The organism is Streptomyces sp. NPDC054883 (assembly GCF_053610645.1).
On record NZ_JBSGYT010000003.1, the window covers coordinates 1 to 57,671 of the forward strand.

The 57,671-nt window shown below is 73.6% G+C and carries 46 protein-coding genes and 1 riboswitch (1 of these 47 running past the window's edge); of the genes, 21 read left to right on the top strand and 25 right to left on the bottom strand.

The genetic code is table 11. The features are described 5' to 3' along the window. Positions 1-47 precede the first annotated feature (47 nt). The 5 genes from pqqB to pqqA all read right to left on the bottom strand — a co-directional run bounded on the left by pqqB (position 48) and on the right by pqqA (position 3,245). Positions 48-947, bottom strand: a complete 900-nt coding sequence (gene pqqB / locus ACWGH1_RS03680) for a pyrroloquinoline quinone biosynthesis protein PqqB (RefSeq protein WP_453356082.1) — start codon at positions 945-947, stop codon at positions 48-50. After that, positions 944-2,068 (bottom strand): pyrroloquinoline quinone biosynthesis protein PqqE, encoded by a 1,125-nt coding sequence (gene pqqE, locus ACWGH1_RS03685; RefSeq protein ID WP_453356083.1) that lies wholly within the window; start codon positions 2,066-2,068, stop codon positions 944-946. Before pqqE ends, pqqB begins: the two co-directional genes overlap by 4 nt. Beyond that, entirely contained in the window at positions 2,059-2,313 is a 255-nt protein-coding gene (pqqD, locus tag ACWGH1_RS03690; protein ID WP_453356084.1) for a pyrroloquinoline quinone biosynthesis peptide chaperone PqqD, read from the bottom strand. Before pqqD ends, pqqE begins: the two co-directional genes overlap by 10 nt. A gap of 31 nt (positions 2,314-2,344) precedes the next feature. After that, complete coding sequence (gene pqqC, locus ACWGH1_RS03695; RefSeq protein ID WP_453356085.1) at positions 2,345-3,043, bottom strand: pyrroloquinoline-quinone synthase PqqC; 699 nt, start codon at positions 3,041-3,043, stop codon at positions 2,345-2,347. A gap of 82 nt (positions 3,044-3,125) precedes the next feature. After that, positions 3,126-3,245, bottom strand: coding sequence for a pyrroloquinoline quinone precursor peptide PqqA (pqqA, locus tag ACWGH1_RS03700; protein WP_453356086.1), 120 nt, complete (start codon positions 3,243-3,245; stop codon positions 3,126-3,128). 173 nt (positions 3,246-3,418) lie between these two features. On the opposite strand from pqqA, the gene ACWGH1_RS03705 reads away from it, so the two are divergent. The 4 genes from ACWGH1_RS03705 (at position 3,419) to ACWGH1_RS03720 (ending at position 7,063) form a co-directional block, all read left to right on the top strand. Further along, on the top strand, positions 3,419-4,051 hold the full coding sequence (locus ACWGH1_RS03705) for a hypothetical protein (protein WP_453356087.1): 633 nt from the start codon (positions 3,419-3,421) through the stop codon (positions 4,049-4,051). A 115-nt stretch (positions 4,052-4,166) separates the two neighbouring features. Next, positions 4,167-4,415, top strand: a complete 249-nt coding sequence (locus ACWGH1_RS03710; protein WP_453356089.1) for a ferredoxin — start codon at positions 4,167-4,169, stop codon at positions 4,413-4,415. Further along, positions 4,408-5,799: an NAD(P)/FAD-dependent oxidoreductase gene (locus ACWGH1_RS03715; protein WP_453408392.1), complete on the top strand. Its 1,392-nt coding sequence runs from the start codon at positions 4,408-4,410 to the stop codon at positions 5,797-5,799. The genes ACWGH1_RS03710 and ACWGH1_RS03715 overlap by 8 nt, the downstream gene beginning before the upstream one ends. Before the next feature lie 25 nt (positions 5,800-5,824). Further along, the gene (locus ACWGH1_RS03720) at positions 5,825-7,063 is read left to right on the top strand and encodes a cytochrome P450 (protein ID WP_453357453.1); all 1,239 of its coding nucleotides are present in this window, start codon (positions 5,825-5,827) and stop codon (positions 7,061-7,063) included. 61 nt (positions 7,064-7,124) lie between these two features. Here ACWGH1_RS03720 and ACWGH1_RS03725 read toward each other — a convergent pair whose 3' ends face one another. Continuing rightward, complete coding sequence (locus tag ACWGH1_RS03725) at positions 7,125-7,859, bottom strand: tyrosine-protein phosphatase (RefSeq protein WP_453408393.1); 735 nt, start codon at positions 7,857-7,859, stop codon at positions 7,125-7,127. Positions 7,860-7,926: 67 nt separating this feature from the next. Then, positions 7,927-8,595 (bottom strand): O-methyltransferase, encoded by a 669-nt coding sequence (locus ACWGH1_RS03730; RefSeq protein ID WP_453356604.1) that lies wholly within the window; start codon positions 8,593-8,595, stop codon positions 7,927-7,929. Positions 8,596-8,793: 198 nt separating this feature from the next. Here ACWGH1_RS03730 and ACWGH1_RS03735 point away from each other — a divergent pair, with 198 nt between their 5' ends. Further along, the gene (locus ACWGH1_RS03735) at positions 8,794-11,124 is read left to right on the top strand and encodes an immune inhibitor A domain-containing protein (RefSeq protein ID WP_453356603.1); all 2,331 of its coding nucleotides are present in this window, start codon (positions 8,794-8,796) and stop codon (positions 11,122-11,124) included. 24 nt (positions 11,125-11,148) lie between these two features. Here the strand turns inward: ACWGH1_RS03735 and tsaD are convergent, their stop codons facing one another. Next, a complete protein-coding gene (gene tsaD, locus ACWGH1_RS03740; protein WP_453408394.1) occupies positions 11,149-12,216 on the bottom strand; it encodes a tRNA (adenosine(37)-N6)-threonylcarbamoyltransferase complex transferase subunit TsaD in 1,068 nt (355 codons plus the stop codon). 88 nt (positions 12,217-12,304) lie between these two features. Continuing rightward, complete coding sequence (locus tag ACWGH1_RS03745; RefSeq protein ID WP_453355298.1) at positions 12,305-13,357, bottom strand: phosphatidylinositol-specific phospholipase C domain-containing protein; 1,053 nt, start codon at positions 13,355-13,357, stop codon at positions 12,305-12,307. 238 nt (positions 13,358-13,595) lie between these two features. Between ACWGH1_RS03745 and ACWGH1_RS03750 the strand changes: the two genes are divergently transcribed. The 4 genes from ACWGH1_RS03750 (at position 13,596) to ACWGH1_RS03765 (ending at position 18,092) form a co-directional block, all read left to right on the top strand. After that, positions 13,596-14,531: a trypsin-like serine peptidase gene (locus tag ACWGH1_RS03750; RefSeq protein WP_453355297.1), complete on the top strand. Its 936-nt coding sequence runs from the start codon at positions 13,596-13,598 to the stop codon at positions 14,529-14,531. A gap of 735 nt (positions 14,532-15,266) precedes the next feature. Further along, positions 15,267-16,583 carry a precorrin-6y C5,15-methyltransferase (decarboxylating) subunit CbiE gene (cbiE, locus tag ACWGH1_RS03755; protein ID WP_453355296.1) on the top strand — a complete coding sequence of 439 codons (1,317 nt, stop codon included), beginning with the start codon at positions 15,267-15,269 and terminating at the stop codon, positions 16,581-16,583. Continuing rightward, entirely contained in the window at positions 16,580-17,329 is a 750-nt protein-coding gene (gene cobM, locus ACWGH1_RS03760; protein ID WP_453355295.1) for a precorrin-4 C(11)-methyltransferase, read from the top strand. The genes cbiE and cobM overlap by 4 nt, the downstream gene beginning before the upstream one ends. Further along, positions 17,319-18,092, top strand: coding sequence for a cobalt-precorrin-6A reductase (locus tag ACWGH1_RS03765; protein WP_453355294.1), 774 nt, complete (start codon positions 17,319-17,321; stop codon positions 18,090-18,092). The genes cobM and ACWGH1_RS03765 overlap by 11 nt, the downstream gene beginning before the upstream one ends. Positions 18,093-18,156: 64 nt before the next feature. Here the strand turns inward: ACWGH1_RS03765 and ACWGH1_RS03770 are convergent, their stop codons facing one another. From ACWGH1_RS03770 to cobG, 3 genes are read right to left on the bottom strand one after another with little or no spacing between them, the layout of a single operon-like run. After that, positions 18,157-19,674 (bottom strand): precorrin-2 C(20)-methyltransferase, encoded by a 1,518-nt coding sequence (locus tag ACWGH1_RS03770; RefSeq protein ID WP_453353458.1) that lies wholly within the window; start codon positions 19,672-19,674, stop codon positions 18,157-18,159. Next, positions 19,671-20,318 (bottom strand): precorrin-8X methylmutase, encoded by a 648-nt coding sequence (locus ACWGH1_RS03775; protein WP_453353459.1) that lies wholly within the window; start codon positions 20,316-20,318, stop codon positions 19,671-19,673. The genes ACWGH1_RS03770 and ACWGH1_RS03775 overlap by 4 nt, the downstream gene beginning before the upstream one ends. After that, a complete protein-coding gene (cobG, locus tag ACWGH1_RS03780; protein WP_453353460.1) occupies positions 20,315-21,616 on the bottom strand; it encodes a precorrin-3B synthase in 1,302 nt (433 codons plus the stop codon). Before cobG ends, ACWGH1_RS03775 begins: the two co-directional genes overlap by 4 nt. Positions 21,617-22,030: 414 nt before the next feature. Further along, a riboswitch (cobalamin riboswitch) is annotated at positions 22,031-22,155 on the top strand. 33 nt (positions 22,156-22,188) lie between these two features. Here cobG and cobN point away from each other — a divergent pair. Together cobN and ACWGH1_RS03790 are read left to right on the top strand one after the other, a co-directional pair. Next, a complete protein-coding gene (gene cobN / locus ACWGH1_RS03785) occupies positions 22,189-25,797 on the top strand; it encodes a cobaltochelatase subunit CobN (RefSeq protein WP_453353461.1) in 3,609 nt (1,202 codons plus the stop codon). A gap of 235 nt (positions 25,798-26,032) precedes the next feature. Beyond that, complete coding sequence (locus tag ACWGH1_RS03790) at positions 26,033-28,249, top strand: terpene synthase family protein (RefSeq protein WP_453353462.1); 2,217 nt, start codon at positions 26,033-26,035, stop codon at positions 28,247-28,249. Positions 28,250-28,297: 48 nt separating this feature from the next. Here ACWGH1_RS03790 and ACWGH1_RS03795 read toward each other — a convergent pair whose 3' ends face one another. From ACWGH1_RS03795 to ACWGH1_RS03825, 7 genes are all read right to left on the bottom strand, one after another. After that, the gene (locus ACWGH1_RS03795) at positions 28,298-29,530 is read right to left on the bottom strand and encodes a GNAT family N-acetyltransferase (RefSeq protein WP_453353463.1); all 1,233 of its coding nucleotides are present in this window, start codon (positions 29,528-29,530) and stop codon (positions 28,298-28,300) included. Between the two features lie 1,324 nt (positions 29,531-30,854). Continuing rightward, positions 30,855-32,093, bottom strand: coding sequence for a YncE family protein (locus ACWGH1_RS03800; protein ID WP_453357327.1), 1,239 nt, complete (start codon positions 32,091-32,093; stop codon positions 30,855-30,857). 127 nt (positions 32,094-32,220) lie between these two features. Continuing rightward, on the bottom strand, positions 32,221-33,372 hold the full coding sequence (locus tag ACWGH1_RS03805) for an XdhC family protein (RefSeq protein ID WP_453408395.1): 1,152 nt from the start codon (positions 33,370-33,372) through the stop codon (positions 32,221-32,223). A 72-nt stretch (positions 33,373-33,444) separates the two neighbouring features. After that, positions 33,445-34,908: an NCS2 family permease gene (locus tag ACWGH1_RS03810; protein WP_453354238.1), complete on the bottom strand. Its 1,464-nt coding sequence runs from the start codon at positions 34,906-34,908 to the stop codon at positions 33,445-33,447. A 310-nt stretch (positions 34,909-35,218) separates the two neighbouring features. Further along, complete coding sequence (gene pucD, locus ACWGH1_RS03815; protein WP_453354237.1) at positions 35,219-37,624, bottom strand: xanthine dehydrogenase subunit D; 2,406 nt, start codon at positions 37,622-37,624, stop codon at positions 35,219-35,221. A gap of 2 nt (positions 37,625-37,626) precedes the next feature. Continuing rightward, a complete protein-coding gene (locus tag ACWGH1_RS03820; RefSeq protein ID WP_453354236.1) occupies positions 37,627-38,223 on the bottom strand; it encodes a (2Fe-2S)-binding protein in 597 nt (198 codons plus the stop codon). Positions 38,224-38,225: 2 nt separating this feature from the next. Beyond that, positions 38,226-39,122, bottom strand: a complete 897-nt coding sequence (locus tag ACWGH1_RS03825) for an FAD binding domain-containing protein (protein ID WP_453354235.1) — start codon at positions 39,120-39,122, stop codon at positions 38,226-38,228. Between the two features lie 249 nt (positions 39,123-39,371). Here ACWGH1_RS03825 and ACWGH1_RS03830 point away from each other — a divergent pair, with 249 nt between their 5' ends. Together ACWGH1_RS03830 and ACWGH1_RS03835 are read left to right on the top strand one after the other, a co-directional pair. Further along, entirely contained in the window at positions 39,372-41,048 is a 1,677-nt protein-coding gene (locus ACWGH1_RS03830; protein ID WP_453354234.1) for a PucR family transcriptional regulator, read from the top strand. 180 nt (positions 41,049-41,228) lie between these two features. Further along, positions 41,229-41,987, top strand: coding sequence for a hypothetical protein (locus tag ACWGH1_RS03835; protein ID WP_453354233.1), 759 nt, complete (start codon positions 41,229-41,231; stop codon positions 41,985-41,987). Positions 41,988-42,284: 297 nt separating this feature from the next. Here ACWGH1_RS03835 and ACWGH1_RS03840 read toward each other — a convergent pair whose 3' ends face one another. Beyond that, the gene (locus ACWGH1_RS03840; RefSeq protein ID WP_453408419.1) at positions 42,285-42,962 is read right to left on the bottom strand and encodes a GntR family transcriptional regulator; all 678 of its coding nucleotides are present in this window, start codon (positions 42,960-42,962) and stop codon (positions 42,285-42,287) included. A gap of 153 nt (positions 42,963-43,115) precedes the next feature. On the opposite strand from ACWGH1_RS03840, the gene ACWGH1_RS03845 reads away from it, so the two are divergent. Together ACWGH1_RS03845 and ACWGH1_RS03850 are read left to right on the top strand one after the other, a co-directional pair. Then, the gene (locus ACWGH1_RS03845) at positions 43,116-43,937 is read left to right on the top strand and encodes a (2Fe-2S)-binding protein (RefSeq protein WP_453357244.1); all 822 of its coding nucleotides are present in this window, start codon (positions 43,116-43,118) and stop codon (positions 43,935-43,937) included. A 230-nt stretch (positions 43,938-44,167) separates the two neighbouring features. Next, positions 44,168-45,226, top strand: a complete 1,059-nt coding sequence (locus ACWGH1_RS03850) for a DUF2637 domain-containing protein (RefSeq protein WP_453408396.1) — start codon at positions 44,168-44,170, stop codon at positions 45,224-45,226. A 56-nt stretch (positions 45,227-45,282) separates the two neighbouring features. Here the strand turns inward: ACWGH1_RS03850 and ACWGH1_RS03855 are convergent, their stop codons facing one another. The 3 genes from ACWGH1_RS03855 to ACWGH1_RS03865 all read right to left on the bottom strand — a co-directional run bounded on the left by ACWGH1_RS03855 (position 45,283) and on the right by ACWGH1_RS03865 (position 48,978). After that, positions 45,283-45,642, bottom strand: a complete 360-nt coding sequence (locus ACWGH1_RS03855) for an ATP-binding protein (protein ID WP_453356886.1) — start codon at positions 45,640-45,642, stop codon at positions 45,283-45,285. Positions 45,643-45,855: 213 nt separating this feature from the next. Then, a complete protein-coding gene (locus ACWGH1_RS03860; protein WP_453356884.1) occupies positions 45,856-47,598 on the bottom strand; it encodes a pyruvate dehydrogenase in 1,743 nt (580 codons plus the stop codon). Positions 47,599-47,664: 66 nt separating this feature from the next. Then, the gene (locus ACWGH1_RS03865) at positions 47,665-48,978 is read right to left on the bottom strand and encodes a protein phosphatase 2C domain-containing protein (protein ID WP_453408397.1); all 1,314 of its coding nucleotides are present in this window, start codon (positions 48,976-48,978) and stop codon (positions 47,665-47,667) included. 338 nt (positions 48,979-49,316) lie between these two features. Here ACWGH1_RS03865 and ACWGH1_RS03870 point away from each other — a divergent pair, with 338 nt between their 5' ends. The 3 genes from ACWGH1_RS03870 to ACWGH1_RS03880 are packed head-to-tail and all read left to right on the top strand — an operon-like array spanning position 49,317 to position 51,271. Beyond that, on the top strand, positions 49,317-50,294 hold the full coding sequence (locus ACWGH1_RS03870) for a helix-turn-helix domain-containing protein (protein ID WP_453357295.1): 978 nt from the start codon (positions 49,317-49,319) through the stop codon (positions 50,292-50,294). 24 nt (positions 50,295-50,318) lie between these two features. Next, on the top strand, positions 50,319-50,801 hold the full coding sequence (locus tag ACWGH1_RS03875) for a DUF456 domain-containing protein (protein WP_453357293.1): 483 nt from the start codon (positions 50,319-50,321) through the stop codon (positions 50,799-50,801). 44 nt (positions 50,802-50,845) lie between these two features. Further along, positions 50,846-51,271 (top strand): PPOX class F420-dependent oxidoreductase, encoded by a 426-nt coding sequence (locus ACWGH1_RS03880; RefSeq protein ID WP_453408398.1) that lies wholly within the window; start codon positions 50,846-50,848, stop codon positions 51,269-51,271. A 146-nt stretch (positions 51,272-51,417) separates the two neighbouring features. On the opposite strand, the gene rsgA is transcribed toward ACWGH1_RS03880, so the two are convergent. Both rsgA and ACWGH1_RS03890 read right to left on the bottom strand, forming a co-directional pair. Then, positions 51,418-52,536 (bottom strand): ribosome small subunit-dependent GTPase A, encoded by a 1,119-nt coding sequence (rsgA, locus tag ACWGH1_RS03885; protein ID WP_453356327.1) that lies wholly within the window; start codon positions 52,534-52,536, stop codon positions 51,418-51,420. A gap of 284 nt (positions 52,537-52,820) precedes the next feature. Beyond that, complete coding sequence (locus ACWGH1_RS03890; RefSeq protein ID WP_453356326.1) at positions 52,821-53,945, bottom strand: YihY/virulence factor BrkB family protein; 1,125 nt, start codon at positions 53,943-53,945, stop codon at positions 52,821-52,823. 17 nt (positions 53,946-53,962) lie between these two features. On the opposite strand from ACWGH1_RS03890, the gene ACWGH1_RS03895 reads away from it, so the two are divergent. The 3 genes from ACWGH1_RS03895 to ACWGH1_RS03905 all read left to right on the top strand — a co-directional run. Further along, entirely contained in the window at positions 53,963-55,606 is a 1,644-nt protein-coding gene (locus tag ACWGH1_RS03895) for an acyl-CoA dehydrogenase family protein (RefSeq protein WP_453356325.1), read from the top strand. Between the two features lie 307 nt (positions 55,607-55,913). Next, positions 55,914-57,188 carry a GAF domain-containing protein gene (locus ACWGH1_RS03900; protein WP_453408420.1) on the top strand — a complete coding sequence of 425 codons (1,275 nt, stop codon included), beginning with the start codon at positions 55,914-55,916 and terminating at the stop codon, positions 57,186-57,188. 13 nt (positions 57,189-57,201) lie between these two features. After that, positions 57,202-57,671, top strand: the 5' portion of a protein-coding gene (locus ACWGH1_RS03905; protein WP_453353474.1) for a GNAT family N-acetyltransferase. The gene runs 94 nt beyond the window's last position; the window shows 470 of its 564 coding nt (coding positions 1-470); the start codon lies at positions 57,202-57,204; its stop codon lies off the right edge, out of view.

Genomic DNA, 57,671 nt, shown 5'->3' on the forward strand with positions numbered 1-57,671 from the left:
CGGCTGCCCCGACGGGCAGCCGGACCCTCTTCGTACCGGCGGGGTGCTCAGAGTTCGATGCGCGTTCCGTCCGCCGGGATCTCCGCCCCCGCCGCGCGGACCTCCAGGTGGGCGGCGGAGTCCGGGTCGGCCATCGGGTTGGTGTTGTTGAGGTGGGTGTACGCCCACCGGGTGCCCGGCCGCGCGGCTCGCACCCGCCGCACGCGCTCCAGGCTGCCGCCCTCCCCGAGCACCGGGAGGTGTCCCATCGCCGCCTGCGGGGCCGTCGTCCCGGCGGAGCCCGTCGCACCGCCGAACTCCCGCGCCGTCAGGAACGTACCGTCGAGCAGGACGTAGCCGGCCCCGGCGGTGAAGGCGTCGAAGCCGTCCGGCCAGTCGGCGAGGCAGGGCGCGTACACGAACGCCCCGCCCGTCGCCGGGTCGTCGAAGCGGTAGGCGTACACCCAGGGGCCCGGCTGGCCGGAGGCCCGCGCGTACTTGGGGCGTTTGTCCCCGACCGCGAAGGCCGTGACCCGCAGCCCCCCGATGTCGTGCGCGGCGCCCGCGGGCAGCTCGGACCACTCCCAGCCGCTGTAGCCGCCCAGGACCGCGCGGACCGGGAAGCCCTCGCCCAGCGCCCCGAGCACGGCCCGGCCGGCCCACACCCGCAGTCCGGCCCCCTCGCGGAGCATCATCAGGCCGAGCGTGTGGTCGAGTTCGGCGTCCGTGAGCAGCACTCCGCGCACCGGGGTCTGGCGCGGACCCGGGCCCGCCGCCAGCTCCGGGGTCGCCAGGATCTGGGTACGGATGTCGGGCGAGGCGTTGACGAGGTACCAGTCGGCGCCGTTCGCGCTGACGGCGACGCCGTCCTGGGAGCGGGCGGGTGCGCCCGACGTGCAGACCGGGCAGGCACAGTTCCACTGCGGGCAGCCGCCGCCCGCCGCGGTGCCGAGCACGACGGCCTTCACCGGCGCACCGCCACGGGTCCGCGCATGACCAGCTCGGGCGGCGCCGCGCCGGGCGTCGCCAGCAGCAGGTCGACGACGCCGCGCTGGTCCGACTTGGAGCAGACCGGGTCGGTGGCCGCCGCGTCACCGGTGAGCAGGAACGCCTGGCAGCGGCAGCCGCCGTGGTCGACGGAGCGCCGGTCGCAGCTGCGGCAGAGGTCGGGCATCCACTCCTCGCCCCGGTAGGCGTTGAAGGAGCCCGACCTGTACCAGATCTCGCCGAGCGGGGTGTCCTTCACGTTGTCGAGGTCGAGGGTGGTGATCGCGCCCGCGGCGGGGCAGGGCAGCACGGTCCCGTCGGGGGCGACGGTGAGCTGGAGCGCGCCCCAGCCGTGCATGCACGGCTTGGGGTAGGGCTCGTAGTAGTCCGCGAGGACGTACACGATCTCCATCGTGCCCTTCAGCCGCTCGATGGCGGCCCGGACGACGGGTTCGGCGGCCGCCAGTTGTCCGGGCGTGGGCATCAGGGCCGCGCGGTTGCGCAGCGCCCAGCCGTAGTACTGGGTGTTGGCGAGCTCCAGGCGGTCGGCGCCCATGGTCTCGGCGAGCTCGATGAGCCCGGCGAGCTGGTCGTGGTTGCCCCGGTGCAGCACGGCGTTGACGGTCAGCGGCAGGCCGCGGGCGCGGACCAGCGCCGCGGCGGTGATCTTGTGGTGGTGGGCCTTGGCGCCGGCGAGCAGGTCGGCCCGCTCGGCGGTCGCCCCCTGCACCGACAGCTGTACGTGGTCCAGTCCGCGTTCGGCCAGGTCCGCGAGGCGCGCCTCGGTCAGCCCGAGGCCGCTCGTGACGAGGTTGACGTACGCGCCCAGGCCGCTGACGTGCGAGACGAGCTCGGGCAGGTCGGGGCGGGCCAGCGGCTCGCCGCCGGACAGGTGCACCTGGAGGACGCCGATGTCGCGGGCCTGGGTGAACACCTCGGTCCACTGCCCGGTGCTCAGCTCCTTCTCCCGCTCGATGAGTTCGAGCGGGTTGGAGCAGTAGCCGCAGTGCAGGGGACAGCGGTGGGTGAGTTCGGCGAGCAGGCCGAGCGGCGGGGCGGCCGCCGGTGCCGGGGCGGGGGTCGGACCGGGGGTCAGATCCATCGGACGACCCCGTTCTCGGTGAGCCGTGCCAGCACCGCGCCGACCTCGTCCTCGCGCACCCCGGCGTAGGTGTCGCCCAGCGCCTCGGCGATCCGCGGGACGGTCGTCGCCCCGTCGCACAGTTCGAGGACCGAGACGGCGGTGCGGTTGGGCACGAGCACCCCCTCGGGGTGGAGGACGACGTGGGCCCGCCGGGTCTTGTCGTAGATGAGCCGCACACCGCGGCCGAGTACGGGCCGCTCCACGGCCACTCCTTCTCGAAGGTCCGGTTCGCCGTCAGCCGTGTTCGGCGACGGCGGCGCGTTCGATGGCGTCCAGCATCAGCCAGAGCACTTCGCACTTGAAGCGGAGCGCGGCCACGGCCGCGTCCTGCTGCTCGCGCGTGGTGGCGTACCGGACGACGATGTCGAGGGTGCCCTTGCCCTCACCGGAGACCGCTTCGATCCGGTCGGTGAAGTAGGCGAGGTCCTCGGCGCCGATCCAGTCGTAGTGGGCGAGCATGTCGGTGACCCTGCGGGTCATCAGGTGTCCGGCGAACATCTCCGTCAGGCCGGAGGCGACCGCCTCGGTCCACGGCCTGGTGCGGGCGAAGGTGACGTACGCGTCGACCGCGAACCGCACCCCGGGCAGCAGGTGGCGTTCGTCCAGCACTTCCTCGCGGGTCAGGCCCACGGCCTGGCACAGCCGCAGCCACCGCTCGATGCCGCCCTCGTCGCCGGGGGTGCCGTCGTGGTAGGCGAGGCGGTCCACCCAGGCGCGCCGGACCTCGGGCAGCGGGCAGTTGCTGATGATCGCGGCGTCCTTCTGCGGCAGCATGCGCTGGTAGTACCAGCGGTTCGCGGCCCACAGCCGCAGCTCGCGCCGGTCCAGGGCGCCGCCGTGCAGCCGCTGGTGGAAGGGGTGAGCGCCCCAGTACGAGGAGGACAGCCCGCGCAGGGCGCCGATGAACTCGGACTCGCCCAGAAGTGTCGTCATCTCTTGTTTCCCGCCCGTGTCTCGTGGCTGCGCCGGTGGCGGGAGCCGGTGTCCGCCGGGCTCCCGCCGATCGGGGGCCGGTTCACTTCTCCAGACGCGCGGCGTAGGCCGTGACCTCGAAAGCGGTCTCGAACGCGACGAAGTCGGGGGTCGTCCACGCTTCGGTGGTCCACGCCTCGGGGGTCTCGGTGACTTCAGCCATGGTGCTGCTCCTTCGCTCGGTGCCCTGCCGATATCGGCAGAAACCTACGGCCGCGCGCGTGCGCCGCCGATCCCCTAAGCACCCCTGAACCCTGCCCGGCACCCCTGTCACGGACGTCACCCGGCTGGGTGACCCCGTTGGCAGCCCGGCCGGGAGCCCGGCTTGCTGGACGGATGAGAGAGCGATCCCCGGGTCCGGCCCGGACGAAGAACCTGGAGACCCCGCGGGCGGCGGGAATGGCGGGCATCGTCTTCGCGGTCCTGCTGGCGGCAACGATCGTGCTCGCCCGGATCGGGCTGCCGGAAGGGGCCGGCGGCGCCACCGTGCAGATCGACGCGGGCCAGCGGAACGCGGTGAACACGGCGGTGGAGCTCGTCCCCTTCGCCGGCATCGCCTTCCTCTGGTTCATGGGCGCCGTGCGCGCGCACACCGGGGAGGCCGAGGACCGGTTCGTCGCCACCGTCTTCCTGGGCAGCGGGCTGGTCTTCGTCGCCTGTCTCTTCGGCGCCGCCGCGGCCGCGGGGACGGTGCTCTCCGGCGACCAGCCCCAGGACTTCGGCCGGCACTTCGCGTACGAGCTGCTCACGACGTACGGGATGCGGATGGCCGCCGTCTTCGTCTTCGCGACGTCCACCATCGGACGCAAGCTGGGCTCGTTCCCGCGCGCCCTGAGTCTGGCCGGGGTGGCGGCCGGCCTGGTCCTCCTGGTGGCGGGATCCTCCTTGCCGTGGTCGGAGCTGGTGTTCCCCGCCTGGGCGCTGCTGATCAGCGGCTACATCCTGCGGGCCGCCGGCCGGACCGCGTGAGGTACTCCGAACCCGCGGCCGTCACCCCGATGGTCCGCGTGGACGGGCCGGGACGGCGCCCGCCCGGCACGCTGGTCCGGGGAGCCGAGGGGGTCACCGAAAGGACCGCACGTTGCTGAGGCTTGTCGTCGATCTCAACCGGTGCCAGGGATACGCGCAGTGCGCCTTCCTCGCGCCCGACGTCTTCGCGATGCACGGGGACGAGGGGCTCCTCTACGATCCGCAGGCCGAGGAGGCCCAGCGCGAGCGGCTGGCGCAGGCCGCCGCCGCCTGCCCCGTCCAGGCCATCCTCGTGGACGACCTCGACCGCGACCAGGGCCCGGGCCGCGGCCTGACGGCCGCCGCGGAGGCCCGCGATGCATGAAGCGACCCTGGACCACCTCAAGCGCGAGGGCCGGATCGTCGTGGTCGGCGCCTCGCTCGCCGGCCTGCGCGCCGCCGAGACCATCCGCGACAAGGGCTTCACCGGCTCGCTGACCATGATCGGCGACGAGCCGTACGAGCCCTACGACCGCCCGCCCCTCTCCAAGGGGGTGCTGCTCGGCAAGTCGACGGCCGAACGCACCGCACTGCCCCGCCGCCGCGCCATCGACGCCGAGTGGCGGCTCGGCGTGGCGGCCGCCGGTCTCGACATGGCGGCCCGGACGGTGAAGCTGGCCGACGGCGACGAGGTCCCGTACGACCGGCTGCTGATCGCCACCGGGGTACGGGCCCGGCCCTGGCCCAACGCGGCCGAAGGCGAGCTCGACGGGGTGTTCGTGCTGCGCACCCGCGACGACGGCGCGGCGCTGGCGCGGCGGCTGGACGCCGGGCCCCGCCGGGTCCTGGTGATCGGTGCCGGATTCACCGGCTCGGAGATCGCCTCGGCGTGCCGGGAGCGCGGACTGCCGGTCACCGTCGCCGAACGCGGCGACGCGCCCCTCGTCGGGGCGCTGGGCGGGGTGATCGGGGCCGTGGCCGCCGAGCTCCAGCGCGAACACGGCGTCGACCTGCGCACCGGCGTCATGGTCACCGGCCTGGAGGGCGACTCCACCGGCCGGGTGCGGGCCGCGCACCTCTCCGACGGCAGCACGCTGGACTGCGACGTGGTGGTCGTCTCGCTGGGCGCCCAGCGCAACACCGAGTGGCTGGCCGGCTCGGGGCTCGGCGCGGGCCCGCGCGGCATCGCCTGCGACGCGGGCTGCCGGGCCTTCGACATCCGGGGCATCGTCACCGACGACATCTACGTGGCGGGCGACGTGGCCCGCTCCCCGCATCCCCTGTTCGGGTACCAGTTCCTGTCGCTCGAGCACTGGGGCAACGCCGTCTCCCAGGCGGAGACGGCGGCGCACAACATGCTCAGCGTGAGCACCGACCGGCGCCCGCACATCTGGGTGCCGGCCTTCTGGTCCTCGCAGTTCGGGGTCAACATCAAGTCCGTCGGCGTGCCGTCGATGGGCACCGAGATCATGATCACCCAGGGCTCGCGCACGGAACGCCGCTTCACCGGTGTCTACGGGTACCAGGGCCGCGTCATCGGGGCCGTCACCTTCGACAACTCCCGGTGGCTGCAGTTCTACCAGCAGCAGATCGAGACGACCGCGCCGTTCCCGGTGCCGTTCACGACGGTCGACCGGCGCCCGGACGGGCACCGGCCCGTCCCGGCCGACTTCCCCGACCCGTCCGTGCCCACGCACGGTCCGACCATCACCCTCAGCGGATATTCGCCGGCCGACCGGCGGATGACGTTCACCCCCGCCGGGCACTGACCCGCAGGCCCCCGGAGGACCCGCAATGACCCACGGCATCCTGAGCGACATCCTGGACTACGCCAACCGCGCGAACCCGTACCCCCTGTACGAGGAACTGCGCAGGACTCCCGTCTTCCACGACGGGAGCGGGCCGTACGTCATCAGCACCTACTACGAGATCCAGAGCCTGCTGCACGACCCGCGGCTCAGCTCCGACGCCCGCAACCTGGCCGCGACGGCCGGGGACCCGCTGGCGGGCGAGGCCGAGGAGGAGGGCGGGACCCTGCCGCCCAGCTTCCTCAAGCTGGATCCGCCCGAACACGACCGGCTGCGCCGGATGGCCAACCGGCCCTTCGGCCCGCCGCACTCCCCGCGCCGCGTCGACGGGATGCGGGACGACCTGCGCTCCATCGTCACCGGCCTGATCGACGGCCTGGGGGACCCCGACCGGATCGACCTGGTCGACCAGTTCGCGTACCCGTTCCCCGTCACCATGATCTGCCGCCTGCTGGGGGTCCCGCACGAGGACGAGCCCCGCTTCCACGTCTGGGCGGACGCGCTCGCCGCGAGCCTGGACCCCGATCCGGACGCGGATCCCGCCGACCGCCAGCGCAAGACCCACGACATGCGGATGGAGCTCGGCATGTACCTGGCCGGGCTGATCGAGGAGCGGCGCAAGCAGCCCGGTGACGACATGCTCTCGCAGCTGGCCGCCGGCCACGGGCAGGACGAGTCCATGTCGACCATGGAGCTGCTCAGCACGGCCGCCCTGCTGCTGATCGCCGGCCACGAGACCACGGTCAACCTGATCACGAACGGGATGCTCACGCTGCTGCGCAACCCCGGCGTACTGGAACGGCTGCGCCACGACCCGGCGCTCGCGGCGCCGCTGGTGGAGGAGCTGCTGCGGTTCGAGCCGCCGGTGCAGTTGCTGCCGCAGCGCACCCCGCTCGTGGACATCGAGGTGCGCGGGGTCACCATCCCCAAGGGCTCCTCGATGTGGCTGATCCTCGCCTCGGGCAACCGGGACCCGCAGCGCTTCGAGAACCCCGACCGCTTCGACCCCGACCGCCGGGACATCCAGCACCTGGGCCTCGGCAGCGGCATCCACAGCTGCTTCGGCGCTCCCCTGGCCCGGCTGGAGGCCCAGCTGGCCCTCACCGAACTGGCCCGCCGCCTCCACAACCCCCGCCTCCTGGAGGACCCGCCCCCCTACCGGCAGAACGCCGTCCTGCGCGGTCCCCGCCACCTGCGCATCGCCTGCGACGAGGTGCGCGCGTAGGCCCTGTCCGGGCGGTCTTACCGGGCCCCGGGCGGTACGGCCGCCCGGGGCCCCCGCGGGTTCAGCCGGTCAGCAGCCGGTCCCGGAGCCGGGAGACCGTGGCCGGGGTGATCCCGGCCCGGTCGAGGAGGTAGCCGGAGGGGGAGCCGTAGCGGGCGGTCAGGTCGTCCAGGACGAGCGCCAGGACCGTCTCCGGGGCGCGGCCGTACGAGGGCCAGCGCATCGTGCGCCCCGGATTGACGGTGTGCCAGTCGGCGAGGAGGCGGGCCGTCGCGCGTTCGGTGAGGGCGAAGTCGGCCAGGACGTCCTCCCGCGCGACGCCGAGCAGCGTCAGTACGAAGGCGGCGATCAGCCCGGTGCGGTCCTTGCCGGACGTGCAGTGGAACACCGTGGCCCCCGGCTCGGCCCCGGCGATCAGCTCGACGGCCTGCCGGATCTCCCCGGCCCCGTCCTCGGCCACCTCGGCGGCCCGGTCCGCGAGGTAGCGCCAGGGGTCGACGGCGGGATCGATCGCGGCCTGGTCGTAGGGCCGGTGCTCGATGCTGAGGTTGGCGTACACGAACCGGTGCGGCTCGGGCACCCGCCCCTTGGCGTCGGCCTCCCACGGGTAGCGCAGGTCGATCACGGTCCGTATGCCGAGCTCCAGGAACCGCTCCCAGTCGTCCCCCCGGAGTTTGCCGAGGGAGTCGGAGCGGTAGAGCGCGCCCCAGGCGACCCGGCGGCCGTCGAGGCCGCGGTAGCCGCCCAGGTCGCGGAAGTTGTGCAGACGCTCGAACTCGATGTGGCGGCTCGTCATGTGCGGGGCTCCTGTCCGGCGCGGTGGTCTTCCGGTCAGGATCATGCCGCAGCCGGCCCGGGCGCGGTCAGCGCTTGCGCGCCACCGTGAGGCCGTCCGCGACGGGCAGGGTCACCGACTCCACCCTCTGGTCGGCGCGCACGTGCGCGTTGAACTCCCGGATGGCCAGGGCGTTGCCGGTGGCGTCGGGGTGTACCGCCTTGCCGCCGTACAGGACGTTGTCCGCGAGCAGCAGGCCGCCCGGGCGTACGCGGGGGACGAGTTCGTCCCAGTAGGCCCGGTAGCCGGTCTTGTCGGCGTCGAGGAACACCAGGTCGATCACCGGCTCGGGCGGCAGCTCGCGCAGGGTCTCCAGGGCGGGGGCGATCCTCAGCTCGATGCGGTCGGCCACCTCGGCCGCCTTCCAGGCCTCCTGGGCGATGCTCGTCCACTCCTCGGAGACGTCGCAGGTGAGCACCTTGCCACCGGGCAGCAGGCCTTGGGCGAGGGCGAGCGTGGAGTAGCCGGTGAAGGTGCCGACTTCGACGATCCGCAGGGCGCCGGCCAGCTTGGCCAGCAGGGTGAGGAAGACGCCCTGCTCGTGCGGGACCTGCATCTCGGACGGGCCGCCGAGCGCGTGCGTGCGCTCGATCAGCTGCCGCTGGACCGGGGTGACCGGTTCGGCCTGTTCGAGCAGGTAGGCGTACACCTCGGGGGTGAGGGGCACGGTCTTCACTTCGCCGGGGTTGCGGGTCATGGAGTCGCGTTGTCCTTCCGTCGGGGATGCGCGCGTGCGGCGCGGTGCCATCGTGTCCGGCCGCACCGCTCCCCCGCATCCGCGTTTCCAGCAGGGCAACGACGGCGCTGCCCCTTCGGAAACGGCGCCGCCACCCATCTACCGATGCCCTGTCACATGTGAAATATTACCTGCGCTCCCTGTCAACTCCCCGGAAGGATGCCCGCGTTGCGCAGATTCGCCGTGGCGGGTGTGGCGATATCCCTCGCCCTCCTCGCCGCCACCCCCGCCCATGCCGCCTCACCGCCACCGCCCCCGGCGGCCGGACAGCAGGCCCAGCAGGCCCCGGCCCCACCGCCCGCACCGCTCGAACTGCAACGCCAGGCGCTGCGCCGCCAGGCCCTCGAAGGGATCGCGGCCGGCGCCGGCCGCGGCCCCGGCGCGCTGCGCGCCGAGTCCGACGGCACCCTCCCCCGCCGGGCCAAGGTCGGCGACCGGTACGTCGAACTGGCCCAGGAGCGCAAGGACAAGGTCTTCGTGATCCTCGCCGAGTTCGGTGACCAGGTGGACACGACCACCGAGTTCGAGGGCAAGCCGCGCTTCGGCGGCACGCCGGGGCCCCGCCACGACACCATCGGCAAGCCGGCGGCCGACGACAACCACACCTTGTGGCGCAGGGACTTCGACCGGTCCTTCTACCAGCGGCAGTTCTTCTCCGACGCGCCGGAGTCGGCGAGCATGCGCGCCTACTACCGGCTCCAGTCCTCGGGCCGCTACGACATGGACGGCACCGTCACCGACTGGGTCAGGCTGCCCTGGAACGAGGCCCGTTACGGCACGGACAACTGCTCCGAGCCCGGCCAGTGCCGCACCAACTGGGACCTGGTCCGCGACGCCACCACCGCCTGGTACGACTCCGAGCGCGCGAAGGGCCGTACGGCCGCCGACATCAAGGCGCAGCTGGCCGAGTACGACCAGTGGGACCGCTACGACGCCGACCACGACGGCAACTTCAACGAGCCCGACGGCTACCTCGACCACCTCGTGGTCGTACACGCGGGCAAGGACCAGACCTGGGGCGGCGGCGCCCAGGGCAAGGACGCCGTCTGGGCGCACCGCTGGTTCGCGTACTGGGACCAGGCCGGCAGCGCCGGCCCGGCGGGCAACAAAGCGGGCGGCACCCCCGTCGGCGACACCGGCATCTGGGCGGGCGACTACCTCACGGGCGGCGAGAACAGCGGGGCCGGCCTGTTCTCGCACGAGTTCGGCCACGATCTGGGACTGCCGGACCTCTACAGCTCCGACGGGGACAACAGCGTCAACTTCTGGTCGCTGATGTCCTCGGCCTCCTACCTCGGCAAGCGCCCGGGCGGCACCGGCGAGTTCCCGGGTGACCTCGATCCGTGGAGCAAGCTCCAGCTGGGCTGGCTGGAGTACACCGAGGCCGACGCGGGCCGCAGGACCCGCGCGACCCTCGGCGTGTCCGGGTACAACACCGAGGATCCCCAGGCGCTGCTGGTGCACCTGCCGCCCGCACGGACCACCACCGAGCTGACCGACCCGTACGAGGGCGCGAGCCAGTGGTGGAGCGGCACCGGCGACTTCATGGACAACACGCTCGGCCGGACCGTCGACCTCACCGGTGCGAGCGGGCCCGTCCGGCTGGACGCCCGCGTCTGGTACGACATCGAGAAGGACTTCGACTTCCTGACGGTGGAGGCCTCCACGGACGGCGGCTCCGTCTGGACCCCCCTCCCGGGCACCGTGGACGGGACGCCGGTCCCGGCCAAGGGCGTCTCCGGCACCTCGGCCGGCTGGACACGGCTGTCGGTGCCGCTCGACGCCTTCGCGGGCCGCGAGTTCCGGCTGCGGCTGCGCGTCACCTCGGACGGCAACACCCACGGCAGGGGCGTCACCTTCGACGACGTCCGCATCACCGCCGACGGCGGCCGCGAGGTGCTGCGCGACGGCGCGGAGCAGGGGGCGAACGGCTGGACGGCGCTCAAGTGGTCCCGTACCGAGGGCCGCAACGGCACCGAGGAGCACCCGCGCGCCTACTTCGTCGAGAACCGCCGCTACACGGGCTACGGCAGCCTGCTCAAGACGGGCCCGTACAACTTCGGTTTCACCGGCGACCGGGTGGAGTTCTTCCCGTACCAGGAAGGTGTGCTCGTCTGGCTCTGGGACACCGCGTTCAGCGACAACACCACCAAGGCGCACCCGGGCGGCGGGCTGCTGCTGCCGGTGGACGCCCGGCCGGAGCCGCTGAAGTCCGCCGACGGCAGCCTGCTCAACGCCCGGGCGCAGACCTTCGACGCCCCCTTCTCGCTCCGGGCGAGCCGACGGATCGTGCTGCACAAGGCGGGCACCCCGTTGGTGGTCCCGTCGCGGCCCGGCGTCGCGGTCTTCGACGACCGTCACGGGTCCTACTGGAACGCGGAACTGCCGCAGCTCGGGGTGAAGGTCCCCGACACCGGCACCCGGATCGCGGTGGTGAAGGAGGCTTCGGGCGGCGCGCTGACCACGGTCCAGGTGAGCCCGTCCCCCTGACCCGGAGGGGGCGGGCCGCCGGGTTCAGCCGGCGGCCCGCGGGTTCAGCGCGGCGTACTCCAGCGGCGCGGACGGATCGACGGTGAGGGCGTACGGGGCCGGTTCCGCGCCGGCCCGCACCAACAGGTCGCCAACGGCGGCGATCATGGCGCCGTTGTCGGTGCACAGCGTCATCGGCGGGACCCGCAGGGCCATCCCGGCGGAGGCGCAGCGCCGCTCGGCGAGGGCGCGGACGCGGGAGTTGGCGGCCACCCCGCCGACCAGCACCAGCGTGCCGACCCCGTAGGCCGTGCAGGCCGCGACGGCCTTGCGGGTCAGGACGTCGGCCACCGCCTCCTGGAGCGAGGCGGCGCCGTCGGCGACGGGGAGCTCCTGCCCCCGCAGCCGGTGGCCCTCCGCCCAGCGGGCGGCGGCCGTCTTGAGCCCCGAGAAGGAGAACGAGTAGGCGTACGGGTCCTGCGCGCGCGGCCCGCCGGTCAGCGGGCGGGGGAAGGCGACGGCCGCGGGGTCGCCGCCGCGGGCGGCCCGGTCGATGGCCGGGCCGCCCGGGTAGGGCAGGCCGAGCACCCGGGCGACCTTGTCGAAGCATTCGCCGGCGGCGTCGTCCAGGGTGTCGCCCAGGTGCAGGATCGGCTCGCGCACCAGGTCCCGTACCAGCAGCAGCGAGGTGTGCCCGCCGGAGACGATCAGCACCACGCAGGGGTCGGGCAGCGGCCCGTGCTCCAGCGTGTCGGCGGCGACGTGTCCGGCCAGGTGGTGGACGCCGTACAGCGGCAGCCCGAGCGCGTAGGCGAGGGTCTTCGCCCCGGCGAGGCCGACCTGGAGCGCGCCGGAGAGGCCGGGGCCGGTGGTGACGGCGACCGCGTCGAGCTGCGAGGGGCGCAGGCCTGCCTGGTCGAGGGCACGGCGCACCACGGGGTTGAAGGCGTGCAGGTGGGCGCGGGCCGCGATCTCGGGGACGACCCCGCCGAAGCGGGCGTGCTCGTCCATGCTCGACGCGACGACGTGCGCGAGGAGCTTGCCATCGCGCACGATGCCCGCGCCCGTCTCGTCGCAGGACGACTCGATGCCCAGCACCACCGCAGATCCCACCGGCTACCCACCCTCAACCCTTATTGCGAAGTATTCGCAATAAGGGTACCGGGGTGGCGGGGCCGGGCCGGCCGCGCGCCCGCCCGCGCTATCCGCGCGGCACCACCGTGGCCAGGACCTTCGGCAGCGGGTACCAGTCCGCGGAGGCGATGGAGGCGTGGTGACCGGCCATCAGCGCGAGCCGGTCCAGCGCCTGCGCCTCGGTCGGGTGGACGCCGTCGATGGCCGGCGCCACGTTCTGGGCATCGGTGGCGATCAGCAGGTAGTGGTTGCGGTCGTACCAGCCGGCGTCGATGGAACCGCCCGCGTACGCACTCGCATCGCCGTCGAAGACCACGAACCACGGGCGCAGCGAGGCGTCGGCGTAACGGGCCCGCGGATCGCCCGCCGCGGCGCGGTGCACTGCCGGGAAGGCGGCGGCGCTGCCGAGCCTGCCCGAGGAGGCGAGGGTGCGCAGGTACGTGGCGTACTCCCGGTCGGTCCAGAGGGTGTCCGCGCCGTTGCCCTCCTCCACCGTGCCGGGGATCAGCTCCACGAGGAACTTCCCGGCCATGGCGGCGCGGCTCGGCCAGGCCCCGGCGCGGGCCGCGGTGTCCAGGTCGGGGTAGCCGGCGGCCAGCTGCCCGGGCCGGTAGACGGCGTCGCCGAGCTTGGCGGTGAGCAGCGCGTCGAGATCGGCCGGGCCGCGCCCGAGGTTGGCCGCGAAGCCGTCCTTGAGCTCCAGCTTGAGCACGACCGGACGGTGGCCGGGGTGCGCGTCGTGCCAGCTGCGGATGTCGGACAGGCAGCCCGCGAGGTTCTGGTCGCGGGACTTGGTGCGCAGCTGGGCGGGGCTGGTGGCGTTCTCGCAGTTGCTGTTGTTGCCGAAGGGATTGTCGTGCGCGACCCGCCAGGAACTGCCGAAGAAGTTGGTCCACACGTCGAGTTCGAGCATCGCGGCGCCGGAGTCCAGGGCGTCCGCGAAGTAGGGGTACTTGGCCTTCTCGTAGGCGTTGTGTACGCCGACCCCGGTGGATCCGGCGTAGGAGAGCCCCGGCTCGGCCCCGGCGGGGGCCGCCGCCCCCAGGGCGAGGCCCAGGCCGAGCGCCGCCGCCACCAGGCCGGCCAAAGCCGTGCCCCGCCACCTGTTCCGCAGTCTCATCTCTTCGGCTCCCCTCGGTCCACGACAGTCAAGTCGCCTGGAGAGTAGGGGAGTTCGATGTCGTCCGGAAGGACGGCGGGTGTCGGGAGGGGGCGCCCGCCCGTCCGGCTGTGAGGACCGACACACCGGATTCCGGAACTCCAGCCGGCCGCGGGCCGTCGGACGGGAGGAGCATCGTCAGGGGCGGGGACACATGGCCGGCACAGGCAGAGCGGGGAACGGCGCGGTACGGGTTTGCGTGCTGCTCGCGATCCTCGTCGCCCTGGTGGCGGGGGGCGCCCTGGTGTGGGGGCAGCTGGCCGCGGTCGCCTCCCACCGCGCGGACGGCGACCCCGGACAGGGCAGCTACCTCCAGGACCCGGAGCGCGCCGACCGCACGGCAGCGGACGTCCTGGACGGGATCGCGTCGGAGGGCGAGGACCTGCCGGCCGGCGCCGGGGCCTTCGCCGGGCCGGGATCCGGCTCCGATGCGTCCGGATCGCCGGTGCCGGTGCGGTGGGCGGACGGCGGCTGGCGGCCCTCCTCGCCGCTGCGGGCCCGCACGGCCGCCTCCGAGCCGGCGATCGGGGCGCTGTTCTCACCCGGCAACGACTGGGACGCCGACCACCACTGCTCGGCGAGCGTGGTGCACTCGCCCGACGGCGACCTCATCGCCACCGCCGCGCACTGTGTGTACCAGGACGGCTTCCGCACCAACCTGGCCTTCGTCCCCGGCTACCGCGACGGCAAGGCGCCGTACGGCGTGTGGGTACCCACCCGCATCGACGTGGACCCCCGCTGGACGGGTAGCGCGGACCCGGACCACGACGTGGCCTTCCTGCGGCTGCGCCGCCCCGGGCACCCCGGGGAGCGGCTGGAGGACGTCACCGGCGCGCTGACGATCCGCTTCCGCCCCCAACTGCCGGTCCCCGCACGGCTGGTCGGCTACCCGAACGACACCGAGCAGCCCCTGGACTGCTACAACACCGCCCGCGCCGAAGGCCTCACGCAGCTGCGGCTGGACTGCGCGGACGTACCCAACGGCACCAGCGGCGGCCCGGTCCTCACGGACGGGCACACCCTGATCGGGGTGATCGGCGGCCGGGACGGGGGCGGCGACGAGACCACCTCGTACAGCAGCTGGTTCGACGACTCGGTCCGGGCCCTCTACACCCGTGCGACCGGCGGCCGCTGACCGGCGCCGGCGGCGGGCCGGGGAGTACGGCGGCTGGGTGGTTGTCCGTAGCGTCGTCGTCCATGCCGCAGAGTCTGCGACCGGCCCCCGCCGCCCGAGCAGGGTCCACCCGGGGCGCCCGGAGGCGCACCGGGGGCGCCCGGGGCGCCCGGGCGGCGGACCCCGCCCCGGAAGCCCGGCCGCGATCGGCACAACGGGGCGCCGGCACCGGGGCGGTGGCCAACACCGGTGCCCGCACCCGGGGCGGAGCCACCCGCGCCCGCCGCCGAGCAGTGGAACACCACGCCCGCCCGGCCGGGAGGACCCTGCGGGCACCCGGACGGGAAACACCGGCCCCCGGCCGAGGGTGGGACGACCCGGGCGGTGGAACACCGCGCCCCTGCCGAGGGCCAGAAACCAGCGCCTGAACCCCCGGAGGGAACGACCGCGCCCACACCGGGCGGTGAAATGCCCGCCCCCGGCCGAGGGTGGGGCACCCGCACCCGGGGCGGCGCCCGACACCGGCGCTGCGCGGCGAAACACCCAACCGTGGCCAGGGGGCGAGACACCCGCACCCCGACCCGGGCGGCCAACCACCGCCCCCGGTCGGAGCCCGGGCCGGGGGCGGGATATCAAGGGGCCCGCGCTGCGGCGGTGGCGCAAGGGCGGCACCCGGTGCCACCCTGGTCCGGGGGCGGGGCGTCCCGACCAGTAGGCTGCGGGTCCACCCGCTTCCCGTCCCCGAGGTTCCGTGCAGTGAGCTCCGCAGCACCCCCCGCCCCCGTGACGGTCATCGGCCTCGGCGCCGACGGCTGGGCCGGGCTCACCGCCGCCGCGCGCTCCGCGCTGGCCACCGCCGAGGTGCTGATCGGCGGCCCCCGGCAGCTCGACCTGCTGCCGGCCGGGGACTGCCCCGGCGAGCGCGTCGCGTGGCCCAGCCCGCTGCGCCCGGCCGTGCCGAAGCTGATGGCCGAGCACGCCGGCCGCCGCATCGCCGTGCTGGCCAGCGGCGACCCCATGTTCTACGGGATCGGCCGCGCCCTCGCGCAGGAGCTCGGCCCGCACGCCCTGCTCGTCCACCCGCACCCCTCCTCCGTGTCGTACGCGTGCGCCCGGCTCGGCTGGCCGGTGGAGGACACCGAGGTGGTCACCGTCGTCGGCCGCCCGGTCGCCCGGCTAGCCGCCGCGCTGTACGAAGGGCGGCGGCTGCTCGTACTGAGCGCCGGAGCGGCGTCCCCGGGCGAGATTGCCGCCCTGCTCCGGGAACGCGGCTTCGGCCCCAGCCGGATGCGGGTGCTGGAACAACTCGGCTCCGAGGACGAGAACGCGTACGAGGGCCGGGCCGACGGCTGGGACCACGCCCCCGGCGATCCGCTGAACGTGGTGGCCGTCGACTGCCGCCGCGACCCCGGCGCCCCCGCGCCGCGGCTCGGCGCCACCCCGGGCCTGCCCGACACCGCGTACGAACACGACGGCCAGCTCACCAAACGGCACGTCCGCGCCGCGACCCTGTGCGCGCTCGCCCCGGCCCCCGGTGAACTGCTGTGGGACATCGGCGGCGGCTCGGGCTCGATCGGCATCGAGTGGATGCGCACCCACCCCTCCTGCCGCGCCGTGACCGTGGAACGGGTCCCGGAGCGCGCCGAGCGGATCGCCCGGAACGCGGCGGCGCTCGGCGTCCCGGGCCTGCGGGTGGTCACCGGCGCCGCCCCGGCGGCGCTCATCGACCTGCCCGCCCCCGACGCGGTGTTCATCGGCGGCGGCCTGACCGCGCCGGGGCTGCTGGACGCGGCCTGGGCGGCGCTCGCGCCCGGCGGCCGGCTGGTGGTCAACACGGTCACCCTGGAGTCGGAGGCCGTACTGACCGACCGCTACCGCCGGCACGGCGGTGAGCTGGTGAAGCTGGCCGTCGCGCACGCCGTGCCGGTCGGCGGCTTCACGGGCTGGCGGCAGGCGATGCCCGTCACCCAGTGGACCGTGACCAAGCCGTGGCCGGCGCCCGGGTCACCCGCGCCCCGGCCACCGGCGCCCCAACCACCGGCGACAGAGACGAAGGACCAGGACCGGACATGACCGTGTACTTCATCGGAGCGGGCCCCGGCGCCGCCGACCTGATCACCGTGCGCGGTGCCCGTACCCTGGCGGCCGCCCCGGTCTGCCTGTACGCGGGCAGCCTGGTCCCGCGCGAGCTGCTGGCCGAGTGCCCGCCGGGCGCCCGCCTGGTGGACACCTCGCAGCTGAACCTGGACGAGATCGTGGCCGAGTTCGTCCGGGCCCACGGCGCCGGCCAGGACGTGGCGCGGCTCCACTCCGGCGACCCCTCCGTCTTCTCCGCCGTGGCCGAGCAGATGCGGCGCCTGGACGCGGCCGGCATCCCCTACGAAGTCGTGCCGGGCGTACCGGCCTTCGCGGCGGCCGCGGCCGCGCTCAAGCGGGAACTCACCGTACCGACCGTCGGCCAGACCGTGATCCTGACCCGGATCGCCCAGCAGGCCACCCCGATGCCGCCCGGCGAGGACCTGGCCACGCTCGGCCGCAGTGGCGCGCTGCTCGTCCTGCACCTGGCCACCCGCTACGCGGACCGGGTCGTCGGCGAACTGCTGCCGTACTACGGGGCCGACTGCCCGGCGGCGGTCGTCGCGATGGCCAGCCGCCCCGACGAGCTGATCCTGCGCGGCACCCTGGCCGACATCGCGGACCAGGTGAAGGCGGCGGGCCTGGTGCGCACCGCGGTGATCCTGGTCGGCCGCACCCTCGGCGCCGAGCAGTTCCGCGACAGCCACCTGTACTCCGCCGAGCGCGACCGGCATGCCTGCTGAGACCTCCCCCGTGCGGCACGTCCTGATTCTGGGCGGCACGACGGAGGCCCGCCGCCTGGCGGAGGCGCTGGAGCCGGCGCCGTACCGGGTGACGACCTCGCTGGCGGGCCGGGTCGGCGCGCCGGTACTGCCGCCGGGCGAGACCCGGATCGGCGGCTTCGGCGGGCCGGCCGGGCTGGCCGCCTGGATCACCGCCCACGGGGTCACGCACCTGGTCGACGCCACCCACCCCTTCGCGGAGCGCATGAGCTTCAACGCGGCCGGGGCGGCCGCCCTTTCGGGGGTGCCGCTGCTGGCACTGCGCCGTCCCGGCTGGACGGCGGGGCCCGGCGACGACTGGCGCTTCACGGACTCCCTCGCCGGGGCGGCGGCGCTGGCGCCGGGGCTCGGCGCACGGATCTTCCTCAGCACCGGCCGGCAGGGCCTGCACCACTTCGCGCACCTCACCGAACCCTGGTTCCTGGTGCGTTCGGTGGACGCCCCGGACCCGCCGGCTCCCCCGCGCCTCGAAGTGCTGCTGTCCCGGGGCCCGTTCACGCTGGACGACGAGCGGGAGCTGCTGGCCGGGCACCGGATCGACGTCCTGGTGACCAAGGACAGCGGCGGCGGCGCCACGGCCCCGAAGCTCACCGCGGCCCGCGAGGCGGGTATCCCCGTGGTGGTGGTCCGCAGGCCCCCGGTCCCGACGGGGGTGCGGGAGACCGGTTCCACGGGGGCGGTCCTACGGTGGCTGGGCGGCGAGCCGCTGCCCGCAAAGGCCTGAGGGCCGGGACACCGGTCCCGGCCCTCACCGCCTCACCCGATCAGGATCAGGATCACCATGACGGTCACGGGTAGCGGCGCGGCGTCCACGTCACCCGGCTGCCGTCGGCCCGCTCCGTGACCTGGGTCTGCGAGGAGCCGATCAGCAGGATGGTCCGCATGTCCACTTCCTCCGGGACCAGTTCGCCCAAGGTGACGATCCGGACGGACTGCCCGGGGCCGCCCACGTCCCGCGCGACGACCACCGGGGTCTGCGGCGAACGCAGTTCGAGCAGCAGCTCGCGGGCCTGCGCCACCTGCCGGGTCCGGCTGCGCGAGCCCGGGTTGTACAGGGCGAGCACCAGGTCGGCCCGCGCGGCGGACCGCAGCCGCTCGGCGATGACCTCCCAGGGCTTGAGCCGGTCGGAGAGGGAGATGGTGGCGTAGTCGTGGCCCAGCGGGGCCCCCGCCGCCGCGGCGGCCGCGTTGGCCGCGGTCACCCCCGGCAGGACCCGTACGGGCACGTCCTTGTACTGCGCCTGCCCCGCGACCTCCAGGACAGCCGTCGCCATGGCGAAGACGCCGGGGTCGCCACCGGAGACCACGGCCACCCGCTTCCCGCGCCGGGCGAGGTCGAGGGCGAACTCGGCGCGCTCGGACTCCACCTTGTTGTCCGAGCCGTGCCGGACCTGGCCCGGCTTCACCGGCACCCGGTCCAGGTACGTCGTGTACCCGACGAGCACTTCGGCGTCCGCGAGCGCCCGCCGGGTCTGCGGGGTCAGCCACAGCGGCCCGGCCGGGCCGGTCCCGACGACCACGACCTCGCCGGGTCCGGACGGCACACTGCCCGGGTTGCCGACCCGGCTGGGCACGACGGCGACCGCGAAGTACGGCACGCTGTCCGGGTCGGTGTCGGCGAGCACACCGGTCCGCTCCCCCGCCATCGTGGCGCGTTCGACGTAGCGCGCCTCGGCGAGCCTGCCGCTGCTCTCCATGGCCCGCCGTACGGCGGGGAAGGTGCGCCCGAGCTTCATGACGACGGCCGAGTCGGTGGCGGCGAGCCGGGCGGTCAGCTCCTCCTCCGGCAGGGTGCCGGGCAGGATGGTCAGCACCTCCTCGCCCTCCACCAGCGGGGTGCCGAGCCGCGCGGCGGCGGCGCTCACCGAGGTCACCCCGGGGATCACCTCCGCCTCGTAGCGGTCGGCGAGCCGCTTGTGCATGTGCATGTAGGAGCCGTAGAAGAGCGGGTCGCCCTCCGCCAGCACGGCGACGGTCCGGCCGGCGTCCAGGTGCGCGGCGAGCCGGGCCGCGGCGGCCTCGTAGAACTCCTCCATGGCGCCCTGGTAGCCGCCCGGGTGGTCGGTGGTCTCGGTGGTGACCGGGTAGACCAGCGGCTCCTCGATGTGGTCGGCGCGCAGGTGCTCGGCGGCGATCGAGCGGGCGATGGACCGGCCGTGGCGCGCGGAGTGGTACGCGACGACGTCGGATGCGGCGATCACCTGGACGGCCCGCAGGGTCATCAGCGACGGGTCGCCGGGCCCGAGCCCGACTCCGTAGAGCCGGCCCTTGCCGGCGGTGGCGCCGGTCGCTCCGGTGGTGCTCATTCTTCCTCGCTCGCGATCGCGTTGACGGCGGCGGCCGCGATGGCGCTGCCGCCGCGCCGGCCGCGCACGATCAAGTGGTCCAGCCCTGAGGGGTGTTCGGCGAGCGCGTCCTTCGACTCGGCGGCGCCGATGAAGCCGACCGGGACGCCGATCACGGCGGCGGGTCGCGGCGCGCCCTCCTCGATCATCTCCAGCAGCCGGAACAGCGCGGTCGGCGCGTTGCCGACGGCGATCACGGAGCCCTCCAACAGGCCCCGGTCGCGCCACACTTCGAGCGCGGCGGCGCTGCGGGTGGTGCCCAGCTTGGCGGCCAGCGCCGGCACGGCCGGGTCGGACAGGGTGCAGATGACCTCGTTGGCCGCGGGCAGCCGCTTGCGGGTGACGCCGCTCGCCACCATCTGTACGTCGCACAGGATCGGCGCGCCGGCGTTCAGGGCCGCCCGCGCGCGCAGCACGACGTCGGGCGTGTAGCCCAAGTCCTGGGGCAGGTCGGTCATCCCGCAGGCGTGGATCATGCGCACCGCGACCTGGGCGACCGACGCGGGCAGCCCGGCGAGGTCCGCCTCGGCGCGGATCGTGGCAAAGGACTGGCGGTAGATCGCCGCGCCGTCCTTCTCGTACTCGAACACTGTGTACTCGCTCATTTCTTCGCTGCGTCGTGGGAGGTGGTGCGGCGTGCGTCCCTGAGGGCCGCGGCAAGGTCGGAGGGGGGTACGCCGAGGCGGGGGGCGCCGCCGGGAGCGCGGACGTCGTACCCGTCGGGGGTCGCGAGCACGTCCACCCAGGCGGTCCCGCGCGGATGTCCGCAGCGTCGGTCGCATCCCGACCAGTGCACGGGCAGCGGGCCGGCCGCCAGGGCGGTGACGGCCCGCGCGTCGGCGCGTACGTCGCGGTGGGACCGGGCGCACCCGGGCCGCCCGGTACAGGCGGTCACCGACCGGCGGGGGTCGGCGGGGGTGGTGATCAGCCCGGCGTCGGCGAGGGCGGCGAGGGCGTCCGGCGCGGCGGACGCGGTCAGTCCGGGGACGACGACGCCGCGCCAGGGAGTCAGGCGCAGCCGCCCGGTGAGCCCGGCCAGGAGGTTCCACTGGGAGGTGGTGAGGCGTCCGAGGGGCGCGAGTACGCAGAGCGCGACGCGCTGGCCGGGCCCGTCGACCGGGCCGGGTTCGGGTGCGCGGCCCCGGGGCGCGGCGGGGTCGGCGACAACGGTCGCGTGCACCCCGGCGCCGGCCAGCAGCGCCGCCAACTCATGCGTCTTGAGCGGGTGTTCGGGGGGCAGTTCGGCAACCCGCCAGGCCCGCGTACCGGCTTGCCGGGCGACGTCGAGGAAGTACCGGGCGGCCACGAGGGCGGCCCGGGTCGCGTCGGCGGCGGCCACGAGGAACCCCTCGCCGGCGCCGGCCGTGGTGAGCAGGGCGTGCTCGGGGCTTCGCGCGACCAGGTTCACGTCCGCGTCGAGGGAGCGCACGTCGCCGCGTCCGTCGTCGAGGGCGAACAGGAACCTCCCGGACAGGGTGGCGGCCTCGGCGCTCGCGCAGAGCAGCCGGTCCAGTTCCGCGACCCAGGGCTCGACATCGGGCAGCCCGCTGCGGTCCAGGCCGGTCAGCGGCGAGACGACGACGTTGCGGACCCGCTCGTGCGAGGGGGCGGGGAGGAGCCCGGCGTCGGCCAGCACGCGGGCGAGTTCACCGCCGCAGGCCGCCCCGAGTCCGCGCAGCTGGGCGTTGCCGCGCGAGGTGAGGTCGATGTGCCCGTCGCCGAGCCGGTCCGCCGCGTCGGCGAGCAGCCCGGCCGCGTGCGCCCCGAGCATGCCGCCGGGTATCCGCACCCGGGCGAGGTACCCGTCGTCCGCCTGGTGCAACCGCAGCGCGCCGGGGCAGGCGTCACCTCGGTCCCGTATGACGGGTTCGTCCCGCGATGCGGCGGAAGGGGGCTGGGGCATGGCCGCGAGCATACCCACGATTCTGCGCCCACCCGCTGTGTCGATCACCACCACTACCGGCCACATCCGGCCGCGCCGACTCCACCCACCCCCAGCGGCCGCATCCAGCCCCGCCGGCCGTTTGAGGCGCCGGGGCCCGGGGGCAGAGCCCCGCACCCAGCCCCGCCGGCGTTTGAGGCGCGGGAGCCCGGGGCAGACCCCAAACCCAGCCCCGCCGGCGTTTGAGGCGCGGGAGCCCGGGGGCAGACCCCAAATCCAGCCCCGCCGGCGTTTGAGGCGCGGGGGCCCGGGGGCAGAGCCCCCGCAACGGACCCGCACCCGCCCAACGCACCGCAGGCACCCCGCACCAGGCACCCCGCGCCACCACACCCCCCACCCCGCCGCCTAAGATGACCCCCGGCGGACCACACGGCCCGTCACCGCCGAGGACGGCGACATGGGAGGAAGCCCGGTGCGATTCCGGCGCGGTCCCGCCACTGTGAACCCCGCGGAGCAATCGGCCGGGTGAGTCAGGAACTCCCGCCGTCCTCACTGCCCGGGGCGCGGAAACCCCGAGGAAGGCCTGCCGCCGCATGATCCTGCTGCTGTCGACGTCCGACACCGATCTGCTCAGCGCCCGCGCCGCCGACGGGCCCGTCCCGTACCGGTTCGCGAACCCCTCCCGCCTTCCCCTCGACGACCTGCCCGCCCTCCTCGACGGGGTCGAGCTGGTCGTCGTACGCCTCCTCGGCGGCCTGCGCGCCTGGCAGGACGGCCTCGACCTGCTCCTGGCCCCCGGCCAGCACCGCCCGGTCGTCGTCCTGACCGGCGAACAGGCCCCGGACGCGCAGCTGATGGAGGCCTCGACGGTCCCCATCGGCATCGCCGCCGAAGCCCACGGCTACCTCGCCCACGGCGGCCCGGCCAACCTGGACCAGCTGGCCCGCTTCCTCTCCGACACCGTGCTGCTGACCGGCCACGGGTTCGAGGCCCCGGCCGCCGCGCCCACCTGGGGCCCGCTGGAGCGCACGCCGGCCCGTACCACCGGTCCGCGGATCGCCGTGCTGTACTACCGCGCCCACCAGATGAGCGGCAACACCGCCTTCGTGCACACCCTGTGCGAAGCGATCGAAGCCCACGGCGCCCAGCCGCTCCCCCTCTACGTCTCCTCCCTCCGCACCCCGGAGCCGGAGCTGCTCACCGCCCTGGAGTCGGCGGACGCCATCGTCACCACCGTCCTCGCGGCGGGCGGCACCAAGCCCGCCACCGCCTCGGCCGGCGGCGACGACGAGTCGTGGGACGCCGGCGCCCTGGCCGCGCTCGGCGTGCCGATCCTCCAGGCCCTGTGCCTCACCGGCTCCCGCAGCGCGTGGGCCGAGAACGACGAGGGCCTCTCCCCGCTGGACGCCGCCACCCAGGTCGCCGTCCCGGAGTTCGACGGCCGCCTTATCACCGTCCCGTTCTCCTTCAAGGAACTCGACGAGGACGGCCTGCCCGCCTACGTCGCCGACCCCGAGCGGGCCGCCCGGGTCGCGGGCATCGCCGTGCGCCACGCCCGGCTGCGCCACATCGAGCGCCGCGACAAGAAGATCGCGCTGGTCCTCTCCGCGTACCCGACCAAGCACTCCCGCATCGGCAACGCGGTCGGCCTGGACACCCCGGCCAGCGCCGTGGAGCTGCTGCGCACCCTCATCGCGGGAGGCTACGACTTCGGCCCGGTAGAGGACGTCCCCGGCCTGGTCTCCGGGGACGGCGACGAACTGATCCGCGCCCTGATCGAGGCCGGCGGCCACGACCAGGACTGGCTCACCGAGGAGCAGCTGGCCCGCAACCCCGTCCGCATCCCGGCCGCCGACTACAAGCGCTGGTTCGCCGAGCTCCCGGCCGAGCTCCGGGGCAGCGTCGAGGAGCACTGGGGCGAGGCGCCCGGCGACATGTTCGTGGACCGCTCCGCGAACCCGGAGGGCGACATCGTCCTCGCGGCGCTGCGCCGCGGGAACCTCCTCGTCCTCATCCAGCCGCCGCGCGGCTTCGGCGAGAACCCGATCGCGATCTACCACGACCCGGACCTGCCGCCCTCGCACCACTACCTGGCCGCGTACCGCTGGATCCAGGCCCGCGCGGAGGACGGCGGGTTCGGCGCGGACGCGATGATCCACCTGGGCAAGCACGGCAACCTGGAGTGGCTGCCGGGCAAGAACGCCGGCCTGTCCGCGGCCTGCGCCCCCGACGCCGCGCTCGGCGACCTGCCCCTCGTCTACCCGTTCCTCGTCAACGACCCGGGCGAGGGCACGCAGGCCAAGCGCCGCGTGCACGCCACCCTGGTGGACCACCTGGTGCCGCCGATGGCGCGCGCGGAGTCGTACGGCGACATCGCCCGCCTCGAACAGCACCTGGACGAGTACGCGCAGATCAGCGCCATGGACCCGGCGAAGCTCCCCGCCATCCGGGCGCAGATCTGGACCCTGATCCAGGCGGCGAGGCTCGACCACGACCTGGGCCTCGAAGAGCGCCCTGACGACGAGGGCTTCGACGACTTCCTGCTCCACGTCGACGGCTGGCTGTGCGAGGTCAAGGACGCCCAGATCCGCGACGGTCTGCACGTCCTGGGCGGCGCCCCGACCGGTGCGGCCCGGGTCAACCTGGTGCTGGCGATCCTGCGCGCCCGCCAGATCTGGGGCGGTACGACGGCCCTGCCCGGCCTGCGCGAGGCACTCGGCCTGGACGAGTCCGCGACGACCCGCACCTCGGCGGACGCGGTGGAGGAGACGGCCCGTGCCCTGGTCCAGGCGATGGAGGACGCGAACTGGGACCCGTCGGCGGTGGCTTCGGTCGCCTCGCCGTACTCCGCGGACGTCGCGGCGGTCCTCGACTTCGCGGCGCGCGAGGTGGTCCCCCGTCTGGCCGGCACGACGGACGAGATCGCCCACGTCGTCGCCGCCCTCGACGGCCGCTTCGTCCCGGCGGGCCCCTCCGGCTCCCCGCTCCGCGGCCTGGTCAACGTCCTCCCCACCGGCCGCAACTTCTACTCGGTCGACCCGAAGGCCGTCCCCTCCCGTCTGGCATGGGAGACGGGCCAGGCGCTGGCCGACTCGCTCCTGAACCGCTACCGCACGGACAACGGCGAGTGGCCCGCCTCGGTGGGCCTGTCCCTCTGGGGTACGAGCGCGATGCGCACCTCGGGCGACGACGTGGCGGAGGCCCTCTCCCTCCTCGGCATCCGCCCGGTCTGGGACGAGGCCTCGCGCCGCGTCACGGGCATCGAGCCCATCCCGCTCGCGGAGCTGGGCCGTCCCCGCATCGATGTGACGCTCCGCATCTCGGGCTTCTTCCGCGACGCGTTCCCGCACGTGATCGGCCTGCTGGACGACGCGGTCCGGCTGGCCGCTTCCCTGGACGAGCCCGCGTCGCAGAACCACATCCGCGCCCACGCCCAGGCGGACCTGGCCTCCCACGGCGACGAACGCCGCGCGACGACCCGTATCTTCGGCTCGCGCCCGGGCACGTACGGCGCCGGCATCCTCCAGCTGATCGACTCCCGCGACTGGCGCACGGACGCCGACCTCGCGGAGGTCTACACGGTCTGGGGCGGCTACGCCTACGGCCGCGGCCTGGAGGGCCGCCCGGCCCGCACCGAAATGGAGACGGCCTACAAGCGGATCACCGTCGCCGCCAAGAACACGGACACCCGTGAGCACGACATCGCCGACTCCGACGACTACTTCCAGTACCACGGCGGCATGGTCGCCACGGTCCGCGCCCTGCGCGGCACGGCCCCCGAGGCGTACATCGGCGACTCCACCCGCCCGGAAACGGTCAAGACCCGCACCCTGGTGGAGGAAACCTCGCGCGTCTTCCGCGCCCGCGTGGTGAACCCCAAGTGGATCGAGGCGATGCGCCGCCACGGCTACAAGGGCGCCTTCGAACTGGCGGCGACGGTGGACTACCTCTTCGGCTACGACGCCACCACCGGCGTGATCGCCGACTGGATGTACGACAAGCTGACGGAAACCTACGTCCTGGACCCGGAGAACCGCGCCTTCCTCGAACAGGCCAACCCCTGGGCCCTCCACGGCATCGCCGAGCGCCTCCTGGAGGCCGAATCCCGCGGCATGTGGGAAAAGCCGGACCCCCAGATCCTCGAATCCCTCCGCGAGGTCTACCTCACCACGGAGGGCAACCTGGAAGCCGACTCCGAATAACCTCCGCGCACGCCCGCGAGCCCCGGACGACCACATCCGTCCGGGGCCCGCGTCGTGCGCAGCTCCCCCGTAGCGCCCGTCGGGCCGCCGCGCCGGGGAATCGAGGGTTCGTCACCTGATGCGGTGAACCGGGCATTGGGGCCCGGGTGAGTGGGGTAGGGCAGTGCTGATCTTGTGCGGGGGGCCGGATCCACAGGGCCCCTCCGCACCCTCGGACGGAAAGGCTCTACCCGCCGTGACACAGCCGTTTCAACTGCCGGATTTCTATGTGCCCTATCCGGCGCGACTGAACCCGCATCTGGAAGCCGCGCGGGCCCACACCAAGCAGTGGGCCCGTGGCTTCGGGATGCTGGAGGGGTCCGGCGTCTGGGAGGAAAAGGACCTCGACTCGCACGACTACGCGCTGCTGTGCTCCTACACCCACCCCGACTGCGACAGCGACGCGCTGGACCTGGTCACCGACTGGTACGTGTGGGTCTTCTTCTTCGACGACCACTTCCTGGAGCTGTACAAGCGCTCCCAGGACCGCGCGGGCGCCAAGGCGTACCTCGACGGCCTGGCCGCCTTCATGCCCATGGACCTGGCCGCCGGATCCCCGGAGCCGGCCAACCCGGTCGAGGCGGGGCTGCGGGACCTGTGGCTGCGGACGGTGCCGGCGATGTCGATGGACTGGCGGGAACGATTCAGCGAGTCGACGCGGAACCTCCTCAACGAGTCGATGTGGGAACTCGCCAACATCAACATCGGCCGCGTGGCGAATCCTCTCGAATACATCGAGATGCGGCGCAAGGTCGGCGGCGCGCCCTGGTCGGCCGGACTGATCGAGTACGTGTCCGCCGAAGTCCCGGCCCGGGTCGCCCACTCGCGCGCGCTCGGCGTGCTGCGGGACGCCTTCTCCGACGCCGTGCACATCAGGAACGACATCTTCTCCTACGAGCGCGAGGTCGGCGACGAGGGCGAACTCTCCAACGCCATCCTGGTGTTGGAGACGTTCCTCCGGTGCACCACCCAGGAGGCCGCCGACTCCGCCAACGACCTCCTCACCTCCCGCCTCCAGCAGTTCGAGCAGACCGCGCTCGCCGAGCTCCCCCAGCTCTTCGCCGACCACGCCATGGACCCGGCCGAGATCGCGGCCGTCCTCGCCTACGCCAAGGGCCTCCAGGACTGGCAGTCCGGCGGCCACGAATGGCACATGGTCTCCAGCCGCTACATGAACAAGGAGGCCCGGGCCACCGCCCCGGTCTCCCTGCCGTTCCTGCCCGGCGGCCTCGGCACCACCGCTCTCGACCTGCGCTCCATCCTGGAGCCCCGCGCGCTGGAGCTGCGCCGGCGCAGCTTCACCCACGTTCCGTTCGAGCCCACCGGCCCCTCCGTCATCCCCGACATCTACATGCCGCACCGGCTCAGCCTCAGCCCCCACCTGGCGCACGCCCGCGAGGAATCCGTGGCCTGGGCCCGGCACATGGGCATGCTGGACCCGCAGCCCGGCGACCCCGGATCGGCGATCTGGAGCGAGGAGAAACTGCGCGGCTACGACTTCGCGGTCTGCTCGGCCGGCATCGACCCCGATGCCACCCCCGAGGCGCTGGCGCTCAACGCCTCGTGGCTGACCTGGGGTACGTACGGCGACGACTACTACCCGGTGGTCTTCGCGCAGGGCAAGAACCTGCCCGCCGCCAAGGCCACCACCGCCCGCCTGGTCACCATGATCCCCGTCGACCACGCCGAGCAGCCCGAACCCGCCACCGTCATGGAGCGCGGCCTCGCCGACCTGTGGGTGCGCACCAGCGCCGGCATGTCCCCCGCCCAGCGCACCGAGTTCCGGGCCACGCTCGTGGACATGCTGGAGAGCTGGCTGTGGGAGGTGGACAACCAGATCCAGAACCGCATCCCGGACCCCGTGGACTACGCCGAAATGCGCCGCCGCACTTTCGGCACGTACCTCACCATGTACCTGTGCCGGCTGGGCCACCAGGGCCGGGGCATCCCGGAGGAGATCTACTCCTCGGGCACCATCAGGTCGTTGGAGAACGCCGTCGCGGACGCCGCGTGCCTGATCAACGACATCTTCTCGTACCAGAAGGAGGTGGAGTTCGAGGGCGAGGTCCACAACTACATTCTGGTCACCCGCAACTTCTTCGACATCGGCTATCCGGAGGCCCTGCACATCTGCCACGGGCTGATGACCCAGCGCACCGAGGAGTTCGAGCACATCGTCGCCCGCCAACTGCCGCTGCTCTACGACGACTGGAAGCTGAGCGCGGAGGCCCGGGCCGCCCTGGACGCCTACGTCGGTGAACTCAAGGACTGGCACGCGGGCATCCTGAACTGGCACCGGCAGATCCGCCGTTACCGGCCGCAGGACCTGCACCGGCTGCCGGACGGCCTGTCCGCCAAGGTCTGGGACTCCGCCTTCGGCATGTCCGCGGCCCGGATCTCGCTGCCCGTCTGACCCCCGCGGCGCGGGGGCGGTCCGCTCGCCCGCCCCCGCCCCGGGCCCTCAGAACTCGTCGGCCGTGTGCGGCAGCAGCGGCGTCCGCAGCGCCGCGTCGAGGGCTGCCGCGGCGCCCGGGGTGGGTTCCCGTACCAGTCCCGCCGCCACCAGTTCGGTGACCCGGGTACCACCGAGGTACACGGCGGCCAGTTCCCTTACGTCCAGGGCCAGATCGGGCTCGGCTCCGGCCCGCTCGAACGTGGCCCCCTGCGGGCCCGCCTTGAGCCGGAACCGCCCGGCGTTCGCCGGCAGCCGTACGTCGGCCAGCTCCAGCACCACCTCCACCGGGGCGGCCCACGACCGGGCTGTCAGCGCGGCCCGTACGTCGACCAGGCGCAGCCAGAGCGCCGGGAACAGGGCGGTCACCCGTACCTGGTCCCGGTCGGCGGCGCAGTGCAGCAGCGGGTCGTCCGGCGGCCGGCCCCAGGCCCGTACCGTGCCGGTCAGGTCGAGCGAGGCGACGCACTGCCACAGGGCGGCGGCCACCTGTGGGGAGTCGGCCTCCAACTCGTCGACGCGGACCAGGCCCGGGGTGCGGTGCGGGCCGCCGTCCTGCTCGGGCTTCGTGCGGTAGAGCACGTAGCCCGCGACCGGTTCGCCGGGTCCGCCCGCGGCGATGATCCTGGGCGGGCTGAACTCCTCGTCCGCCTCGTCCTCCTCGCTGAGCCACCCGTCCATCCAGCGCTCCGGGCTGCGGCTCGGACGGCCGGCCCGGGTCCCGCGGGCTGCCTCGTGGTACGTCCCGATCACTGCGGGCGCGTCGGCCGGGTCGACCAGCCGCAGCGGGCGGCGGTCCGGCTCGACGCGCAGGGCCAGCGGCCGGGTCGAGTCGATCTCGATGGTGGCGCCCTGGGTGGCGCTGCCGAAGCCGAAGCGGCCGTAGATGGCGGCCTCCGAGGCCCACAGCGCGGCGATCGGGGCGCCCGCGGCGGCGGTGCGGCGCAGTTGCTCGTCCATGAGCGCGGTGAGCACGCCCCGCCGGCGGTGGGTGGGGGCGACGGAGACGAAGGTGAGGCCGGGGCAGGGCAGGTCCGCGCCGGGCACCGAGAGCCGGAAGTCGTGTGCGGCCATGAAGCCGACGAGCGCGTCGCCGTCGTAGGCGCCGAGGCGCCCGCACCGGGTCAGCAGGGCGTGGTGGCGCTCGCGCACCTCCTTCCCCGGGCGGTCGTGGAAGGCCAGGTACGCGAGCTCCAGCGCGCGTTCGATGCCGGCGTCGGGTACCGCGTGGATGTCCACCATGATCCGGAGACTAATCGGTCATCGGGGACCGCTCATCCCATAATGGCCGGATTCGCCATCCTGGCCGGTTCCGGTGCCTGTCCGGGGAACCGGGCACCGGCCGGCGGGTCTTCGGTGCCGCGCTCGGGACCGCGGAGCCCGGCCGTTCCGCGCAGGCAGGCGCCGTCGGACTCGCCCGGGTGTTGATCCGGAGCGCGGCGTCGTGCAGCCGGTCGCCGGTGCCGGTGGTGGGACATCCCCTGTGCCCCGGGCGGGCGGGTGGCACCAGTCCTGCGGCTCGCGGTACTTGCCCGCGGGCCGGGTCCACACCCCGGCCGTTGCGGCTGCCGTCGGTGACGCAGCGCTTCGTCCGGGCCCGGTCGGCGTCGGGCACCCGCGTGGCGAGCCGCTGCCGGGCCGCGCCGCGCGGGCGCCAATGGCCGGGGCGGTCGGCAGTGTTGCCGACCGCCCCGACGTGGGGAGGGTCGTGAACCAGCAGTTCGCCTCGTCGGCGTGGTGGCCGGAGACGTTGACGGCGAAGCCGGTGGCCCGGTCGATCCCGGCGCTGCGCAGCCGGGGCACGACGGTGCTGCCGGTGTGCCGGCCGGCCTGGCCGGGGCCGAGGTACACGTCGGTGCCGGGGGCCGCCTCCAGGGCGTCCACCGCGTGCCGGAGCTCCGCTTGGCGGGTGTCGGTGCGCGCCCGGGCGAGGTCGGCGGCGGGCTCGTACCGGCTGCCGGCCGCGGCTCCCGGCGCCGCACCCCCGGGGCAGCAGCGCCGGCGGGACGGGTTCCAGGACGATGACGGCGCGGTCGGAGCCGGCGGCGCGGGCGACGGCGTCGGCCCGGGCCCGGTCCGCGGGGCTGCCGTCGGCCCCGTCGGCGGAGTACTGGGGGCGGTCGCGGCCCGGCACGTCGTACAGCGCGGAGACGGGCGGCGGTGCGCGCGGTCTCCCGGGCCCCGGCCCCGGCCCGGGCCGGGGTCTGGTCGCCGAGCCGGACCGCGTGCGGGGTGGCGGCCATCGCGGTCAGCGCGTCGGCCTCGGCCGTGCGCCCGGCGGCGGCCGGCTCACGGGCCTGCGCGGCGGCAGCCGGGTTGGCGGCGGGCACGAACAGCGCCCGCGCGGCTGCGGGAGCGGCAGGTGCGCCGGGGGCGGCGGGCACTGTGGGCGGGCCGGGCGCGGCGCCCACGGCGGCGGACAACGCCGTACGGGCGAGGAGTCGGCGGTGCACGGCCCCGGACGCCGGCGCGGCCGACCGGGCCGGGCAACGTTACCCGGGCAGCCGGGGGCCGCACCCCGCCCGGGTGCGCCCCCGCGTGGCGCACGGGCGCACGGCGGTACGGGTCAGCGCGCCGCCGGCCCGCTCCAGCCGGCCGGGACGTGGCCGAGGCGGACCCGCTGCGGGTGGTCGCCGACGGGGACCGAGACCCGCTTGGCCCCGGTGGCGAAGTCGATGGCGGTGACCCGGTCGGCGCCGCTCTCGGAGATCACGCAGGCGCTGCCGTCGCCGTCGACGGTGGCCCAGTACGGCTTCACCGCGGGTACCGGCGGCGCTTCGGTGAGCGTGGCCCGGTCCACGATCGTCGCGTAGTCGTCCATGGTCCCGGCCACGCAGAGCTTCGCGCCGTCGGGGCTCATGGACAGGCCGTGGTGGCGGGAGTCGTTGACCCAGGTGGTGCGGTCGGTGCTGGTGGCGGGAGCGGCGGGCAGCTCCTTGATCCGGGTGATCCGGTCGGCGGCCACGTCGTACTCGACCACGCCGTTGAAGAAGGACACCTGGAAGTAGAGCTTCGACTCGTCGGGGCTGAAGGACATGGGGCGCACGGCGTCGGAGAGGTCGGGGCGGCCGAACGCGTCCAGCCGCTCGCGCATGTCGATCACCCGGACGGTGCGGAAGGTCCGGGCGTCGACGACCGTGATCTTCCGGTCCCCTTTCGTCCAGTCCAGCCAGGGCGCGTCGAGGGCCGAGGTCACGTCGCCGATGGAGCTGTTCCACAGGTAACGGCCGCCCTGCGTGAAGGTGTTCTCGTGCGGCTTGTCCCCGGTGGTGAAGGAGCCGACCTGGCGGCCGCTGGCGACGTCCAGCACGTGCACGGTGTTGGCGGTGGAGGCGGAGACGGCGACCCGGGTGCCGTCCGGCGACAGCGCCATGTGATCGGCGCGGTACCCGGCCACGGGGAAGCGCCAGTTGACCCGCCCGGTGCGGACGTCGATGGAGACGACGTCGGCGAAGCTGGGCCGGGAGGCGACGACGGCGGAGCCGTCCGGGGTGGTGTACATGTCGTCGACGAACTGGTCGTGGCCTTCGCCCGCGGTGGCGCGGATCCCGAGGAAGAAGCCGAGCTTCACCGGGTCGAGGTAGATCTCCCGCAGCCGCTCGTCCTTGTCGGGGATGACGTTGATCCGGCCGACCTTGGCGAGATCGCCGGTGGAGGCGAGCACGTCGGCGGTGCCTTCCCAGTTGTTCCCGACGAACAGCACCTCGCGCGGTGCGGAACCGGACTGCGGCGCGGGCGCGGCGCCGAGCGTGGCCGCGGCCAGCACGCAGGCGGCGAGCAGGGTACGGGCGGGGAACCGGGACATTCGCTCAACTCCGTTACGGAAAGGCGCTGTTACCGGCGGGTAAAATAGGCGGAACGGCCAAAGGGCGCAACCCCCAAGGGCACGCACGTTGCTCAGCAGGACGGGTCCGTGCTCAGGATCCGGTCCTTCAGGCGACGGAACCGATCCGGCCCACCACGGTGTTCGGCCCCTCTCGGTGGATCGGAATCCACCCGCCCGTGAGGGCGGCGCCGGTGCCGCCGCGGCGGTTGGCGACGATTTCGGCGGCGATGGACAGCGCGGTCTCCTCCGGGGAGCGGGCGCCGAGGTCCAGGCCGATCGGGGAGCGCAGCCGGGCGAGTTCCAGTTCGCTCACGCCGACCTCGCGCAGCCGCTCGGTGCGCTCCTCGTGGGTGCGGCGCGACCCCATGGCGCCGACGTAGGCGACGGGGAGCCTGAGGGCCGTCTCCAGCAGCGGGACGTCGAACTTGGCGTCGTGGGTGAGCACGCACAGCACGGTCCGGGAATCCACCTCGGTGGACTCCAGGTAGCGGTGGGGCCAGTCGACCACGATCTCGTCCGCCTCGGGGAAACGGCTCTTCGTGGCGAACACCGGCCGGGCGTCGCACAGGGTCACGTGGTAGCCGAGGAACTTGCCGATCCGCACCAGGGCGGAGGCGAAGTCGATGGCGCCGAAGACGATCATCCGCGGGGGCGGGACGCTGGACTCGACGAGCACCTTGAGCGGCTCCCCGCAGAGCCGGCCGTCCGCGCCGATCTCCAGCAGGCCGGTCCGGCCGGCGTCCAGCATGACGCGGGCTTCCTCGGCGATGGTGCGGTCCAGCTCGGGGTGAGCGCCGAAGCCGCCCGCGCACGAGCCGTCACCGCGCACCACCACGGCGCGGCCCCGCAGCTCGGCCGGGCCTTCGGCGATCCGGGCGACCGCCGCCGCCTCCCCACGGGCGGCGGCGGCCAGCGCGGCCGCGAGCACCTCCCGTACGGGAGCGCCCACGGGGACCGGGGTGACCAGGATGTCGACGACCCCGCCGCAGGTCAGGCCCACGGCGAAGGCGTCGTCGTCGCTGTAGCCGAAGCGTTCGGTGACGCTCTCGCCGTCCGCCAGGGCCTGCCGGCACAGCTCGTACACCGCGCCCTCCACGCATCCGCCGGACACCGAGCCGATCGCCGTTCCCTCGCCGTCGACGGCGAGGGCGGCCCCGGGCTGCCGGGGCGCGCTGCCGCCGACCGCCACGACCGTGGCGACGGCGAAGTCACGCCCCTGCTCGACCCACCGGTGCAGTTCTTCGGCGATGTCCAGCATGAGGGCCTCCTCGGAGGGGTTCGGTATCCAGTATCGGATGCGTGGCGGGTCAGGTGCCCGGCACGGGCCCGGCTACTTCACGCCCAGCCAGCCCTCGATCGGGTGCAGCGCGAAGAACACCACGAAGATGACGGTCAGCGCCCACATGAAGGCACCGATCTCGCGGGCCTTGCCCTGCGCGACCTTGATGGCCACGTAGGAGATCACACCGGCGGCGACGCCGGCCGTGATCGAGTACGTGAACGGCATGAGCACGACGGTCAGGAACACCGGGATGGCGGTCGAGCTGTCGGCCCAGTCCACGTGGCGGGCGTTCTGCATCATCATCGCGCCGATGACGACCAGGGCCGCGGAGGCGACCTCACCCGGGACGATCTGGGTGATCGGGGTGAAGAAGAGGCAGGCGGCGAAGAAGAGGCCGGTCACGACGGAGGAGAGACCCGTGCGGGCCCCCTCGCCGACGCCGGTCGCGGACTCGACGAACACGGTCTGGCCGGAGCCGCCCGCGATGCCGCCGATGGCGCCACCGGCACCGTCGATGAACAGCGCCTTGGACAGGCCCGGCATGCGGCCCTGGTCGTCGGCCAGCTTGGCCTCGGTGCCGACGCCGATGATGGTGGCCATCGCGTCGAAGAAGCCCGCGAGGACGAGGGTGAAGACGATCATGCCGATCGTCATGACGCCGACGTCGCCCCAGCCACTGAACTCGACCTTGCCGAACAGCGAGAAGTCGGGCATCGAGATGGCGGAGCCGGACAGCTCGGGAGCGCCGTTCTTCCAGGCCTTCGGGTCGACGTTCGCGACGGCGTTGATGATCGCCGCCACGACGGTTCCGCCGACGATGCCGATCAGGATCGCACCGCGGACCTTGCGGGCCTGCAGCATGAAGATGGCGAGCAGGGTCAGGCAGAACACGAAGACGGGCCACCCGGAGAGCTGACCTGCCGCACCGAGGCTGACCGGCGGGGCGAACTCCGGACCGTTGCCGACGAAGCCGGCCTTGTAGAGCCCGATCAGGGCCACGAAAAGGCCGATGCCCATCGTGATGCCGTGCTTGAGGGCGAGCGGGATCGCATTCATGATCATCTCGCGGAGGCCGGTGACGACCAGGAGACAGATCACGACGCCGTACATGACGCACATGCCCATGGCCTGCGGCCAGGTCATCTGCGGCGCCACCTGCGAGGACAGCACGCCCGAGACCGACAGGCCGGCCGCGAGGGCGAGCGGCACCTTGCCGACGAAGCCCATGAGGAGCGTGGTCAGGGCCGCGGCGAACGCCGTGGCCGTGATCAGGGCCTTCTGGCTCATGGTGTCTCCGGCGACGTCCTTGCCGGAGAGGATGAGCGGGTTGAGCAGGAGGATGTACGCCATGGCCATGAAGGTCGTGACGCCGCCACGAATCTCATTGCCGACGTTGGACCCTCGGTGGGTTATGTGAAAGTACCGGTCGAGCCAAGAACGCCCGGCGGGGGGGCGAGCGCCGTCGCCGGCCTCTTCCGCGGTGGTCTTGGGCTCCACAGACGACTGGGTCATGGTGCCTAACTCCCAAGGTTCATAGGGGCACCCGCATGGGGATTGGAGATCGCGGGATTTGGGATGGTGCGTTTGGCTGCACGACCCGGGGTGACGGCCCGAGGCGACGCGATGGTTACTGCGGTACAGCGGTACTGCGGGTCCTGCGTGGGGGTTGCTGCCGGAGGGACGGGCCGCGAGCGGTGCGGTCCAGCGGGTTCCGGGCTGCGTACTCCGGGCGGTGCGACTGGAAGTGTGACGTTCCCGGTGTCACACCGCCCGGAGAGCTGTGGGGGGTCCGTGGGCCTCGCGGCCCCCGGACCAGGCCGTCCTAGAGGGTGCCGGTGAGGGCTTCCGGACGGATCGGCGTCTTGTTGAGTTCCAGACCGGTCGCCTGCCGGATCGCCGCGAGGACGGCCGGGGTGGACGAGAGGGTCGGGGCCTCGCCCATACCGCGAAGGCCGTACGGCGCGTTCGGATCGGCGAGCTCCAGGACGTCGACCGGGATGGCCGGGGTGTCGAGGATGGTCGGGATCAGGTAGTCCGTGAAGGAGGGGTTGCGCACCTTCGCGGTCTTCGGGTCCACGATGATCTCCTCCATGATCGCGACGCCCAGGCCCTGGATGGTGCCGCCCTGGATCTGGCCGACCACCGAGAGCATGTTGAGGGCCTTGCCGACGTCCTGGGCGGTCGCGAGCTCGACGACCTTGACGAGGCCGAGTTCGGTGTCCACCTCCACCACCGCGCGGTGCGCGGCGAAGCTGTACTGGACGTGGCCGTTGCCCTGGCCGGTCCTCGGGTCGAACGGGACGGTCGGCCGGTGCCGGAACTCCAGCTCCAGGTCGATCGCGTCCTCGCCCTCCAGGATGTCGGCGATGTCCGCGAGGACCTCGCCCCCGTCGGTGACGACCTTGCCGCCCTCCAGGAGCAGCTCGGCCGTCGCCCAGGCGGGGTGGTAGGACCCGTTCTTGCGGCGACCGATCTCCAGGACGGCCTCTCGGACGGCCTCGCAGGTGTTCTTCACCGCGCCACCGGTCATGTACGTCTGCCGCGAGGCGGACGTGGAACCGGCGGAGCCGACCCGGGTGTCGGCCGGGTGGATGGTCACCTGTGTCACGCCCAGTTCCGTACGGGCGATCTGGGTGTGGACGGTGACACCGCCCTGGCCCACCTCCGCCATGGCCGTGTGGACCATCGCGACGGGCTCGCCGTTGACGACCTCCAGGCGTACGCGGGCGGTCGAGTAGTCGTCGAAGCCCTCGGAGAAGCCGACGTTCTTGATGCCGACCGCGTAGCCGACGCCGCGGACGACGCCCTCGCCGTGGGTGGTGTTGGACAGGCCGCCCGGCAGCGCGCGGACGTCCGCGCCCTCGCCGGCGGTCTCCCACTGGCGCTCCGGCGGCAGCGGGCGGGCCTTGACCCGGCGCAGCAGCTCGGCGACGGGCGCCGGGGAGTCCACGACCTGGCCGGTGGGCATGATCGCGCCCATCTCCATGGCGTTGAGCTGCCGGAACTCGACCGGGTCCAGGCCCAGCTTCGCGGCGAGCTTGTCCATCTGGGCCTCGTACGCGAAGCACGCCTGGACGGCGCCGAAGCCGCGCATCGCGCCGCAGGGCGGGTTGTTGGTGTAGAGCGCGATCGCCTCGATGTCCACGTCGTCGACGACGTACGGGCCCACCGAGAGCGAGGACGCGTTGCCCACGACCGCCGGGGAGGCCGACGCGTAGGCGCCGCCGTCCAGGACGATCCGGCACCTCATGTGCGTGAGCTTGCCGTCCTTGGTCGCGCCGTGCTCGTAGTGGAGCTTCGCCGGGTGCCGGTGGACGTGCCCGAAGAAGGACTCGAACCGGTTGTAGACGATCTTGACCGGCTTGTTCGTGGCCAGGGCCAGCAGGCAGGCGTGGATCTGCATCGAGATGTCCTCGCGACCGCCGAAGGCACCGCCGACGCCGGAGAGCGTCATGCGTACCTTCTCCTCGGGCAGGCCGAGGACGGGGGCGATCTGCTTGAGGTCCGAGTGCAGCCACTGGGTGGCCACGTACAGGTCGACGCCGCCGTCCTCGGCGGGTACGGCCAGGCCGGACTCCGGGCCGAGGAAGGCCTGGTCCTGCATGCCGAAGGTGTACTCGCCCTCGACGATGACGTCGGCGCGCTTGCGGGCCTCTGCCACGTCGCCGCGGATGATCGGCTGGCGGTGCACGATGTTCGGGTGCGGGACGTGGCCGACGTGGTGGTCGTCGCGGTCCTCGTGGATCAGCGGCGCGTCGGGGGCGAGGGCGGACGCCTCGTCGGTGACGACCGGCAGCTCCCGGTAGTCGATCTTGATCTTGGCGGCCGCGCGGCGGGCGGTCTCCGGGTGATCGGCGGCCACCAGGGCGACCGGCTCGCCGTGGTGGCGCACCCGGCCGTTGGCGAGGACCGGGGTGTCCTGGATCTCCAGGCCGTAGTTCTTCATCGCGGCCGGCAGGTCGTCGTACGTCAGCACCGAGTAGACGCCGGGCAGCGCGAGCGCCTCGGAGATGTCGATGGAGACGATCTCGGCGTGGGCGACGGTGCTGCGCAACGTCTGGCCCCACAGCATGTCCTCGTGCCACATGTCCGAGGAGTACGCGAACTCGCCGGTGACCTTGAGGGTGCCGTCCGGGCGGAGTACGGACTCGCCGATACCACCCTTGTTGTGCTTCTGGCTGACGTTGGCCGGCGCTCCGGCCGGGACCGTGCGGGTGTTCTGCCCCATGGTCAGACCACCTCTCCCTGACGGGCGGCCGCGAGGCGGACCGCATCGAGGATCTTCTCGTAGCCCGTACATCGGCAGAGGTTCCCGGACAGGGCCTCACGGATGTCCTGGTCGGACGGGGAGGGGTTCGTCTCCAGCAGCGCGTCGGCCTGGACCAGGAGGCCCGGGGTGCAGAAGCCGCACTGGACCGCGCCGGCGTCGATGAACGCCTGCTGGACGGTGGAGAGCGGGGTGCCCTCGCCGGTCCGGGAGTCGGAACCCCCGGCGGACCACTGCTTGGCCTCGTCCAGGGCGACGCCCTTGGTGCCGCAGCCGCCGCCGGCACCGCCGTGGCCGTGCTCCTCGCGCCGCTGGGCGAAGTCCGCCAGGCCCTCGACGGTCACGACGTCGCGACCTTCGACCTGGCCGGCGGCGACGAGACAGGAACAGACCGGCACGCCGTCGAGGCGGACCGTACAGGACCCGCACTCGCCCTGCTCGCAGGCGTTCTTCGAACCGGGCAGACCCAGGCGCTCGCGCAGGACGTACAGGAGGGACTCGCCCTCCCAGACGTCGTCGGCTTCCTGCTGACGGCCGTTGACCGTGAAATTGACGCGCATGATTACGCAGCCCCTTCGAGCGAGCGGCCGTTGCCGGTACCGCGGTACTGCTCCCAGGTCCAGACGAGCTGGCGGCGAGCCATGATGCCGACCGCGTGACGGCGGTACTTCGCCGTGCCGCGGACGTCGTCGATCGGGTTTGCCGCGCCTGAGGCGAGGTCACCGAACTGCTTGGCGATCGACGGGGTGACGACCTTGCCGGACTCCCAGAAGCCGCCTTCTTCGAGCGCGGCGGTCAGGAACTCCTCGGCGGCCTTCGCCCGGATGGGGGTCGGCGCGGCCGACCCGATGCCGGTGCGGACCGTACGGGTCCGCGGGTGCAGGGCCAGGCCGAAGGCGCACACGGCGATGACCATCGCGTTGCGGGAGCCGACCTTGGAGTACTGCTGGGGCCCGTCCGCCGTCTTGATGTGAACGGTCTTGATGAGCTCGTCCGGGGCCAGCGCGTTGCGCTTGACGCCCGTGTAGAACGCGTCGATGGGGATCAGCCGCGAGCCGCGTACGGATTCCACCTCGACCTCGGCGCCGGCCGCAAGCAGTGCGGGGTGGGCGTCACCGGCCGGCGAGGCGGTACCGAGGTTGCCGCCCACCCCTCCGCGGTTCCGGATCTGCGGGGACGCGACCGTGTGCGAGGCGAGCGCGAGGCCGGGCAGCTCCGTACGGAGGTCTTCCATGATCTGCGTGTACGGCACGGAAGCGCCCAGGCGCACCACGTCCTCACCGACCTCCCACTCGCGCAGCAGCCCGATGCGGTTCAGGTCGAGGAGGTACTCCGGCCGACGGTGGTCGAAGTTGATCTCGACCATGACGTCGGTGCCACCCGCGATCGGCACGGCGGTGGGGAACTCAGCCTTGGCGGCGAGCGCCTCCTCCCAGCTTGCGGGGCGAAGGAAGTCCATGAGCGGCCCTCTTCTTCATCGTGTCGTTCACTTCAAGCCAGGCGTCCAGAGGCACTCGACCGGTCGTTCACGTGCTGTTAACGCGGTGTGTAGCCAGTACACAAGCCGCTCCTCGTTCGGGTGCAGTCACCGAAACCATGAAGGAGTTGGCTGACGACCTCCCTCGTCTTGTAGATTCGTATGAAAGGCAGGATGCGACGACCTGCCCGATTTCCAACGGCAACATCGAGACAGATCGGCGGCGACATCATGCGGCTGCGCGCACTGCTGGAAACCGAGGCGCTTGGGCTGCGGCTGCTGGGCGGCGAGGAAGAACTCGACCGGACGGTCCGCGGGGTCATGACGACCGACCTGAGGGATCCCAGCCGATACCTCTCCGGAGGCGAACTTGTCCTCACCGGCCTGGCGTGGCGAAGAAATTCAGCCGACTCCGAGCCTTTCGTACGAATCCTTGCGAGTGCGGGGGTCGCCGGGCTCGCGGCCGGCGAGGCGGAACTGGGAGACATCCCCGACGACCTGGTATCGGCCTGCCTGCGCAATCGGCTGCCGCTGTTCGCCGTGAACGAAGACGTCGCGTTCGCCACGATCACCGAATACGTCGTGCGGCAGGTCTCCGGGGAGCGCGCGGGGGACCTGGCGGCGGTCGTGGACCGGCACCGCCGACTGATGACATCGGGTCCGGCCGGCGGCGGCCCCGATGTGGTGCTCGATCTGCTCACCACGGACCTCGATCTCCGGGCCTGGGTGCTCTCCCCGACCGGCCGGCAGATCGCCGGGGCGGGCGAGCCGCTGGCACCGGGCGTCTGCGCGACGCTGGCCAGCGAGCACCTCGCAGCGGTCCGGACGGGCCGCAGGGGGCCCCACCGGATCTCGCTCCAGGGTATTACCTACTCGCTGTTCCCGATCAGGGGACACGGGCGCGGCCCGGGCACCGTCACCCGTGACGTGCGCGAGAGCGTACTGTCCGACTGGCTGCTCGCCGTCGAGGCCGACGCGGGCGACTGGCCGGCCGAGCGGCTCGACCTGCTCCAGGGCGTCACCCAGCTGATCGCCGTCGAGCGGGACCGGCGCGACGCGGCCCGCACGGTGCGCCGCCGCCTGGCCCAGGAGGTGTTGGAGCTGGTCCAGACGGGTGCCCCGCCGGCCGAGATCGCCGCCCGCCTGCGGGTGGCCGCGCCGGTGCTGCTGCCCGGGCTGGGTGCCGCCCCGCACTGGCAGGTGGTGGTGGCCCGGGTCGACTGGGACAACGGGGACATCCCCGGCGGCCCGGTGGCCCAGTCGCTGCTGGAGGAGATCCTGGTCGACCCGACGCTGTCGGGACCGGAGCCGTCCGACCGGATCGCGGTGGCCCATGCGGGTGACGAGGCCATCGCCCTCGTACCGCTGCCCGCGCTTCCCGGGGAGCCCGGAGAGGAGAAGGGTCCGGACTCCGCGCTGCACGCCGACGAACTGCTGGCGACCGTACGGGAGCCCCTGGCGGCCGGTCTGGCCGAGGACGGGCGGCTCACGCTGGGCGTCAGCGCGGCCGTGCACTCCGCCGAGGGGCTGCGCGGGGCGCTGGAGGAGGCCCGGCACGCCCGCCGGGTCGCCGCCGCCCGCCCGGGCCGGGTGTGCGCCGCGGGCCACCACGAGCTGGCCTCGCACGTGCTGTTGCTGCCCTTCGTCCCGGACGACGTCCGGCGGGCCTTCACGGCGCGGCTGCTGGACCCGCTGCGGGACTACGACCGCCGCCACCGGGCCGAGCTGATCCCGACCCTGGAGGCCTTCCTGGACTGTGACGGCTCCTGGACCCGCTGCGCGACCCGGCTGCACCTGCACGTCAACACCCTGCGCTACCGGGTCGGGCGGATCGAGCAGTTGACGGCGCGTGACCTCTCGCGGCTGGAGGACAAGCTGGACTTCTTCCTGGCACTGCGCATGAGCTGACCCGGCACCGGGGAAATCGCGCCGGCAGTCGGTGCAAACGGCTGACGAGCCGTCCGGACTTTGTGAAAGAGTTCACCCGACCCCTTGGCCGGAGCCGCCGATCCGTGCTCTCATTTCGCCCCAGGGCTCAACGACGTGCTGCTCGATTGCTTTGGGGAGGGCAATGTGGCGGATACCGCCATGTCCGGTGCCGGAACGATGGGGGGAGACGACCCCCTCCAGCGGGCCATATGGCGGCTGCGCTCGCGCGGCTGTTGGACCGACGCGGCGGCTCTGCTGACGCCCCACGCGGGCAGCGCCCGGGCGACCGTGCAGCGGACCGCGCTGCTGGTGGAGCGGTGCCTGTTCACCGGCCAGGGCTGGGCGGAGGCGGAGGACGCCCTGCGCATCGCGGAGGCCGTGGCGCAGGACGACGAGGAGCGGGGCGCGGCGGCGTGCGAGCGGGGCCAGTTGGCGTACGCGGCGACGGTGCTCGGGGTCCGCGACCGGGCGGACGAGGCGCGCTCGGCGCTGGGCCGGGCGGCGGCGCTGCTGTCGCCCGGGTCCGCCAGCCGCCCGCTGCTCGACTTCCGGCGGGGCCTGGTCGCCGAGCACCTGGCGGACGCCCCGGAGGCGGCCCGACCGGCGTACCACCGGGCGCACGCGGGGGCGACGGCGCACGGGGACGCGCTGCTGCTGTCGTTCACGTGGCGCCACCTGGCGGCGCTGTCCCTGCGGGACGGGGAGGTGGCGGAGGCCCGCGAAGGCTTCGCGGAGTCCCTGCGCATCCGTGAGGAACTCGGCTTCCTGATCGGCACGGCCCCGGCCCTGGCGGCCCTGGCCGAAGCCGAACCGGAGCCGGAAGCCACCCGCCTCCGCGCGGAAGCCCGCCGCCTCTTCCACCTCCTGGGCGGCATCCCCACCTGGCTGGCGGACCAACTCCACCCCACCCCTGCCTAGCCGCTGACCGGGGCGTACCCGACCCGCCAGGCTTTCCGGGGCTCCGCCCCGCACCCCGCGCCTCGATCGCCGGCGAGGCTCGATGTGCCCGGGGGGCCATTTAGCCCCGGCAGCGTTTGCGGCCCGGCGCCCGGCCATCCCCGTGTGGGGGCACCTCCCAGCGGTAGCCGGGGAAGTCCGAGGCCCGGCGCCCGGCAATTCCAGGCCGCCGGGCAGACCCGGCCCCGCCGGCGTTTGAGCCGCGGGGCCTGGGGCGGAGCCCCGGAAAGGCCGGGGCGGCCGGGGCGGCCGGGCGGCTTAGGCGGGCGCGCCCGTGAAGTGGTCCCGGACCAGGGACTCCACCGCCCCCACCTCCCCCGCGATCAACGCCTCCAGCAGCGCCGCGTGCTCCTCCGCATCCGCCACCAGCTCCGCCCGCCGCACCCTCGGCGCACCCGGCAGCGGCAGCATCGCCCGCCTGTGCAACTCCTCCGCCAACCGCACCAGCTGGTCGTTCCCCGCCAGCGACAGCACCGCCCGGTGGAACGCCCGGTCCGCCTCCCCGTACGCCGCGAGGTCACCGGCCCGCGCCGCCTCCCCCGTCGCCGCGGCCGCCGGCCGCAGCCGGGCCCAGGCCGAGGCCGGTACGTCCCGCGCCAGCCTCAGCATCACCGGTACCTCCAGCAGCGCCCGTACCTCCGCCAGCTCCGCCAGCGCCTGCGGGCTGCGGCTCAGCACCCGGAACCCCCGGTTCGGCAGGCATTCCACCGCCCCCTCCAGCGCCAGCTGCTGCATAGCCTCGCGCACGGGCGTCGCGGAGACCCCGAACCGCTCCCCCAGCGCCGGACCCGAGTAGATCTCGCCGGGTACCAGCTCGCCGTCGACCAGTGCCGCGCGCAGCGCGTCCAGCACCTGCCCGCGCACCGAATGCCGCCGCACCGAATGCCGGCGCACGTCCTGCACCGGAACCGTCTCCGTCGCCGACTCGGCCGTCACCCGGTCGTGGGCCGTCTCGTGCACTCGGTCCTCCTCCGGGTCTCGACCTGCTCCGAGAATAGGCGACCCGGCCGGCCCGTCCCCCGCCCCACCGCAGGCACTGATCCAGTAAGGTAAGGCTTACCTTCAACGATCAGCGATCGGTGTGCCGCCATGCCCCTCCGGACCTCAGCCGTCACAGCCGCCTACCGACACCTGACCGAGGTCTGCCCCGCCCTGGAGATCACCGAGCTCGGCGCCCACGACCCGCTGCCCCGCGGCGCGGGATGGATCAGCGCCGCGGAGCTCGCGGCCGGCGGCCCGGCCCTCGACGGCTACCTCGACTGGGACGCCGCCCAGGTGGTTCGGGACTACGGCCGCCCCGGCCGCCCCGACGTCGTGGCCGGCTTCGGGTTCCACCGCTACGCCTGGCCCGCCTGCCTGCTGATCACCGTCCCGTGGTTCCTGCACCGCCGCGTCCCGCGCCCGGCCCGGGTGGCGTTCCACCGCACCCTCGGCCGCCTCGCCGTCCACGCCGACGGCTTCGCCTGCCTCCCCGGCGACCCCGCGGCCGCCCTCCCCGGAGCCCGGGTCGTACCCGACGAGGACGCCCTGCGCCGGGAGGTGCGAGAGGCCGTTGCCGGGCACCTCGGACCCGTGCTGGAAGGTTTCGGCCCCCGCATGCGGCGCGGCCGCCGCGCCCTGTGGGGAATGGTGACCGACGAGGTCGTGGAAGGCCTCTGGTACGCCGGACAGCTGCTCGGCGAGGAGGAGCGGGCCGTGGCCGAGCTGGAGGCGCTGCTGCCCGGTTCGACCGCCCCGTACCCCACGGGCGCCGGCTTCCGTACGCTCCCGGGCCCCGACGGAGCCCCGCTGCCCACCCGCGACCGGGCCGGCTGCTGCCTCTTCTACACGATCCGCCCCGAGGACACCTGTCTGACCTGTCCCCGCACCTGCGACACCGACCGCGTCGCCCGCCTCACGACGACGGCCTGACCCCTCCGGCCCCGCATCGCCCCGGCCGGGCCCTGTGCAACCCACCCGTGCGGGTGACCTTCATTCGAACGCGATCCCGTCAGTGCGGCATCCAGTTCGAGACACAACACCCTATCCGGCGTGCGCCGCCCCCCGAAGGCGTCCACTTGGCCCGAAACCCGCATGGACGGCCGGCCGGCTGCGCCACTATGGCGCCCGGAAAGCCGCATACGCGAGGCAAGGACATCCGCATGAGACTGACCGACATATCGCTGGACTGGCTGCTGCCCGGCGGCCTGTTGATCCTGGGCGTACTTGCGGCAGTGGCGGTACTGGCCCGGGGCAAGCGCGAGAGCGAGAAGGCCGCGGCCGAGGACACGTGGGAGCGCAGCGAGGAGCGGCGCCGGCGCAAGGAGGCCGTCTACGGCACCGCCTCGTACGTCCTGTTGTTCTGCTGTGCGGCCGTCGCCGCGGCGCTCTCCTTCCACGGGCTGGTCGGCTTCGGCCGGCAGAACCTGAACCTGTCCGGGGGCTGGGAGTACCTCGTCCCGTTCGGCCTCGACGGCGCCGCGATGTTCTGTTCGGTGCTCGCGGTCCGCGAGGCCAGCCACGGTGACGCGGCGCTGGGCTCGCGCATGCTGGTCTGGCTGTTCGCCGGCGCGGCGGCCTGGTTCAACTGGGTGCACGCACCCCGTGGCAGCGGCCACGACGGCGCCCCGCAGTTCTTCGCGGGCATGTCGCTCTCGGCGGCCGTCCTCTTCGACCGTGCGCTCAAGCAGACCCGCCGGGCCGCGCTGCGCGAACAGGGTCTGATCCCGCGGCCGTTGCCGCAGATCCGGATGGTCCGCTGGATGCGGGCACCCCGGGAGACCTTCGGCGCGTGGTCGCTCATGCTGCTGGAAGGGGTCCGCACCCTCGACGAGGCCGTGGACGAAGTGCGGGAGGACAAGCGCGAGAAGGAGCAGGACCGGCACCGCAGGCGCGATCAGAACCGGCTCGACCGGGCGCGCATCAAGGCGCTGGGCCGGCAGAACAGGGCGTTCGGGCGTTCGCGCGGCCGCCAGGTCGAACTGCCGGGGCTGGCCCCCGGGTCGGGCTCCGCGCCGGTCGGCGCGGAGCCGGCCATATCGGAAGCGGAGCAGCTGCCCCTGCGACGCCGGCCCTCCCTGCAGGCCGTGACCGGAACCGAAGCGGTTGATCCGACCGGTCCCCGTACGGTCGACCTCACCGCCGAGGACGACACCCAGACGATCCCCCGGCTCGACTCCCTGGAGCGCAAACTCAAGGACCTCGAACAGCAGTTCGGCTGACCGGACACGCCGGGGCCGGTCGGGGGCGCGGTTGAGTACGCGCCCCCGGCCGGCCCTCAGGCGTCGAGTTCGAACCAGACCACCTTGCCGGCTCCGGGGGCCAGCGCGTCCACGCCCCAGTCGTCGGCCAGCGCCTGCACCAGGACCAGCCCCCTGCCGTGCGTACCGTCGTCGGCGGACGGTACGTACGGGCGGGGCCCGCGGGCGGCGTAGTCGCGGACCTCGACCCGCAGCCGGGTGTCGGCGACGCAGGCGGACACCTCCGCGCCCTGTTCGGTGTGGACGAGGGCGTTCGTGACGAGTTCGGTGATCAGCAGCTCCGCCACCTCGGTGGCGTCCGTCCGGCACCGGTGGCGCATCAGCTCCCGCAGCGACCGCCGGACCTCCCCCACGGCCTTCAGGTCCGCCCGCCGCACGCTGTGCACGATCTCCGGCGCGTCCACCGCCGGGCCGCCCTCCGCGGACGGCTCCCGCGGCACCGGCCGCCCTCTCCTCCACTGCTTTCCGGTCTTCGCCCCCACCCGCACGGCGATGTACCTCCCCCGCTGTTCGCCTCTCCGAATCGACCCGTACTCTCGAACAGGTCTACGGGATGCATGCCCCCCGGGGCAATCCGCACTCCTGCGGGCTCAGGGACGCGGCACGTTGCGCAGGTTGGATCGCGCCATCTGAACCATTCGGCCGACTCCTCCGTCCAGCACGATCTTGCTGGCGGAAAGAGCGAAACCGGTCACCATTTCGGCACTGATCCTGGGTGGAATCGACAGGGCGTTGGGGTCGGTCACGATGTCCACCAACGCAGGCCCCTTGTGCCGGAACGCGTCCTTCAAAGCCCCTGTGAGCTGCTTGGGCTTCTCCACGCGCACTCCGTAGGCGCCGGCCGCGCGGGCGATGGCGGAGAAATCCGGGTTCCGGTTCGTGGTTCCGTACGAGGGCAGGCCGGAAACCATCATTTCCAACTCGACCATTCCGAGGGACGAGTTGTTGAAGAGGACCACTTTGACGGGCAGCCCGTACTGCACCAGGGTGAGGAAATCTCCCATCAGCATCGAGAATCCGCCGTCACCCGACATCGAGACCACTTGACGGCCGCGGTCGGTGAACTGTGCTCCGATGGCCTGGGGAAGGGCGTTGGCCATGGAGCCGTGGCTGAAGGAACCGATGATGCGCCGTTTGCCGTTCGGCGAAAGATAGCGTGCCGCCCATACGTTGCACATGCCCGTGTCCACGGTGAAGACGGCGTCGTCGTCCGCCAGTTCGTCCAGGACGGCGGCGACGTATTCGGGGTGGATGGGGGTGTGCTTCTCCACCTTGCGCGTGTACGCCTTGACCACGCCCTCCAGCGCGTCCGCGTGCTTCTTGAGCATCCGGTCCAGGAAGCGGCGGTCCGTCTTGGCGCGCACCCGGGTGTTCAGCACCCGCAGGGTCTCCCGTACGTCACCCCAGACGGCCAGGTCCAACTGGGAGCGGCGACCGAGGTGTTCGGGGCGGATGTCGACCTGGACGATCTTCACGTCGTCGGGGAGGAAGGCGTTGTACGGGAAGTCGGTGCCGAGGAGGATCAGCAGGTCGCACTCGTGGGTGGCCTCGTAGGCGGCGCCGTAGCCGAGCAGCCCGCTCATCCCCACGTCAAAGGGATTGTCGTACTGGATCCATTCCTTTCCGCGCAGGGCGTGTCCCACCGGTGCCTTGACCCGGTCGGCGAACTCCATGACCTCGGCGTGCGCCCCGGCGGTACCGCTGCCGCAGAAGAGGGTGACCCGGTCCGCCTCGTCGATCAGCCGGACCAGCTTCTCGATCTCGCCGTCCCCGGGCCGTACGGTCGGCCGCGCGGTCACCAGGGCGTGCTCGACCGTCTTCGCGGGGGCGGCCAGGGAGGCGATGTCGCCGGGCAGCGAGATCACGCCGACGCCGCTGCGGCCGACGGCGTGCTGGATGGCGCTCTGCAGCACCCGGGGCATCTGCTTGGGGTTCGAGATCAGCTCGCTGTAGTGGCTGCACTCGGTGAACAGCCGGTCCGGGTGGGTCTCCTGGAAGTACCCGAGCCCGATCTCGCCGGAGGGGATGTGCGAGGCCAGCGCCAGCACCGGGGCCATCGAGCGGTGCGCGTCGTACAGGCCGTTGATCAGGTGCAGGTTGCCGGGACCGCAGGAGCCCGCGCAGGCGGCCAGCCGGCCGGTGATCTGGGCCTCGGCTCCGGCGGCGAAGGCGGCCGTCTCCTCGTGGCGGACCTGGATCCACTCGATGCCGTCCGTCCGGCGGATGGCGTCCACGACCGGGTTCAGGCTGTCGCCCACGACTCCGTACATCCGCCGCACGCCCGCGCGTACGAGGATGTCGACGAACTGCTCCGCCACGTTCTGCTTGGCCATGGAAGGGCCGCCCTCTCCGGTTCGGCTGTGCCGCGTGCGCCTTCCATCCACGCACGAACCGCCCGGTTACGCCTCCCAGACCGCGGCGGCCGTCCGGTCGTCGGCGTAGCCCTTGAGGCGCAGCTGGGCGTCCGCGAGGAACGCCGCGAGGCCGGGCGGTTCGGCCTGCGACCAGCGGGCCGCGAGTTCGGCCGGGAGCAGCCCCTCCTCGCGCATCGGGGCCGCGAGACCACCCGAGCAGAGCAGCAGGGTGTCACCGGGCCGGGCCACCGAGGCACGGAAGCGGAAGCCCCCGGCCGCGTCCACCGGGGGGTGCGCGGCGTCCTCCGGTTCCAGGTCCTGCCACTGGCCGCCCCGCAGCCGGAAGAACCCGCCCGCGCCCGCGCCGAAGCACACCCGGGTGCGGCACCGCGGGTCCACCGGCAGCAGCAGCCCGCGCAGCCCGGCGGTGTAGCCCTCCTCGGCCAGGCCCAGCTCGGCCGCGCGGGACCGCAGCCGTCCGTAGCCCCGGTCGGTGAGCCGCTGGAGCCCGGAGCGCAGGGCCTCGCGGCTGTCGGCCCGGATGTCCTCGGCCAGCCGCTGCCGGCTCCGCCCGACGGCCGCCGCAACGGCCCGGCACAGCTCGGCCGCGGCCTCCCGGGCACCGGGCGCGGCCCGGTCGCCCCCCGCCAGGGCCACCAGGACCAGGGCGTCGTCGCCGCTGCCGAAGCGGGCGGTCAGCAGGAAGTCCCGGCGGCCCTCGCCGCGGAACCGGGCGGAGTCCCCGCGCAGCGAGGCGGCGCGCAGGGTGTAGGTGCCGTAGCGGGCCCCCTCCAGAACGGTGTCGGGGGTGAGGTCGCCCAGCGCGGCCGGGTCGGCCTCGGGCAGGGCGCCCGGCTCGGCCGCGTAGGTCGGGGCCCGGTCGCCGAGGTGGCGTACGTCTGGTCGGCCGGCCCGGTCGTGGCCGGGCGGCTCCGCGACGGGGGCGGGCGCCCGGTGGGGGGCGGCGGGCCGGACGTCCGCGGGCGGCGCGGACGCGGCCCCGGTGCCGCCGCCCGGTGCGCTCCGGGGGCGCGGGGGCAGCCCGGGCTCGGTGGGGGGCGCGGCCGGCTCGGGAGCCGCGGGGGGCACGGTCACCCCGCCCAGGGCGTAGCCCGTCGGCCCGGGCCGACGCGGGTCGGGCGGCGGCTCCTCGCCGGGGGGCGCGGGCTCCGCCTCCCGGCGCGGCCCGGGCAGCAGGGACCCCGGCGGGTCCGCCGCGGCGGTGTCCTCCCCGTCCTTCACCAGCACCACCGCCGAGTGGTAGCGGTGGTCCAGCGTGTCCTCCGGATCGGGCTCGGGCCCCGCGCCCTGGTCCTCGTAGAGCTTCTGCCACCAGTCGTCCGCGCGCCGCTGACTCATGCGGCTATTCTCGGCCGCCCGCAGGGGCGGAAAACGCCGAATGCACGAAAGAGGCCCACCGGGCCGCCGCCCGGTGGGCCCTTCGCGTTCCTGTCGTACGGGCCGGCGATTTCCGCCTTCCCGTTCGACCGTCCGGGGTGCGGGCGCCCGCCGCGACCGTGGATCCGCCTCGGTGCGGACGGCGGGACTCCCGCGCGGCGTGGCTCGTGGCCTGCGGATGTTCTACTGCGGTGCCCTCACCTTGGCAGAGGGCCGGGCGGTGCGGCGATGATGGCTGCGGCGGGTTCGCGCCGTGGCCGCTTCCCGCCAGGAACGGTACGAAGGGGTGGGTGGACGGGTTGCTGGGTGCGATAGGCCTGGACGAGGGCCAGGAGTCGGCGTACCGCGCGCTGGTGGCGCTGGGCGCGGCGGAGGTGCCGGATCTCGCGCACCGGCTGTCCCTTCCCGTGCGGCAGACCGAGGGAGCGTTGCGGCACCTGGAACGCCACGGCCTGGCGGCGCGGTCCTCGGCCCGGCCGGGGCGCTGGGTGGCGGCCCCGCCCGGGGTGGCGCTGGGGGCGCTGCTGAACCGGCAGCGGCACGAGCTGGAGCGGGCGGAGCTGGCGGCGGCGCTGCTGGCGCAGGAGTACCGGGCGGAGGCCGCCGAACAGTCGGTGCACGACCTGGTGGAGGTGGTGACGGGCGCGAGCGCGGTCGCCCACCGCTTCGTACAGCTCCAGCTGGGGGCGGTGGAGGAGGTGCGCGCGCTGGTGGACAGCCGCCCGGAGGTGGTGACCGGCGCGGAGAACGAGGCGGAGGAACGGGCCGTCGTCCGGGGCGTCGCCTACCGGGTCGTCATCGAGCGGGAGGTACTCACCCAGCCGACGGGGATCCGCGAGGCGACGACGGCGCTGGCGCGCGGCGAGCACGTCCGGGTGACGGCGCGGGTGCCGACGAAGCTGGTGATCGCGGACCGGAACCTGGCCATGGTGCCGCTGACGGCGCCGGGCGCGGAACCGACGGCCCTGGTGGTGCACGCGTCGGGCCTGCTGGAGTCCCTGTCGGGCCTGTTCGAGGCGGTGTGGCGGGAGTCCCTCCCGCTGCGGCTGGGCACGACGGGCTCGGCGGAGCAGTCGCCGGGCACCCCGGACGCCACCGACCTGGAGGTCCTGAGCCTGCTGCTGGCCGGGATGACGGACTCGAGCGTGGCGAAGCACCTGGAACTGGGCCTGCGCACGGTGCAGCGCCGGGTCAAGGGCCTGATGGAACTGGCCGGGGTCACGACCCGGCTGCAACTGGGCTGGTACGCGTACGAGCGGGGCTGGGTGGCCCGATAGGGCCCGGTCGGTCACGCTGAGCAGATGGATCTGCCTCAGCTGCTCCTGGTGGGGCTGGTGTTGCTGCTCGGGCTGCTGGGAGTGATGGTGCCGGGCGTCCCGGGGACCTGGCTGGTGTGGGCCGGGGTGCTGTGGTGGGCCCTGAACGAGCGCTCCTCGGCCGCGTGGATCCTGCTGGTGGCGTCGACGGGGCTGCTGCTGGTGGTGCAGGTGGTGATCTGGCTGCTGCCGCCGCGGCGGCTGCGGGGGGTGGGGATCCACCGCCGGATGGTGGTGTACGCGGGGGCGGGCGCGCTGCTGGGCTTCGTACTGGTGCCGGTGCTGGGAGCCGTGCCGGGCTTCGTGGGCGGCGCCTACCTGAGCGAGCGCCTGCGCCTGGGCTCCGCCGGCGAGGCCCGCGCGTCGGTCCGGGCGGTGATGCGGGCGGTGGGGACGAGCGTGCTGGTGGAGCTGCTGGCCTGCCTGATGGTCACGGCGGCCTGGGTGGCCGCGGTCCTCCAGGCCTGAGCCGGCCCGGTGCGGGGTCCGGGCCGGGGTGCGAGGCTGCCGGTATGACGACGACGGCGTTCAAGGGTTTCAGCGAGGCGGAACTGTCGTACCTCCGGTCCCAGCGCCTGGGCCGGCTGGCCACGGTGGACCCCGGCGGGCAGCCGCAGGCGAACCCGGTGGGGTTCTTCCCGCAGGAGGACGGCACGATCCTGGTGGGCGGGAGGGCGATGGGAACGACGAAGAAGTGGCGCAACCTGAAGGCGAACCCGCGGCTGTCGCTGGTGGTCGACGACCTGGTGAGCACGCGCCCGTGGCGCGTCCGCGGCATCGAGATCCGCGGCCGCGCCGCGCTGGAGGTCGGCACCCACGCCCTGGGCCCCCACTTCAGCCCGGAGGTCATCCGCATCCACCCGGCCCACGTCATCACCTGGGGCCTGGACCCCGACCCCAGCCCCGCCGGGAGCAACCCAAGCCCCGCCGGCGCTTGAGGCGCGGGGTCCGGGGCGGAGCCCCACATCCAGCCCCGCCGGCGCTTGAGGCGCGGGGTCCGGGGCGGAGCCCCGGAGAGCCCGGCGCAGCCGGGGCCGCTCCGCGCAACCGCGCCGCGGACGAACCGCCCCGGCCGCCCGGGCCGTCAGAACCTCCCGGCCCGCTTCGCGGAATAGTTGGCCCGGCCCTCGGCCGACTTCATCCGCCAGTCCCGCCGGAGCTCCGACCGGACCCTGGCATCCGTCTTCGCCACGATCCGCTGGTTCTCCCGCAGCAGCTTCCGGTAGCTCTCCAGCCGGCGCTCCGCCAGCGCCCCCGACTCCACCGCCCCCAGCACCGCGCACCCCGGCTCCGCGACGTGCGCGCAGTCGTGGAAACGGCAGTCGGCGGCGTAGTCCTCGATCTCCGCGAACACCTGCCCGACCCCCGCCTCGGCGTCCCACAGCCCGACGCCCCGCAACCCCGGGGTGTCGATCAGCACGCCCCCGTCCGGCAGCGCCAGCAGGTTGCGCGTCGTCGTGGTGTGCCGGCCCTTGCCGTCGACGTCCCGGATCTGCTGGACCTCCATCACCTCCGCCCCGAGCAGCGCGTTGGCCAGGGTCGACTTCCCGGCCCCGGAGACGCCCAGCAGCACGCTCGTGCCGCCCGACACCACCGCGGCCAGGACGTCCGTGCCCTCCCCCGTCAGGGACGACACCGTCAGCACGTGCACCCCCGGCGCGGTGGTCTCCACGTCCTGGACCAGATGGGCCAGCACCGTCGGGTCCGGCACGAGGTCCGCCTTGGTCAGGACGACCAGCGGCTGCGCCCCCGACTCCCAGGCGAGCGCCAAGAAGCGCTCGATCCGGCCCAGGTCGAGCTCCACGGCGAGCGAGACCGCGATGACGGCGTGGTCGACGTTCGCGGCGAGGATCTGCCCCTCGGAGCGCTGCGAGGAGGTGGACCGTACGAAGGCGGTCCGGCGCGGCAGGTACGCCTTCACGTAGCGGGGGTTGCCGGCCGGCTCGACTGCCGCCCAGTCACCCGTGCAGATGACCCGCAACGGGTCGTGCGGGGTGACGAAGGCGGTGTCGGCGCGGACGGTGCCGGCCGCGGTCACGACGTCGCACTGGCCCCGGTCGACCCGTACGACGCGGCCCGGGAGCAGGCCCTGCGCCTCGTACGGGGCGAATTCGGCCGCCCACGCGTCGTCCCAGCCGAAGGCGGCGAGGGTGTGAGCGGAGGAGCCGTCCGGAGAAGAAGAACCAGAAGAGGAGAAAGACAAGGGGAACCCTTCACAGGGTGGCCCCGGCAGCGCGCGCTCGGCGGCGCACGGGTAGGTGTGAGGTCAGCCGGAGGCCACGGAGGTGGCATTGACGGTCCGAGTGCGGGCAGCGCCCTGCGTCACGACAGTCATCAATGGACTCACCTCCGGGTCATGCACGAACTGGCCGTCCCGCTACCGTGCGGCGGGAACGGGCCCACCGTAACAACGCCGCTCCCGCCAACGCCAACTCTTTTTCCGCCCGTTCGCGCGGGACCGCCGTCAGCGCTTGCCCGGCCCCGCCGTCAGTGCTTGCGCAGGCGCGCCGAATAGTCGTCCGGCGGCAGGAAGTTCGACCAGCGTTCGGGGAACTCCGAGGGCATGCCGGCGTCCTCGTCGTCCTCGGACTCCCCCTCGGCCAGCGCCCGCCAGGCCGCCGCCCGCGCCACCAGCTGGGCGGCCTCCGCCTCCCGCACCCGCTCGTTCGCCTCGCGCGCCGCCGCCGTGGCCAGCGACGGCCAGACCCGGTCGATGGCGGCGTTGACGGCCGCGCCGACGAGGACGGCGAAGGCCGAGACACCGATCCACAGCAGCACCGCCACCGGCGCGGCCAGGGACCCGTAGATCGTCGGTCCCTCGACGGTGTTGGTCAGGTAGATCCGCAGCAGGAACGAGCCGAGCACCCACATGGCCAGGGCGACGAGCGCGCCGGGCACGTCCTCGATCCACGGGGACCGGACGGGAACGGAGACGTGGTAGAGCGTGGTCAGGAAGACGATCGAGAGCAGCGTGACGGTCGGCCAGTACAGCACCGCGATCACTTCCGTGCTCCACGGCACCCACCGCACCACCGCGTCGGGGCCGGCCACCATCAGCGGCAGCACGATCGCGCCGATCACGAGGGCGACCACGTACAGCAGGAAGGCCAGCAGCCGGGTCTTGACGATGCCGCGCTGCCCGTCGAGGCCGTACATCACCGTGATGGTGTCGATGAAGACGTTGACGGCCCGCGATCCCGACCACAGGGCGAAGGCGAAGCCGATGGAGATGAGGTCGGGGCGGCCGCCGCGGGTCACGTCGTCCAGCATCGGTCGCGCGATCTCGTTGACGCCCCGGTCCGACAGGACGGTGCCGACCGCCCGCAGGATGTTCTCCTCGATGCTGGCGACGAAGGTGCCGCCCGTCCAGCCGTCCACGTACCCGAGCAGGCCGAGGAGGCCGACGAAGAGCGGCGGGAGCGAGAGGAGGGTGAAGAAGGCAGCTTCGGCGGCCAGACCGAGGATGCGGTACTCGACGCACGAGTTGACGGTGTCCTTGAGCAGCAGCCAGCCCATCTTGCGCTTGGACACGTTGCGGTAGAGCGCGCGGGCCCGGTGGAGCCGTCCCGGCCGCCCTGGGATCCGCTCGGGTGTTTCTTTTGCTGGCTGCACGTCCTTACGGTATCCGCATGGCAGCCACCACCCACACAGTGACCAATCAGGCGCCGCCCCTTGTGGGCTACGACGCCTACTCCGGTGACCGGGCCCTCTGCGAGGGCGTCGAGCGGCACCTGGCCGACGCGCCCCCCGCACTGCTCGGTGAGGTACGGGAGGAGCTCACCTCCCTGGGACTCGCGACGGGCTCCGAGCAGGCCCAGCTCTGGGGGGAGCAGGCGAACGGGAACCCGCCCGAGCTGCGGACGCACGACCGGTACGGGAACCGGATCGACGAGGTCGTGTTCCACCCGGCGTGGCACCGGCTGCTGGGGCACGCCGTGACGTCCGGGCTGACCGACGCGTGGGGGCGCCCGGCCGGGCACCTGCGCCGGGCGGCGGGTTTCTTCCTGTGGTCGCAGGCCGAGTCGGGGCACGGCTGCCCGGTCTCGATGACGCACGCGGCGGTCCCGGCGCTGCGTACGGACCCCGAGCTGGCCGCCGAGTGGGAGCCGCGGCTGACCTCGCACGTGTACGAGGAGGGGTTGCGGCCGCCGGGGCAGAAGGCGGGCGTGCTGTTCGGGATGGGCATGACGGAGAAGCAGGGCGGCAGCGACGTCCGGGCGAACACGACGGTGGCCAAGCCGCTGGACGCGTCCGGCGAGTACCTGCTGACCGGGCACAAGTGGTTCTGCTCCGCGCCGATGTCGGACGGTTTCCTGGTACTGGCGCAGGCTCCCGGGGGGCTGACCTGCTTCCTGGTGCCGCGGGTGCTGCCGGACGGGACCCGCAACGTCTTCGCGATCCAGCGGCTCAAGGACAAGCTGGGGAACAAGTCGAACGCGTCGAGCGAGGTGGAGTTCGACGGGACGTGGGGGCGCCGGGTCGGCGAGGAGGGGCGGGGGGTGCGGACCATCATCGAGATGGTCGCGGCGACCCGGCTGGACTGCGTGATCGGTTCGGCGTCGCTGATGCGCCAGGCGTTGACGCAGGCCGTCCACCACGCGGAGCACCGCTCCGCTTTCGGAGCGCGGCTCATCGAGCAGCCGCTCATGCGCAACGTCCTGGCCGACCTCGCCCTGGAGTCGGAGGCCGCGACCGTGCTGACGCTGCGCCTGGCGGCCGCGTACGACGCCGGTACGGAGCAGGAGCGGGCCTTCCTGCGCCTCGCGGTGCCCGCGGCCAAGTACTGGGTGACCAAGCGGTGTACGCCAATGGTGGCGGAGGCCCTGGAGTGTCTGGGCGGCAACGGTTACGTCGAGGAGTCGGGGATGCCGCGGCTGCTGCGCGAATCCCCGCTGAACTCGATCTGGGAGGGGTCCGGCAACGTCCAGGCCCTGGACGTGCTGCGCGCGCTGCAGCGGGAGCCGCAGGCGCTGAACGCGTTCCTCCAGGAGGTCGGGCTGGCCCGGGGCGCCGATCACCGGCTGGATTCGGCCGTGAAGGACCTGCTGACGGACCTCGCCGACCTGGAGGGGATCGAGGCCCGGGCCCGGCGGGTGGTGGAGCGCATGGCCCTGGTGCTCCAGGGGTCGCTGCTGGTGAGGTGGGCCCCGGCGGAGGTCGCGGACGCGTTCTGCGCCTCGCGCCTCGGCGGTGACTGGGGGTCGGCCTTCGGGACGCTGCCGCACAGCCTGGACCTGCGAGGGGTGGTGGAACGGGCCCGGATCGCCGGCTAGGAGCGGTCCCCAAACCGTTCCGCGCCCGGGATCCGTGCCCGCTGACCCGAGACCGGGGGCGGCGCCGCGCCGACTCGGCGCCGCCCCCGGTTCGAGAAGCCCCGAGGAAGGAGCTGTCACGCCGCTCGGCGGCGTGCCGATAGTTTCGGTCGGGCGACCGTGGATTGGCGAGGGTTGCATACCGTTGCAACCCTTCACCAGTCGAACCGGTCGAACGAGTCACACAGTCAGCGCCTTGACTGTTCACGGGGAGGTTCCGGTGGCCGACACCGCAGGCAGCACGGTCGATGTGGCGCGCATCTCCGCCATGGACGCGCGCGAGGCGGCGCGTCTGCTCAAGGGAGTACGGGCGGCGGCGCTGGCCGGCGACCGGCTCCCGGCCGCACCGCGGCCGGAGATCGCGGAGTCCTGGCGGCGGATGCTGGCCGGCGGGGTGCATCCGGACCGCGACGCGCGCTCGCGGCTGCTGTCGGCCGCGGAGACCGAGGAGCGGCGGCAGGTCTCGCCGCTGCGGGAGATCCTCCCGGTGCTGCGCGAGGGCCTGCTGCCCGCGCTGGACGAGGCCCTGCACATCATGGTCGTCGCGGACGCGGACGGCCGGCTGCTGTGGCGGGAGGGGCATTCCTCGATCCTGCGCCGGGCCGACCGGCTGGGCTTCGCGGTGGGTGCCGACTGGGCGGAGGCGGTGGTCGGCACCAACGGGGTCGGCACCTCCCTGGTGGCCCGCAGGCCGGTCCAGGTGTTCTCGGCCGAGCACTTCGTCTCCAGCCACCACGACTGGACCTGCGCCGGGGCCCCCGTGCGCGACCCCCGGGACGGCCGGCTGCTGGGGGTGGTCGACGTCAGCGGCCCGTTGGCCACCATGCACCCGGCGACGCTGGCCTGGGTGACCTCGGTGGCCCGGCTCGCCGAGCGGGAGCTGCGGATCCGGCACCTGGAGTCCCTGGAACGGCTGCGGACGGTCGCGGCCCCGCTGCTGGCGCGGCTGCCGGGGCGGGCGCTGGCCGTGGACCCGCTGGGCTGGACGGCCGCCACGACGGGGCTGGCCCCGGCGGACCGGATCCCGCTGCCGAAGGGGTTCGGGCCGGGGCGGGCGTGGGTGCCGCAGCTGGGGCACTGCGCGGTGGAGCCGCTGCCGGGCGGCTGGCTGCTGCGGATGGAGGAGTCGCGCACGGGCGCGGGGGCCGCGAGCCGGGTGGTCCTGGACCTGAGCCGGACCGGGTCGTGGTCGGCGACCGTGTACGGAGCGGCGGGCAGCTGGTCGCTGGAGCTCAGCCCGCGCCACGCCGAGCTGCTGTTCCTGCTGGCGGAGAGCCCGCGCGGGCGCTCGGCGGCGGAACTGGCGGCCGAGCTGTTCGGGGACCCGAGCCGGACGGTGACGGTCCGCGCGGAGATGTCCCGGGTGCGCCGGAACCTCGCCGGGGTGCTGACGCACCGGCCGTACCGGTTCGCGCAGGACGTGGAGGTGGAGCTGGTCCGGCCGGCGGTCCCGGCGCAGCTGCTCCCCCACTCCACCGCCCCGGCGGTGGTCCGGGCCCGGCTGGGCCGTGCGGGTGCCTGGGGGCCCCGGGAAGTCATGTGATTCCCTGACCTGCATGAGTACGTTCACCCTGACCACCTGGTCCCTGGAAATGACCTCGCCGGACGGCCTCGTACCGGCGGCCGTACCCGGACCGGAGATCACGATCGCCCGGGCGGAGGTCCCCTCGCCCGAGTTCAGCCGGTTCCTCTACGCCTCGGTGGGCGGGGACATCCACTGGACGGACCGGCTGTCGCTGACCCGCGCCCAGTGGGTGGAGCAGCTGGCGCGGCCCGGGGTGGAGACGTGGGTGGCGTACGACCGCGGTACGCCCGCGGGCTACGTGGAACTCGACCCGCAGCCCGACGGTGTGGTGGAGATCGTCTACTTCGGCCTCCTCCCGGACTTCCGCGGCCGCCGGATCGGGGGCCACCTGCTGGCGGTCGGCACGGCCCGCGCGTGGGACCTCGCGGAGCGATGGCCGGACCTGGCGCCCACCCGCCGCGTGTGGCTGCACACCTGTAGCCAGGACGGCCCGACGGCGAT

Coding starts and splice junctions, on each gene's coding strand:
- ACWGH1_RS03900 (WP_453408420.1), top strand. CDS start 55,914: ATGGACGCGCGCGAGGCGGCGCGTCTGCTCAAGGGAGTACGGGCGGCG.
- ACWGH1_RS03800 (WP_453357327.1), bottom strand. CDS start 32,093: ATGTCCCGGTTCCCCGCCCGTACCCTGCTCGCCGCCTGCGTGCTGGCC.
- ACWGH1_RS03850 (WP_453408396.1), top strand. CDS start 44,168: ATGAGACTGACCGACATATCGCTGGACTGGCTGCTGCCCGGCGGCCTG.
- ACWGH1_RS03770 (WP_453353458.1), bottom strand. CDS start 19,674: ATGAGCACCACCGGAGCGACCGGCGCCACCGCCGGCAAGGGCCGGCTC.
- ACWGH1_RS03835 (WP_453354233.1), top strand. CDS start 41,229: ATGTCCGGTGCCGGAACGATGGGGGGAGACGACCCCCTCCAGCGGGCC.
- ACWGH1_RS03765 (WP_453355294.1), top strand. CDS start 17,319: ATGCCTGCTGAGACCTCCCCCGTGCGGCACGTCCTGATTCTGGGCGGC.
- pucD (WP_453354237.1), bottom strand. CDS start 37,624: ATGGGGCAGAACACCCGCACGGTCCCGGCCGGAGCGCCGGCCAACGTC.
- pqqA (WP_453356086.1), bottom strand. CDS start 3,245: ATGGCTGAAGTCACCGAGACCCCCGAGGCGTGGACCACCGAAGCGTGG.
- cobG (WP_453353460.1), bottom strand. CDS start 21,616: ATGCCCCAGCCCCCTTCCGCCGCATCGCGGGACGAACCCGTCATACGG.
- pqqC (WP_453356085.1), bottom strand. CDS start 3,043: ATGACGACACTTCTGGGCGAGTCCGAGTTCATCGGCGCCCTGCGCGGG.
- ACWGH1_RS03805 (WP_453408395.1), bottom strand. CDS start 33,372: ATGCTGGACATCGCCGAAGAACTGCACCGGTGGGTCGAGCAGGGGCGT.
- ACWGH1_RS03845 (WP_453357244.1), top strand. CDS start 43,116: ATGCCCCTCCGGACCTCAGCCGTCACAGCCGCCTACCGACACCTGACC.
- ACWGH1_RS03720 (WP_453357453.1), top strand. CDS start 5,825: ATGACCCACGGCATCCTGAGCGACATCCTGGACTACGCCAACCGCGCG.
- ACWGH1_RS03725 (WP_453408393.1), bottom strand. CDS start 7,859: ATGACGAGCCGCCACATCGAGTTCGAGCGTCTGCACAACTTCCGCGAC.
- ACWGH1_RS03775 (WP_453353459.1), bottom strand. CDS start 20,318: ATGAGCGAGTACACAGTGTTCGAGTACGAGAAGGACGGCGCGGCGATC.
- ACWGH1_RS03860 (WP_453356884.1), bottom strand. CDS start 47,598: ATGGCCAAGCAGAACGTGGCGGAGCAGTTCGTCGACATCCTCGTACGC.
- ACWGH1_RS03745 (WP_453355298.1), bottom strand. CDS start 13,357: ATGAGACTGCGGAACAGGTGGCGGGGCACGGCTTTGGCCGGCCTGGTG.
- ACWGH1_RS03735 (WP_453356603.1), top strand. CDS start 8,794: ATGCCCGCGTTGCGCAGATTCGCCGTGGCGGGTGTGGCGATATCCCTC.
- ACWGH1_RS03795 (WP_453353463.1), bottom strand. CDS start 29,530: ATGGTGGACATCCACGCGGTACCCGACGCCGGCATCGAACGCGCGCTG.
- ACWGH1_RS03880 (WP_453408398.1), top strand. CDS start 50,846: ATGACGACGACGGCGTTCAAGGGTTTCAGCGAGGCGGAACTGTCGTAC.
- cobN (WP_453353461.1), top strand. CDS start 22,189: ATGATCCTGCTGCTGTCGACGTCCGACACCGATCTGCTCAGCGCCCGC.
- ACWGH1_RS03875 (WP_453357293.1), top strand. CDS start 50,319: ATGGATCTGCCTCAGCTGCTCCTGGTGGGGCTGGTGTTGCTGCTCGGG.
- ACWGH1_RS03705 (WP_453356087.1), top strand. CDS start 3,419: ATGAGAGAGCGATCCCCGGGTCCGGCCCGGACGAAGAACCTGGAGACC.
- ACWGH1_RS03830 (WP_453354234.1), top strand. CDS start 39,372: ATGCGGCTGCGCGCACTGCTGGAAACCGAGGCGCTTGGGCTGCGGCTG.
- ACWGH1_RS03730 (WP_453356604.1), bottom strand. CDS start 8,595: ATGACCCGCAACCCCGGCGAAGTGAAGACCGTGCCCCTCACCCCCGAG.
- ACWGH1_RS03810 (WP_453354238.1), bottom strand. CDS start 34,908: ATGACCCAGTCGTCTGTGGAGCCCAAGACCACCGCGGAAGAGGCCGGC.
- ACWGH1_RS03825 (WP_453354235.1), bottom strand. CDS start 39,122: ATGGACTTCCTTCGCCCCGCAAGCTGGGAGGAGGCGCTCGCCGCCAAG.
- ACWGH1_RS03865 (WP_453408397.1), bottom strand. CDS start 48,978: ATGAGTCAGCGGCGCGCGGACGACTGGTGGCAGAAGCTCTACGAGGAC.
- ACWGH1_RS03895 (WP_453356325.1), top strand. CDS start 53,963: ATGGCAGCCACCACCCACACAGTGACCAATCAGGCGCCGCCCCTTGTG.
- pqqE (WP_453356083.1), bottom strand. CDS start 2,068: ATGGATCTGACCCCCGGTCCGACCCCCGCCCCGGCACCGGCGGCCGCC.
- cobM (WP_453355295.1), top strand. CDS start 16,580: ATGACCGTGTACTTCATCGGAGCGGGCCCCGGCGCCGCCGACCTGATC.
- ACWGH1_RS03715 (WP_453408392.1), top strand. CDS start 4,408: ATGCATGAAGCGACCCTGGACCACCTCAAGCGCGAGGGCCGGATCGTC.
- ACWGH1_RS03820 (WP_453354236.1), bottom strand. CDS start 38,223: ATGCGCGTCAATTTCACGGTCAACGGCCGTCAGCAGGAAGCCGACGAC.